The sequence below is a fragment of the Coleofasciculus sp. FACHB-542 genome (assembly GCF_014695825.1).
Taxonomy (GTDB): Bacteria; Cyanobacteriota; Cyanobacteriia; order Cyanobacteriales; family FACHB-T130; genus FACHB-T130.
In genome coordinates, this window is record NZ_JACJPB010000023.1 from 57,672 (window position 1) to 115,342 (window position 57,671).

Below are 57,671 nucleotides of genomic sequence, written 5' to 3' on the forward strand. Positions count from 1 at the left end.
TATCAGCGGTATGGCTTAATTGAAGCCGTGGTTCACATGGTCAACCGGGACTTTGAGGGCTTAGCTCGCGACTACGTGAATCTAGAGTTTTTAACCCCAGACACTGACCTGGCTCCCATCATCCCAGCCCTTTCCAAGGTCTTCAGCAACGCGCTGGGAGCTAGTGTCGCGGAGATGAACTTTAAGAGCATCACCGATGATATGTCGGCGTTGATGTATGAGTATCCCTTCCGCGTTCCAGCCTACTACGCGCTGATTATCCGGTCTCTGGTAACGTTAGAGGGGATTGCGATTAATGTCGATCCCAATTTCAAAGTTCTCAGTAAAGCGTATCCCTACGTTGCCAAGCGCCTCTTGACAGACCCTTCCCCGGAATTGCGGGCATCTCTGCGCGACCTCCTGTTCAAAGACGGCAGTTTCCGCTGGAATCGTCTGGAAAATCTGTTAAAAAATGCCCGTTTCAGTGACGATTATGACCTGACTCAGGTGCTGAACCAGACTCTAGATTTTCTGTTCTCAGAGCGGGGTGCATTTATCCGGGAACACCTAACGGATGAAATTGTGAAGGGTATCGATTCGCTGGGACGCCGCACCTTCCAAAATGTCACGTATTCGCTACGCGAACGGGTGGGGATGACAGTGAATGAAGCACCGCCGTCGGCAGAAACGCCCGCCAGTCTGGAGCATATTAAACGGATCTGGGATATTCTCCAGGAAACGAGCGGATTTGACGCGATGCAACTGCTACCCGTGATTCCCCAATTGCTGATGAAGCCAGAAACTCAGCGCATGGGTCAAAAAATTGCCGGGGGTTTGGTGCAGCGAGTGGCGGCGCGATTGATTCGGGACGTTTTACTTCAGGATGCGCCCCCAAAAGCCTCCCAGAACGGTCACACGCCACGTACTTATCCCCCAACATCACCACGCTTAGCGTTGCCGCCTGCTGCCGCGAGATAAGGCTGTAGAGACCGTTGGGGCATGGGAAAACTAGCTGGGTCACTGAAGAGCGTAAAGAGCGATCGCTCTGGTGACAATCTCGTTCAGTTGAGAATGATCTTAGTTAAGAATGATCTTAGGTTGGGTGGAGCTGACGCTCCGCCCAACTTTTGCTTTATTAAGTTGGTTTATCTTGGCTTAACCTCAACTCACACTTTGATTAGGAAACGTTTACAAGAAAGCTAAGTTTGAGGCGATCGCTTCCCGACTCTTGTTAATCTAAAGCAGCATATATTGCCAATTGAATGAATCTCTAAGGATTTTGGTCATGAACGCGCAACCACAGATAATTAGACAAAGTGACTTACTCAATCGGCTGGTACTCGATCGCAGTACAGCAGAAGAAGTGGGTCGGGTAGAGCAATTGTGGCTAAATTCTCAATCTCACCAAGTCGTAGGGTTTAGCTGCAAGTCAGGATTTTTGGGTAGTCTGAAACAGGTGTTTAGGTGGGAGCAAATTACTACGATTGGCACCGATAGTATTATTGTCAACAACACTCCAGAAGTTATTGAACCCGAAACGCCAATTCAGAAAATTTCTTTAATTGGACATGAGGTGTGGACTGACGCTGGCAACAAAGCTGGCAAAATTATAGACTATCTCTTCAATCCTAAAACCGGCGCTGTTGTTAATTACTTATTTGTTTCTAGTGGTTGGCGTGGTGTTTTGAATGGTGTTTATTTGCTCCCGGTAGAAGCTATTTCTAGCACGGGTAGTAAACGAGCGCTTGTCGCGGATGCCATCGTCCAAACTCCGCAACAGTACACCCAGGGACTTAATCAAAAAATGAGTCAAGCCGCAGAGTTACTGAGAGAAGACTATAAGAAAACTCAGGATGATTTAGAAGCGCTAAAGCGCAGCGCTCAAAATATTGCTGAGCAAGTCAAAGACACAACTGAAACGGTGACTGGGATTGCTAAAGACAAGTTTTCTGAGGCGACGCAGCGACAAGACACTTCTCAACCAAATGAGACGATAAAAACAATTGATACGACGGCTCAGTCTTTACCAAACGAGCCTCCAGAGCTACCTGGAAACACTAATTAAGCTAATAGCATAAAAAATCGATGATGAAGCACATCAAATAATCTTTACTTATCGGTTTTGATTCAGTTGATTGAGCGGCAACTTAACAGTAAAAGTCGTGCCGCTGCCAACTTCACTTTCGACAGCGATCGCACCATCGTGTAAATCAACACACTCTTTAACGATTGTCAATCCCAGCCCTGTACCAGAGATTGTGCCGACATTCGTTCCTCGATGGAATCGCTCAAACAAGCGTCGTTGGTCCTCTTTTGGGATTCCTATTCCCTCGTCCTGAATTTGGAAGATTGCCTCACGATCCTGACAGATAAGTTCAAAATGAACTTTGCCACCTCTAGGAGAATATTTAATTGCATTTGAAAGCAAATGGTCAATAATTTGTCGCAGCAGCTTTTTATCCAGGTAGGCGTTAGCACACTGCCCTTGATGAATAAAAGTAATCGCGTGTTGGGAGCCTATGCTAAGTTGCAATTCTTCCACCAACTCGCGGCTAAACTCTACTAAGTCTACTGGTATGGGATTAAGCTCTAACTTGCCAGCCTCTGTTTTATCCAGAAGGAGGATGTCGTTTAACAACCGAGCCATTTGTTTGCTAGCAGCTCTTATTTTCTGGAAATGCGAGTCTTTTTGTACGTCAGATAATTTGTGTTTGTAGCGTTCCAGTAATTCAGCAGACATAGAGATAATTGTCAGCGGCGTGCGGAATTCATGAGATGCAGCCCTGATGAAGCGAGATTTGAGATTGCTAAGTTCTTTTTCTTGTTCTAGTGCTTTTCGGGTTTGTTCCGCCTGTTTGTGGCGTTCGGTGATGTCACGCACTAGCCAGCGCAAACCGATTAAATTGCCGCAGCGATCGCGTATAGCAGCCACGTTCAGTGCAGCTGGGAACGGCTGACCTTTTGAGGGTTGTAAGCGCACTTCCCAGTCGTGCAACTGCGGGAAGTGATTCAATTCAGTCAATATATCCCTAAAAGTTTTGCGATCTTCCTTAGCCACAAAAATCGCCATCGGTTTGCCGATTAGAGAATTCTGGGATCGGTTCAGCAAAGACGCCGCCGTGCGGTTAGCCTCCTGAACGATTCCAGAGGTATTCGTCACGATGTACCCGTCTGGGGCAAACTCAAATAGCTCTTGGTAGCGCTGGCGTTCTGCTTTTACAGTCTCGCAGGCGATCGCAAGTTGTTCGTTGCGTTGCTGTAACTCCTCTGTAGCCACCTGCAACTCTTCCAAAACCGTGGAGAGTTCCTGCAAAGCCTCCATTGTCAGTGTTTCCTGCGGATGCGGAAGGGATGAGGATTCCCTAGTACGCTGCCACAGCTCGTGCAGGCGCTGTTGTGCCGCCTCAATCTGTTGGTTAAAAATTTCCTCTTCCATCACGTACTTGTTCTGTGAGAATTAAGCTTAAGGGTTGATGCGCTTGCAGGAGTTTTCCTAAATTCACGAGCGATCGCTTCCTTCATACTCACAGATTTATGAATTTAGTATAAAAGCAAATCCTCTCACAAAAGATGCAAGCTTAGGAACAGCGCTATTACTTACCACCAGAATAATATTTGTAACTACAGGAAGCGGCAAACTATAAAATTGAATATTACTATCGTAATATCCTGTCATTGCTAAGTCTCTCTACTAATCATAATTGCTTAGCACTTAATTTGAGAATTCTTAAGCATTTCTTTCAAAAAACAGAATCGTGAAGTTTTGATTAATAATTTGCGCTTACTAATCCCCAGGAATCGCCTTAATCCTTATTCTCTATTTTAATTCTAATTTTGGGCTTGCTCATAACCTTATAATAATACAATTACCAATTTTAAATTAATTAATATTTAATCATTTATAAAAATCCTGAAGTTTAAAATAAAAATCTAGATATTATGTTTGTTTCAAATATTCATGTTTAAAATTATGATTCTTTCTTTAATATGGAACTATTTTGAAAATTTATCCAAGCTTCTAAAAGATAGTTTTTTAAATATAAAAATAAAAAGATGATGCTATGTTTAACTTCTTTCCAATTTAAAATTCTATTATCAGATGTTTATAATGATGTTAAATTTGAGGTTAGTGAGTTAAGAGCATAGTATCGATTGCGCCTCTCCTACGCTTATTCCAAACGAATACAAAAGCCTATGAGTGCGGCTAGTGAAAGTGACAATGTAATGCGCTCACGTTTTCAATGATGATATCGAGCTTGGAGAAAATAAATTCTGTCATCGCTGACAAAATGGAGGTAAATCTGCCTTGGAAACACATGAGTGGAAGATTGATCCAGAAAGTCCAGAAGTAAAAATAGCTGCTCAAAAACTTAGTCCCCAGCAAAATTTTATTTTGCTGACTTATGAAAATTTAATGCAGATAGCAGAGAATTCACAGGAAGAATCTACTCAAAGAATTCTTGAATTTCCTTGGGGATTTGCCTGGACACCAGGTAAGAATAAACTCTGTTGGCCACCTGGAGGAGAATGGACACCATCTAGGCGAGCTTCATTATCCAAGTCAATCGCTAGGCTAGAACAACGTGGCTTAATTATTCGGGACAACCATAAACATGAACCTCGGATGTCTGTTGAGACACCTGCGCCTAAACGTACCACAACGGTAAAGTTCACTGCCCTAGGCCGCGGGGTAGCAAAACTGCTTTATAAACGATACTCCGAATTCACACTAGGGCATTTTCACAGGAGGGATGAATCTGCACTGAGTATCCAAGAAATAAACAAAGATTTGGAAATTTCAGAACTTAGAAAAGCTGCTCAAAAACTCAGTTCCCAACAAAAAAGCATTTTAATGATTTGGGAGTTTTGGATGCAACTAGAACAAGAGCTAGAAGACGACGACTTCGATAATTCGGATATATACAGATGGGGACTCTGGTGGTGTCCGTCAAAGTTTTATGAGAAAAGCGGCGAGAAGCCTAAAGAATGGACAGCATCCGACCGGGCTGACTTTTCCCGCTCTCTCAAGAGGTTAGAAAATCGCGGCTTAATTATCCGGAATAATCACAAAAATACACCTCGGACATCTATTGAGACTCCTCCGCCCAAACGCACTACATATGTAAAACTGACTGAGCTAGGGCGGAAAGTAGCCACATGGCTTATGAAGGGCGATCGTTATGTTGATGATACTAAGACAAATTTATCTGTAAAGAAACGTAAACAGTTAATAGAGCAGAGACAAAAAGGCTAACAAAGTAGAAGTGGCTAACATTTTTTTGTTAATCGCTTTTGCAAAACGGCTAACATATAAAAATTGTAGAAACACTGCTACAAAATTAGAAATGCTCTCTGGGGCGAAGACTACGGCAGTTTACTTCAATCCATACACAGATAAGCGTTCTCTGCTGCCCTAATTGCTGGCGTATATTTTTGTTTAGCCTTAATTACGAGGTTTTTCCTATAGTTCAAGAACTCAAACGGGAATTTCAGACCGGGTGCTTTGCCTTAAGAGAAATCCCCTAGTTCTGACGAACCAAGGGAAGCCAATTTTGTAAAATCGTTGGCAAATCATTATGAATCAGACTCAGTACAATGGGGCTGGACTTATCCAGCCTTCACGCCCATTCGCCCAAACAACAGGATACGACTTCAACACTCAAAACAAAGTGGGCAAGGCAGGAGAGTTAGCTATAGATCATTGGCTACAGTTTCTTGGTTATGGCATTAATGATGTTTCAGAGGTGCCAGAATACCAGAAGGCTGGAATTGACCGTTTATTAACTCGACCGGACAGTTCTATTGCTAAGGCTGAATACAAGACTGATCTAAAAGCCAAGCAAACTGGAAACCTATTTTTCGAGATTGTATCCGTTGAGCATCGCAATATTATCGGTTGGGGTTTGACTTCCCAAGCTGACCTCTGGATTTTTTTAATTCCCAGACAAGAGATTTTGGTCGTTGAACCAGGAAAGTTCAGGTGGTTAGTTTTGGAACATCTGGCGATACTCGAAAAGAAAACAGTGCAAAATCAAGGCTACTGTACTATCGGGTTGCCTGTACCTCTGGCAGATGTCCGGAAAATTGCTCGTCACGGTTACAAGTTTCCTGATATTCCTTTCTAACATCAAAGCGAACCCTAGAGAAAAATGGCTGAACTGCGATTGCACTTCAGCCATTTTTCAACAAAAAGTAGTGAGGAGTATGAGATTAGGAATACTCCTCCCTTCATTCCTCACTTCTTTTACTAGGCGCTGACAGTTAAGGGCTAATCTACACGCTGACAACTCCCTTAGCGGTGTACAGTACTTCTAAACTAATCCCAGTGAAGCGCGATCGCTCTCAAACTCCAAAACGTTTATGCTTGATGCTGTGCTAGCCAAGTCGCTAGCTCTGTTTTATCCGAAAAGTCTAATAAAGCCTCGCTCAATTCATCGAGAGCGGTTGCAGATAAGCTGTTTATTGTTGATTTAAAATCGGGAGCGATCGCTCCCGATTTTTGAGACTAGCAGCCAGCTTTTAGGGCTGACGGCTAAATGTTAATGGCTAACTGCTGAATTACGCGCCGACTGCTTCTTTAGCTGCATACATCACTTCTAAAGTGATGACGTTGAAACCGCGATCGCGTGCAAATTTCTCAGTGTTGCGCTTCACTTTGCCGCGCACAAAACCGGGAACTTTGTTGAGTTCTGCTTGCGCTTCCTTGTTCCAACCGAGGTCAGAATCAGCAGAAATCCCCTTGGTAATCACTTCCTTAGTATCGTGACCACCAAAGATTTCTAACAAGTGATCTTCCATTCCCAAAGTGAAGGAATTGTAGATCAAATCTGTAATTTGATTCGTGCCTTCATAACCGCAGAACGGCTTGTAACCAATGGGGAAATTTTGAACGTGAATCGGTGCTGCAATGACGCCGCAGGGAATATTTAGACGCTTACCGACGTGACGTTCCATTTGGGTGCCAAAAATGGCAGAAGGTTCCACACGAGCGATCGCATCCCCAATTTGACCGTGGTCTTCGGTGACGATCACTTCATCGCAGTATTCGCCTACCTGCTCTTTGAACCACTCAGCGTCGTACTTGCAGTATGTTCCCGCCCAAACAACGTGAATCCCCATTTCTCTTGACAGAATTTTTGTGATGGCGGCGGCGTGAGTGCTGTCGCCAAACACCACAGCTTTCTTCCCTGTCAAGTTTTGGCAGTCAATAGAACGGGAGAACCAAGCGGCTTGAGAAACGTGCAAGGTTTGCTCGTTGATGTAGTCTTCGTAGTTAACATCTGCGCCTTGAGCATTAATGATTTCCTGAATTTTGCGGATGCAACGTGCAGTTTCCACCACACCCATCGGCGTAATGTCTACAAAAGGCATCCCAAATTCTTTCTCCAGATACTGAGCTGCCATTGGCCCGATTTCGCGGTAAGGAACCAGGTTAAACCAAGCCTTTGGCAAATTCTTGAGGTTGTGAACTGATGCGCCTTCGGGAATTACTTCATTGACTTGAATCCCCAAGTCAGCCATCAACCGCTTCAACTCGGTGCAGTCGTGGTGATTGTGAAATCCGAGGCTGGAAATTCCGAGAATGTTAACCGAGGGCTTTTCAGTTTTGCCTTCGGGTAAATCGCCTTTTTTCCGGGCTTTCTCGATGTAAAGCTGGACAATTTGCCGCAGGGTAATGTCGGCTGCTTGCAGTTCATTGACGCGGTAGTGGTTCACGTCCGCCAGCATTACGTCTGACTTGGTTTCTATGGAAGCTCGTTCCACAAAGTTTTCCAGGTCTTCTTGGAGAATGCTGCTGGTACAGGTAGGAGTTAAAACAATTAGGTCTGGATGTTCCTCAACGTCTTTGCGGGTGATATTGTCCACCACCTTTTCTTGGGAACCACGCGCCAAAACGTTCCGGTCAACGGAACTGATGGTAACTGGGGTGAAGTTGCGATCGCGTTCTAGCATCGAGCGCATGACGTTGAAGTAGTCATCGCCAATTGGCGCGTGCATGATCGCATGGACGTTCTTAAAGGAACTGGAGACCCGCAGAGTACCAATGTGCGCGGGGCCTGCATACATCCAGTAAGCCAATTTCATAGAGTTCTCCCTTCGTGCTGATGACTATCAATCTATCTGGAATGAGCTGAAACAGTTGATTTCAAAGGCTAATTGTCTCAGATTGTCTCAAACATCCACCAACCCCGATCTCATGAGCAGTTAGGGTTCTGGTGAACTGGCAAAAGTGCCTGGAATGCCCTTCATCTATATAATCCAGGCTGGTATAAGAGCGATCGCACTCTGGTCGATCTGAAACGATTCTTAATTTTTAGGGATATTCCTTTATTTAATGGGTCGAGGAACTCAATGCTTTGCGCTGTGCATCTAGCAGTTCTTGAATCCCTTTTTCGGCTAAATCTAAGATTTGATTGAGCTGAGTCCGGTTAAAGGTGCCTTCCTCAGCCGTTCCTTGAACTTCAATGATGTTCAATTGGTCATCCATCACTACGTTGAAATCCACCTCAGCCGCGACATCCTCAACGTAATTCAAATCTAAAACTGGCTCTCCCTGCAACAGTCCTACCGAAACTGCGGCAATTTGATGGCGAATTGGCGATCGCTCTAACTCTCCCTGCTGTATCAGCTTTTCTATCGCGTCTGCAAGTGCCACAAACCCGCCGAAAATCGAGGTTGTGCGGGTTCCCGCATCCGCTTGTAAAACATCGGCATCTATCGTTATCGTGCGTTCTCCGAGTACCTCTAAATCTAGCGACGCCCGCAAGCTGCGCCCAATCAATCGCTGAATCTCTTGAGTGCGTCCAGACAGCTTCATAAATTCCCGTGCTTGGCGTTGGGGTGTCGCACCCGGTAGCATCCGATATTCAGCCGTTAGCCACCCTTTGCCGGTGCCTTCTAAAAACTTGGGGACACCTTTTTGAATCGTCGCACTACACAGAACATGAGTGTCGCCGCAGCTCGTTAAAACCGAACCCGCTGCAAATCGGGTGAACATTCGTTCAAACCGAACCGGACGCAGTTGGTAAAATTGCCGACCATCAGGACGCAACCAAGACATCGCACTTGCCTCAAAATTCTTGATTAGGATACAGCAGTTACCAGTCAATTTAAGTTAATTAATCTGTTGAACTTTAACAATCTACGATGATTTATTTAGGAACGACTCACTGCTATAGCTTTCGGCTAAGGCGGCGAGTCGTTTGCTATCATTTTCGTTCTGCGATTCGCAGTTTAGCGGAGCGAGAGCGAGGATTATTTTCCAGTTCATCGTCTTGCGGTGTAATCGGTTTTTTGGTTAACACCTGCAATATCGGCGATTCTCTGAAACCATGCTTTACCAAGCGATCTTCTAAACTGTGAAAACTGATGATGCCAATCCTACCGCTTGGTTTGAGCCAGGTGGGGGCTTGATTCAGGAAGGTTTCTAGAGACTTTAACTCATCGTTGACGACAATTCGTAGCGCTTGAAATACCCGTGTGGCAGGGTGAATTCTGCCGTAGCGGTACTGACGGGGAACGCTATAGGCGATCGCCTCTGCTAACTCGGTTGTTGTCTGAAACGGACGCTTTTCCACAATCGCTCTAGCAATTCGCCGCGACAGCCGCTCTTCCCCGTATTTAAAGAAAATATCCGCCAGTTCCGCTTCTTTCCAGTGATTAATGACTTCTGCGGCAGTCAGCGATTCCTGCTGATTCATTCGCATATCTAAGTCAGCTTGGTGGCGAAAACTAAAGCCTCGCTCTGGAACATCGAACTGAGCAGAACTCACGCCTAAATCCGCAATAATTCCGTCAAATATTAGACCATTCGGTTGATATTTGGTGAAATTGCCATGCCAAAATTGGATGCGTTCCCTAAAATTGTGCAATTGGGTTTTAGCCGCAGCGATCGCTTGTTCATCCTGGTCAATCGCCGTCACCCGAACATCCGGTGCCGCTTCCAGAATTAACCGACTGTGTCCGCCACCCCCCACCGTCGCATCCAGGTAGTGTCCCCCCGGACGGCTTTCCAACCCGGCAATTAACTCCCGACTCAGTACCGACAGATGAAAAAATGCCGGTGCTTCCGTCTGATTCGTCAAACTCTTGTCAATTTCATCCATCAAAAAAACTTAGCGACGATAAATAGGCGCACCCTCTATTTTGCCTATAATTTTTCCGATTTTCTGGTTGTACCCATGCTTCTCATTCCGCTCGTTCAGGATCAGCGCATAACTTTGACCGGGAAGCTAGATTTCAGAAACCAGTTTATTCAGAGTCAAAATTTATCGCCGTTGCTAATTGTCGAGCGCTCTTGCCTTGCTTTCAATAGTAGCCGGTAGTGATTTTGGGCACGCTTTTGGTAAACGTTTGCCGCCTGGATTTGCCCTTGTTTGAGAAAAGCGCCAATTAACTCGCACCCTGAAAGGAGCTGGTCTGCATTGATAGCGATCGCCTTCTCAATTGAATACCTGAGTAATCAAGCTCTTTTTGAAGACGATCGAAGTCGCAGAAAAACCAAGCTGTACCGCCGTCAATTTCCGAATTGGCTAGTCATGTCAAGCTGCCTATTCTACTTGTAAACCCAATGTCCCCATCGCGTATGACGTCGCCTTGTTCACTAAATCAGGCCCCGCTTTTTCGGGTGAACCGGCATCGAAGGGCGGGGCTGGATCGTACTCCATCAAGAGTTGAGCTATCTTGGCGGCTTCCTCACCACAAAGCGCTTTAGCAACCACGAGACCAAAATCAATGCCTGCTGTCACACCTCCCCCTGTCATGCGATTTCGGTCAATCACGACTCGCTCTGTTCCGACTTCAACCCCCAACGCGGCTAGGTGTTCCCGCATCATCCAGTGAGTCGCAGCTCGATAGCCTTGCAGCAGTCCTGCCTTCGCCAAAAACATAGAGCCGCCACACACAGAGGTAATAAACTTTGCAGTGCTTCCTTGCCGACGCAGAAATCCAAGGATCTCTGGATCGTCTATGATTGCCATCTGTTTTAAGCCGCCACCGACACAGAGCACATCCAGGGGCGGGCAATGGTCAAAGGTGGTATCCGGCAAAATCACCATGCCGTCATCGGTTTCGATCGGGTCTAGCGTTTTCCAGATTCGATGAATCTGGACATTGGGAAGCGCACTAAAAACTTGCTGGGGTCCCACAATATCAAGTGCGGTCATGCCGGGATAGATAACCAAACCAATAATGTGCTTTTGTGAGTCAGTCATACATCAATCCTACTAATAGGGCTTGCAATGAAATCTATCCTTATACTAGGAATGGCAAACCACCGCGCCTAGTCCTCGATTGAGTACTCTTTAAGGCACAACACCCAATCCAAGATGATTTCCTTACAGCTTTTATTTGAAGCCATCAGTCAGGTAAAAGATGAACAAGACCTGCGATCGCAACTCGTGCCAAAAATTGGTGAGTACTTTGCCGCCAAGCGTTCGGGAATTTTTTTCTTCGACCAGCTTTTAGGCGACCGCAAGTTTCAAAAAGTGCTGAATGTTGTCTTATCTATTGAACATAATCCTGTGGCGCGTTACATAGCAGAGCGCCATACGCCTGTCCATGAAGGATTAGTGACATCCCCAAAAGCCTGGGCAATCATTTGTCCTCGTCCCGATCATTGGCACGTGATGGCAGGACCAATTATCGATCGGGGTCAATTAATCGGCTCAGTGGGTTGCACCCGTGACAAATCAATGCCTGCCTTTGATGCCCAAGATATCGCTGATTTGAGTGCCATTTGTTTACACCTATCGGTTTGGATCGCCAGCGTGCGATTCGCACCTAGCACTGTTTTGGAACCTCAGCACCAACCCTTAAAGACCCATCGCTTAACGTCTCGTGAGTTGCAAATTGCCAACTTGGTAGCGCTGGGTCGAACCAACACAGAAATCGGGACTGAACTTTGGATTACCGAGAATTCTGTCAAGCAGGCTTTGAAGCGAATGTTCCGTAAGCTTGAGGTTTCGTCTCGTACAGAAATGGTTGCACAGCTTTTTGCGACACAACACCATTTTCCGAGTGCAAAGCCATCTCCATCCAACTTGGCGCTGAACGCTCACCAATAACCTTTGGCGGCGTTGCCTAAATCATGACGATTTCAGCAACGCCGGATTCCCTACGTTGTGCCAAAATTCTCCTTGGTTAAATGCAGCTAGATTTCCGACGTATCCTGCGGACAAAGCTCCATATAATTAAGGAAGCGAAACAAAAATCAACACTCAGTAGTAAACAGACAGTGCCAGTCGGAGTGATTTTGGCGTGTTTACGAAATTTCAGGTGCGGCTGCCCAAATCGGCTTCAAGGAGAGATGGCTGAACTATGGCAAAGATAGAAACTAGAACAGAACCGATGGTGCTGAACATGGGTCCGCACCATCCCTCCATGCACGGAGTGCTGCGACTCATCGTTACCCTGGATGGGGAAGATGTCGTGGATTGCGAGCCGGTTATCGGCTACCTGCATCGCGGTATGGAAAAAATTGCCGAAAACCGCACCAACATCATGTACGTCCCCTACGTCAGCCGGTGGGACTATGCAGCGGGAATGTTTAACGAGGCTGTCACTGTTAATGCGCCGGAAAAACTAGCCGGTATCTCAGTTCCCAAACGCGCCAGCTACATCCGCGTCATCATGCTGGAATTGAACCGTATCGCCAATCACCTGCTGTGGTTGGGACCATTTTTGGCTGATACGGGCGCTCAGACTCCCTTCTTTTATATCTTCCGCGAACGGGAGATGATTTATGACCTGTGGGAAGCCGCCACTGGTTATCGGATGGTGAATAACAACTACTTCCGTATTGGGGGAGTTGCTGTTGATTTGCCCTACGGCTGGGTTGATAAGTGCTTAGACTTTTGCGACTACTTCCTGCCGAAAGTTGACGAATACGAGCGCTTGATAACTGACAACCCCATCTTCCGCCGTCGCGTGGAAGGCGTGGGCACCATCAGCCGCGAAGAAGCAATCAACTGGGGACTTTCTGGCCCCATGTTGCGGGGTTCTGGCGTCAAGTGGGACTTGCGGAAAGTTGACCACTACGAATGTTACGACGACTTCGACTGGCAAGTGCATACGGAAACTGGCGGTGATTGTTTTGCCCGCTACTTGGTGCGGATTCGAGAGATGCGCGAATCTGTCAAGATTATTTACCAAGCTATCAAAGCACTTCCCGGTGGTCCTTACGAGAACTTGGAAGCCAAGCGTATGGCAGAAGGGCCAAAATCCGAATGGAATGGCTTTGACTACCAGTACATTGGTAAGAAAATCGCTCCCACTTTTAAGATTCCTAAGGGCGAACATTACGTCCGTGTCGAGAGTGGGAAAGGTGAGCTAGGAATCTATATTATTGGCGATGATAATGTCTTCCCTTGGCGTTGGAAGATTCGTGCAGCTGATTTCAACAACCTGCAAATCCTCCCTAGTCTTCTCAAGGGTGTAAAACTCGCTGATATTGTGGTGATTTTGGGTAGCATCGATATCATCATGGGTTCTGTAGACCGCTAAAAAAAGCAAAAGGCAAAAGGCAAAAATCGGTCGGAAAATGTCCACCTAAAAAGCCTAAAGCTTTAAAAGTAGCAGCGGATAGGTAGCGAATGTAACTGAATCGATTGTCGGTTAAAGGAGATAGTTTAACTGTTTCTCAAACTGAGCAAATATTCATTACAGTCGTTACATTTCGTTGCTACTTTTTTATTGAGGTTTGTTAATGGCTATTCCTGAAATTACTCAAATACTTTTGGCTGCTAAAAAAGAAAAAGGGCTAAGTTTTGCCGATTTAGAAAAGGTTGTTGGACGCGACGAAGTCTGGATTGCGGCAGTGATGTATCGTCAAGCAAGTGCTTCTGAAGAAGAGGCAAGTAAGCTAATCTTCGCCTTAGAGCTTGACCCAAATTATGCTAAAGAACTAACAGAATGTCCGCTAAAAGGATTGGGGCCAGTTGTTCCTACTGACCCTCTGATTTATCGCTTTTATGAAATCATGCAAGTGTATGGAATGCCGCTAAAAAGCGTCATTCACGACAAGTTTGGGGACGGGATTATGAGCGCGATTGACTTTACGTTGGATGTAGAGAAAGAAGAAGATCCCAAAGGCGATCGCGTAAAAATCGTCATGTCGGGTAAGTTCCTCTCCTACAAAAAGTGGTAACTCGTTGGTAGGGTTGGGGGCGATCGCTCTCAGGATGCGATCGCCTTCTTGATGAGACGCTGGAAAGCGCGATCGCTTCCCTGTTAAACTCCTGTTTTAAGGATTTTTTGGAGAGAACTGTGGCGAACCAACCCAATGCCGTAGAGTGGACACCCGAAGCTGAAGCCAAGTTGAAAGAAATTCCCTTTTTTGTCCGTCCCGCCGCTCGGAAAAAGATCGAAAAATTTGCACAAGAAGCAGGGCAAAAAATAATAACAGTGGAAGTTTATCAGCAAGCTAAACAACAGTTTGGGCAGTAGCAGAATTCGCCCGGAAGTTTAAGGGCGATCGTATTTTCGGTTGAGAGCGCGATCGCGTTTTGTCTCAGTTTTGCCTCAAGTATCGCAGTCGTAAATGATTCGTGAAGGCGAGATCCCCGACTTCGAGAGAGAAGTCGGGGATCTGAAGAGCCGAAACGCAACTCAAATAGGATTGCTATATCAGACGACACACACCCAGTTGAACGTTTAAAACCCGCTATAGTTGATCGTTGGATTGGGTGTAGTTGAAAATCCTGTGTTCGGCAAGCTGGTGGTGCCAGGAGTCGTGATTAACCCGCCAGAATTGCTTGTACTGGGAGTGATGGGATAGCTACTCGGCAAGCTGGTGGTGCCGGGAGTCGTGATTAACCCGCCAGAATTGCTTGTACTGGGAGTGGTGGGATAGCTACTCGGCAAGCTGGTGGTGCCGGGAGCCGTTATCGTCCCATCTGGCAAGGTTGTATTACCCAAGGGGGCGGGAGACTGATTTGGTTGGGTTGTAGCATCCGGCTGGGTTGTATAGACTCCGAACATGGTTGTCGGATCGGCGGTCGTTGTAGACTGTTTTGCCTTGGTCTTTTTGGGTGAAGAACGCCTAGTCGTGCCAGTCTCCTCAGAAGCAGTTTCCTTGAGAGTAGAGTTTTGATTGAGTTGGGACATGACTGGAATACTCACCAAATAACAGATTCCAAGAAATCCAGCGATGCCAACAAAACCTTTGACTAAATTCTGCCCCGCCGATGACTTTTCTGATTTTGATCTTGTTCGTGGATTCATGGGTGCTTCCTAAATTGAGTAGAGTACCCGCATGGTGAACAAATCTCTCACAACCCCGTAAATCTACCTATCGGCTCCCCCCTCACTTTAAGGAGTCTCCAGGGAGAAGTGCTATAAAATCGGGGCTATCTTTATCAATCCTTTAAATAAATCGGTTATTCTCGCTCGATCGTAAAGCTTCTGTGAAGTGCCTGTGAAGCGATCGCAGCACGTAAAAAGCCGGGAAATTTACTTCCGGCTTAAAGCTAAAGTAAGCTAAAGCTTTCTGGTCAGCCGCTGGTTGACTGACAAAATTCAAGAAGCAAAACCTGCAAGACTCTCCAAAACTCTTGAAACCCAACCTACACGGAAAGATTTTTCAATCAGATAGCGATCGCCTCCTCAGCGCGATCGGTTTACTCGCAACTTTTACTCCAATTCTTTAGTTTCTCTGTTGCGAACTCGCGCACCTTCTGGTCTGGGTCATTGAGAGAGCGATCGCGCAACAGTGGTAGAGTCTGGGGATGGTTGGAATAATTTTTGATGATTATCTCAAGTGCTAATTGCCGAGGGTTGTCTTCCCAGCTGTCCTCACGCTCAAAGGGATCGTTGAGGGCGCGATCGCACAAAAATTCAAACATCCCAGGTTCATCTTTCCAACCACGGGCTAATTCTTGCACCGCCGCACGTCGTACATAGAACTTGTCATCCGCTTGCGCCCGTTGTTTGAGGATAGGTAAGGTATCCGGGTCATCTTTCCAACCACGGGCTAATTCTTCCACCGCCGCTTCTCGCACATTCCAAGTGTCATCCGTTTGCGCTCGTTGTTTGAGGATAGGTAAGGTATCTGGGTCATCTTTCCAACCACGGGCTAATTCTTGCACCGCCGCACGTCGCACAACAAAATCGTCATCCGTTTGCGCTCGTTGTTTGAGGATAGGTAAGGTATCTGGGTCGTCTTTCCAACCACGGGCTAATTCTTGCACCGCCGCACGTCGCACAAAAAAACTGCCATCCGCTTGCACCCCTTGTTTGAGAATAGGTAAGGTATCTGGGTCGTCTTTCCAACCACGGGCTAATTCTTGCACCGCCGCACGTCGCACAAAAAAACTGCTATCCGCTTGCGCCCGTTGTTTGAGAATAGGTAAGGTATCCGGGTCATCTTTCCAACCACGGGCTAATTCTTCCACCGCCGTACGTCGCACAAAATCGTCATCCGCTTGCACCCGTTGTTTGAGCCAAGCTAAGGTATCCGGGTCATCTTTCCAACCACGGGCTAATTCTTCCACCGCCGCACATCGCACATTTGGATCGTCATCCGCTTGCGCCCGTTGTTTGAGCCAAGCTAAGGTATCTGGGTGATCTTTCCAAGTTGTGGCGACCGATGAAACGGCTTGAATGCGAATTTCACTAACCAAATCTGCCTCATCTTCATAGAATTCGTAACGGTAAGGTAGGTCATACTGCGTTAAGCCCTTCAGCTGATTGAGGAGTTGGTCAGATGTTGGTGTAATCAACGAGCGATGATTCCTCACTTCTAAAAGGCACTCTGCTGCTAAAAATAGATTGATAAACTTTTCATCCTCGCCCTTCTGCGCCATCAGATAATCTAAAATTTCGCCTGCAAATTTTGTATCAATCATTCCCGCAATCAGCCGCAGAACTTCATGCCAAATTTCATCCTGCCAATGCTTGCCAAAAACCTCAGTTTTCAACTGCTCCAATGAAAGATTGCGTTCCTTCTCAAATTGCCAGACAAACTCACTAGCACAGAAGTATTCTAAAAATGTCCGATGCACAAAAGCATAGGAATCGGCACCCAGGTAACACAAAATAAAATTGCGACTTCGCAGTTGTTCAATCAGCAATCTAGCAACAGTTCTCGGCTGATTGACTTCTGTACTTTTAAAAAAGCTAGTTAGAATCCTTTCTAAATCATCCCCCCGAATCAGATTGCCAGCCAAACCCTTATCTGCGGCTTGCATGTGGTAGGCAACCTGACGCAGTATTGCCTGCTTATCGTTATAGTCAATTGTTACCGAATCCATCCTCGGATTTTCTAGCAATTTCTGATCCACATCCCATTGATGCAGCAGTACTTCTGAAGCTTTTTTGTAAAGTCTTGGTCTATCTCTAGGCAATTCTTGCTTGCGGTTGAGTATTGCTATCATTGTCAATAGCAGGGGATTTCCCGCCAGTTCTCCAATCGCTGAAGAAGTCTCAATTGCCCTTTGCAGTCGTTCCCGCTTGCTAACTTTAAGTGCCTCATCCGTGAACGTTAATTCATGCCATCGATAGAGAAAATCCTCAATTTGTTCTAACTCTAAATCTTGCAGCATGAAGTGACGAAACTGGGCATCTCGCAACCGTTGCGGTTTATAGCCAATAGTGCGAGAAGTGACAATTATCCGCGCCTTCCGATAATCATTCGTGAAACGATGAATATCAGTAATCACTTCCTCCCGTTTCGCCGGATCGAACACCTCATCCAACCCATCAAACATCACCAAAACTTTGCCAGCTTTTAGCCGTTCGTGGAGTTCATGTTGATTGAGGCGACAGACAATTCCACAGCCTTTGTGGAGGAATTCGAGAAAATCATTGCACTTTCCAGAGTCGCGATTGCGAATATAAGTCCGCAATTCAATCAGCAACGGAATCGGCTGTTCAATCACAGTATTGAGAGGCGTTATTGCCCAATTCAAAGCAATGTATTGCAACAATGTGGACTTCCCCGAACCCGGATCGCCCAAAATTACAAAATAGGGATAAGTTTGAGAGTCATTAATAATATCTAAAACTGAGCGAATTGGCTGTTGATAATAAACCTGTTTATATCGTTCCCACTCCTGGGGGTTAACGTCTGCTTCGAGTTGGTTACTCTCCCTCAGTCGTTTTTGATGCTCTTTAGGAATCTCGTAAACTTGGGGTAAATATTCCTGGCATTCGCGCACATTTTGTGCTATAAAAATTTCCCATATCTTGAGTTTTTCTCGATAGTCATAAACGCTCGAATCTAAACTATAACTATCTAAATTAAGATTGCTGTATCGCTCTTGCAGACCTTCCTGATATCGTTTTAAGTCAAATTCAGTAGAGATTCCAGCCAATTCTTTAGTATTTTGCTGAATAGCTTCTATATTTTTTGAGTCAAAGATAGCGCGTAATTCAGGCAATTCTCGAATAATAACGTTAACTTTTCTCCGGTACAGCTTGCCAACCAAATCCCAATCAAATTCCTCAGGTGGCAAAGGTAATAAATTAAGCTGATTCCAAGTTTGAGCTAAGGTTTTTGTATCTAAAGCCTGACAGTCATCTTTAAAAGCACTTCCCAGAATCTCTTTAACCGATTTGTCTTTAATAAATTCCTTTAACGGTTTGGTATATTGCTGCAATTGCTCATCAGTAACGCCTGTATCTTTTAATTCATCCTGTACCAGTTGCAGAAATTCTTTGATAGCCTTACCAGCCGCAACCTGACGAGGGTCTTTTTCCCGTAGCAAAACGTGTTTCAGCGAATCTTTGAAGAAATCTTTAGCAAAGTCTTTTGCTCCCTCCTTTGCCAAATCTTGCACAATGGGGTACACCAGACCCCCAACAGCTTGAGAAACTCCCCAGACCAATAACCAATCCACCATAATACTCGCATCTGCTGAATTCCGTAGACTACGAGTATAGCGAGTGCTTTGGGGCGATCGCCTTCTGTGTACAATCGAAAGCGCGATCGCGACAACCAATTAGTATGGAGTTGATATCAGATAATTTTGATGCCCAGAGGTTTTTTATGAAAGAAAGCACCATCAACAAGCAAGCGAATATCTCTGCTGAGTCCCCGTTATGGGAAGAACTTGCCGATGAAGCCGCCGCTACCTGCGTCGGGGGAACTACGCTGACGGATCTTTTCGGCGAATTGGATAATGCGATCGCTACATCGCCTTTTTCAGAAGAAGGTAGCCTGTTTGTTGAGGAAAATAGCGCAACTATTCAAGACATCTTCCAAGGTTGGATCAATTATATTGACCTGATTAACAGCCTGGGTTGAAGGCTCTAGCACTCTAGCAATTCTCTATTAGATAGCGTAAATAACCCCACCTCTGCCCCTCCCCGCAAAGGTCGAGCCATTCAATACTGCCCCTCCCCATGAATGTCGAGTCATTCAATATTGCCCCTCTCCGTGGACGGAGAGGGGTTGGGGGTGAGGTTCCGAATTCCCCTCTCCTACTGCTCTACATAAAATCGCGGGGGTCGGTTACATATCCAGTCAACGCCGAAGCCGCAGCCGTATAAGGTGAAGCTAGATAAATCCCCGCCTCTTTATTGCCCATGCGACCGGGGAAATTGCGGTTAGTCGTAGAAACGCAAATTTCCGGCTCATTCACACGACCGAAAGTATCCTTGGGACCACCCAAACAAGCCGCGCAGGAAGGTGCCGCAGGCTCAATGCAACCAGCCGCCAAGAAAATCTCAGACAGAGTTTGCCCTTCGTACTTCTGGGTGAATAAGTCTTCGTAGACTTTCTGCGTTGCCGGTACTAAATAAGTAGGAACTTTCACCTGCTGTCCCTTAAGAATACGGGCAGCGTACATAAAATCTGAAGTTTTGCCGCCAGTGCAGGAACCGATATAAACTCGGTCAATCTTGACATCGCGGCATTCCCGCGCCAAAGCACGATTATCTGGAGAATGGGGCTTAGCGACGACCGGCTCTAACTTGGAGACATCATAATGCCGATCCGAGTAGAAACGAGCATCAGCATCTGTATAAACTGGCTCAAAAGGCTTATCAGTCCGGGCGCGGACGTACTCAAACGTCGTTTCATCCGGGGCGACCGTGCCATTTTTGCCACCCGCCTCAATCGCCATATTACACAGCGTCATCCGGTCTTCCATCGACAGACCGTTAATGGTAGTACCGGCAAATTCCAGCGCTCGATACGTGGCTCCAGCAACACCAATATCTCCAATGATTTGTAAGATCAGGTCTTTCGCCAACAGGTAATTTGGCATCTCGCCCTCAAAGACAAAGCGCATCGTCGCCGGGACTTTGATCAGCAGCTTGCCGGTGCCCATAATGAAACCAGCGTCCGTGTTGCCAATGCCGGTGGCGAACTGACCAAAAGCGCCCGCGTTGCAGGTGTGGGAATCGGTACCAAACAGCACTTCTCCCGGACGGGTGTGACCTTCTTGTGCTAGGGCAATGTGGCAAACACCTTTGTAATCGGGATTGGCTTTAAAGTCGGCTCGGTCGGTGATGTCGTAGAAATATTTAATGTCTTGCTCTTTGGCAAAGTCGCGCAGAATATCAACGTTGCGGTTAGCGCGTTCGTCGGCAGTAAAAATGTAATGGTCTGGAATCAAAACAATTTTTTCTTTGTCCCAGACTTTGGCATCAGCGCCAAATTCGCGCTTGAACACCCCGATTGTACCGGGACCACAAACGTCATGGGTCATTAACAAATCAACGTTAACCCAAATATTCTCCGCCGGTTCGACAATAGCCCGACCAGAGGCACGAGCCAAGATTTTTTCGGTGAGAGTCATCCCCATAGCTATTTTCCTCTTTCCTTGCAAAGACGCGATCGCTTTTATTTGATAATGCCTATTTTCTCCAGCCCTCTGTCATTCTATAACAATGTATTTCAGACAACTAATACTAAGGATAGATGTGGGCTGGATACGTGAAATGTTTAGCTCTCAACATTTCCCCGATTTTAACCAATCAAACTTATCAGGCAAAATTAAGAAGAAGGGTTACACGTTCTGGAGATAAATTTGAAGATAAATATAAATATTAAAAATGCTCGTAGATTCATCAATCTACTTTAAAGACCTAAATATTAATCAATGATTTTTCTGACGTTGCGAGTAAGGAATAATGGGTAATTGGTATAGGTAAAAACTTTTCAGTTTTAGAGACGCCATTATCGCGTCTAAATTTTGAATTCAAGAGCTTTCTTCAACTCAAAACACTCATTACCCATTACCCATTAACCATTACCACTTCAACAGATTAAACTGCTCCATGTCCACCGTCTCGCGGTTGCGATAGATTGACAGCACAATCGCCAAACCCACAGCGGCTTCAGCAGCTGCAACAGTAATCACAAAGACGGAAAAAACCTGACCTTTAATTTCTTGAGGATCGAGAAAATTAGAAAAGGCCATTAAATTCAGGTTGACAGAATTCAGCAGCAATTCAATCGACATCAGCACGCGAACAGCATTACGGCTGGTAATCAAGCCATAGATACCGATGCAGAAGAGGGCAGCGGCTAGCAGTAGAAAATACTGAAGTTCTAGGTGCATGAGTTTTCTTTGTTTCTATGTGTTGGTATCTGCGGGGAGTTTACCGCTTTCGGAGCCGACCGTCAAAAGTTCGCGAGGACGTTCCGGCAACGTTAACGAGGTTGGTTGAGTTAGCTGAGGTGAAATTTCTTCTGGAATATACTCACGACGTGCCAGAACAATTGCGCCCACCATTGCCATCAACAACAACACAGATGCCAACTCAAAAGGTAGCAAAAAGTCACTGAAGAAATGCAGACCAATCTGCACAATGCTACTTTCAATGGGAGTGGTCAAGACCGCTAAAGTCCAGGGAGTTCTGATCACCATCGTACCCAGAAGCCCAAACAAGCCGATACAGACCAAAGCCGTTGATGCTTGGCGAATCCAGCGATTGCGAATGGGTGCAAAATCTTCCCGCTTGTTTACCAGCATGATGGCAAACAAAATCAGGACGTTAATCGCTCCAACATAAATGAGAACCTGCGCCGCCGCTACAAAGTCTGCATTGAGAAGAAGATACAGCCCAGCGATGCTGACAAAAACTCCACCCAGTAAGAAGGCTGAGTAGACAATATTAGTAAACAGCACCACTCCTAAAGCTGAGCCAATCATCATTAGCGACAGCAGGCCAAACGAAACAATCTGAACGCCTTCAGCTAGATTCATTTTTGTCCTTTGTCAGTAGTCAATCGTTTATTTGTCATTCGTCATTCATCATTAGTTTTTTACAAGTGACTAATGACGAATGACAAATCACTTTTATTTTTCCGTTTTTTGTTCCAGAATTTCCGCTGGAAGCTGACCGGGGCGACGGGAACCTTCTGGCAGGTCGTGCGGGTCCATGACGCCCTTGGGTAGGTAGACAAGTTCGCGCAGCGGCGTCACCATTGGGTCTTGCGTGACTTTGTACGGTAAACGACCCAGTGCCACGTTGTCAAAATTCAATTCGTGACGGTCGTAGGTGCTAAGCTCGTACTCTTCGGTCATTGACAGGCAATTGGTCGGGCAGTATTCCACGCAGTTGCCGCAAAAGATACAAACTCCGAAGTCGATGCTGTAGTGCTTGAGGAGTTTCTTTTTGCTGGCTTTGTCAAACTCCCAATCCACTACTGGCAGGTTGATGGGACAAACCCGCACGCAGACTTCGCAGGAAATGCACTTATCAAATTCAAAGTGAATTCGACCCCGGAAACGCTCGGAAGGAATGAGTTTTTCGTAGGGGTACTGCACGGTAATCGGACGCCGCCGCATATGGTCGAAGGTTACAGACAACCCTTGACCAATATATCGAGCCGCTTGGACGGTTTCTTTGGCGTAATCGCCAACTTGTTTGAGGAACTTAAGCATTGTTCTGTGTCTCTCTCTGATTAGAGAATCGGTTATTGGTGATTGTAGAAAAAGGTAATTTTTCCCACGACTTATTACCGATTACCGATTACCAATTACCCGCCAAAAGCAACGGGAAATGCTAATTTTAGGGCTGCGGTCAGTAGCAGGTTGACTAAAGACACTGGGAGCAGAAACTTCCACCCTAGATCGAGCAGTTGGTCGATGCGAACCCGTGGTACAGTCCAGCGCAGCAGAATCGCTATGAAAACGAGGAAGTAGGCTTTTAGGAGGGTCATGGTGATCCCCAGTGATGCATCAATCACCTGCAACCAGGGACTGGTTTCATTAACTCCTAGCCAGCCGCCTAACATTGAGAGGGGAATCGGAAATTCCCATCCGCCTAGATACAAGATTGCAACTAGCAGGGCAGAGAGGACGAGGTTGACGTAAGAGCCGATATAAAATAGACCGAATTTCATCCCGGCGTATTCGGTCTGATAACCGGCAACCAGTTCTTCTTCTGCTTCTGGCAAGTCAAAGGGGAGTCTTTCGCACTCTGCCAAAGCGGCAATCCAAAAGATGAGGAAACCCACGGGTTGCCGCCAGACGTTCCAGCTGAGGACGCCGTAGCCAGATTGCTGTTCTACGATGTCGATGGTGCTAAGACTGTTGGACATCATCGCGATCGCAAGTACGGAAAGCGCTAGGGGAATTTCGTAACTAATCGACTGCGCTGCCGCCCTTAAACCCCCTAGTAGGGAATACTTGTTGTTTGAAGAATAGCCGGACATCAGCAAGCCAATCGGCTGAATGCTGGAGAGGGCAATCCACAAAAAGACGCCCATTCCGACGTTAGAGATTACCAGGTTTTGCCCAAACGGCACAATCAGGAAGGACAAAAACACTGGGATGACGACGATGATTGGGCCTAGCGTGAATAGCAAGCGGTCGGTCTTGGCTGGGACAATATCTTCTTTGAAAACCAGCTTTAGACCATCGGCGACCGGCTGCAAAACACCTAGTGGTCCGGCGAATTCTGGCCCAATTCGCTGCTGAGCCGCAGCAGAGATCTTCCGCTCCAGCCAGACGACCACTAGCACCCCTACGGTAGCACCAATAATCATCAGAAACATCGGCAGCGGCATCCAAATGGCTTTGGCGGCACCTGCTGGGATGCCCAGATCCCTGAGGGATTGGATAAAAGTTCCTTGTAGGTCAATACCTGGGTTCATGTTTCCCGAACGAAGTAATTACTAGGACAATTCGAGACAAGATGTATCGAATCAATCTATCTGTTCTTTTGTGAAGATTTTTTTCAGCTACACAGCCTAGTATATCGTTGGAGCGCATCCAGCCCAGCGCAGCAAATAAGAAATTCTACTTATCCTTAAGTTAAAGTTTTCTGTGGTCAGGAAGAAGGGAGGCGCGATCGCTTGTTGTGGCGGGTGAAAGTGCGATCGCCTGTGTAATTATCACTGATACTGCTCGAACCAGACGGCTAAATCCGTCGGTGCCGTAAAATCCAACAGCGCCTCACCCAACTCCTCTAATTGAGCGATGGGTATCTGTTGAATCCGGCTCTTGCATCTGTTGGTCAACTGAGGCAACTAATCCCTACGAAGGTCAACCAATTAACAGTAAGCTTCCCCATCTACCCCGATTTTCGGAACCAGCGATCGCTCCTCCCGTCTCCGCCACAAAAAAAGCGCGATCGCTTCTCTATACAATTTTTGTCGGAAGCGATCGCGTTTTTTCGAGTTCTAGATGACTATCGTTGTTCTATAGAAATGTAGCCAGCTTCGCGGGAACCCTTATAAATTTGAGTCGGACGATAGATGCGGTTTTCTCCTAACTGTTCCTTCCAGTGAGCTAGCCAACCAGCAACACGAGCGATCGCAAACACGGGTGTAAACAAATCTGTAGGAATGCCCATCTTTCGGTAAACCAGACCCGAATAGAAATCCACGTTTGGATAAATTCCCTTTTCGCCTAATTTTTCCTCAAGTACCCTTTCCAACTCCACAGCAATGTCGTAATACTTATCGTGACCAAATTTCTCAAACAGTTGTTCTGCCAAGTTTTGGAGAATTGTCGCTCGCGGGTCTTTCACTTTGTAAACGCGATGACCAAAGCCCATAATTTTCGCTTTGCGCTGTAAGGCATCCTCTAGCCACGCAGTAACATTTGCCACTGAGCCAATTTCTTCTAACATGGTGATGACTTCTTCATTCGCCCCTCCATGCAATGGCCCTGCTAAAGTTCCCACCGCTGAGGCAACGACTGCGTAGGGGTCGGTCAGGGTAGAAGCCGTCACCCGTGCCGAGAAGGTAGAAGCGTTCATCGTATGTTCTGCATGAAGCGTCAAGCAGACATCGAAAATCCGCGCCGCAAGGGGGTCGGGTTCTCGCTCGTTCAGCATATACAAGAAGTTGGCAGAATAGTCCAAATCATCGCGAGGGCGCACGGGGTCGTTGCCTTTCCGCATCAGTTGGAACGCTGCCACCATTGTGGGAATTTTTGCTAGGAGGCGCACCACCGCTTCCCGAATGTAAGCAGGGTTATCTAAAGCGCGACGGGAGTAAAACAAACCCAAAGCAGCGGCAGAAGCTTGCAGCGCATCCATTGGATGCCCGGTTTCCGGAAAACACTTCATCATGTCCCGGATGCGATATTTGATCCGCCGATGATAGCGAATTTCACTTTCAAAGGCTTCAAGTTCTTCCTTCGTGGGGAGCGTACCCCAAATTAATAAATACGACGTTTCTAGGAAGGTACTCTTTTCTGCGAGGTCTTCGATGCGAATGCCGCGATATTCTAGTATTCCCTGTTTTCCATCGACATAGCTGATACTGGATTGGGCAGCGGGAATGCCTTCTAAACCTGGTTTATACTCGCAGACAGTCATGTTGCTACGGATTGGGTGAGGGGAACATACTCAAGTTACCTTACCAGAAACCGTTTTTGTAGTCGCTAGTTTTACCAGAATTTCTAAACGGGGATTACAACAGCCACTTGGGTGAGGAAAGCAAAAACATCTGGCTATGACCCACGGGAGACTGGGTTTCTGGAAGGCTTAATCCAATCATGCCTGCTTTTTTCAAAATTAGCGCTTCTTGGGTATCGCCCCACACCAAAATTTCTGCCCAATTTCCCAAGTTAGGTTGATGACCTACTAGGGCTAATTGAGATCCACCCGCTCGCCGCCATTCCTCTAACCATCTCAGCCAAGCTTGGATGCCACCCCCAGGAGCTAGGTCGATTGATTCTTCTAGATGGGGACACAAACGGGCGGCGACGAGAATTTTGGCGGTTTGGCGTGCCCTCACTAAGGGACTGGTGAGGATCAGGTCGAAGCGCACACCGATTTCATCCAGTCGTTTTGCTACTTTAGCGGTTTTCTTGCGTCCCTCATGGGTCAGCGATCGCGCTTCATCTTTGACGTCCTCAGATGGCTCGGCGGCGATTCCGTGGCGGATCAAATAAAGTTTCATAGGTTAATTGCTGATGGAAGAATGGAAGAGTCGCAATTTCCATTCTTCCACTCGCTTTTACTCCCCATGAAGCAGATGGTCTTTTGGGTTGACCAACCGAAGCAGCTTTTGCTTGATTTGGGTGTCAAAAACTTCCCATTTCATCTTGGCGTACTCAGAATTTTCATTGAAGCCGCCCAAGAACCCCATCGGAATTTCAAAGCCACCCGCGGAAAGTCGTCCGCCGCCAAAAAAGCGTCCTTGATTGTCTTGCCCAAAGGCTTCTTTGATAAACTCGTCAGGGTCGAGAGTCAGCTTGCTGGTTCTCAGGGAGCCAATTACGACTTCCAATTCTTCGTCTTCGTCGTGGACGATTCCGTAGACGACAGCCGTGTGGACGTTTTCTTCTGTCACGAGAAAGTCTGCCGCTTGGGGGATGGCATCCCGATCTTCATAGCGAAGATAACCAACACCGGCGATAGAAAAGTTATTTTGGACAGTGCGGTTGGTTAGCGATCGCTCGATTACATCCATCACCCGTTTTGAGCGATACGCCTGCAAGACTGCATTCAGCAGTTGGGCGTCATAAAAACGGCTGAGATACCCGGCAGCTAGAAAATCCTCTTCCTGAGCTTGCATCAGCCGGTTCGTGTCTGACCTCAGACCATGCATCAGTGCTGTCGCACATTTTACGTGTTCGCCAATACCGCTATCCAGCTTGAGTAGCCCTCCTTGGAGGTACTGGGTTAAAATCGTCGCCGTGGCTCGTGTAGAAGGGCGAATATCCGTAAATTCAGCATGAAGTTCCGTCTGTATACTGTGATGGTCAATCACCACCGTAATCGGGATTCCTGCCTTTTGTACCCAAGGCAGCAATTGACAGGTCGTGCCCTGGTTATCAATCAGAACACAGCCCTGATACACCGACAAGTCCTTCTCTTTTTCCTTCAGGCACTGGACGCCCAAGCGTTTTGCGGGTAAGCCTGTAAGTTTAACCAGAGCAATATTTTCTTGGTGGCTGAGAGTGCCAGCGTACACAATTTCGCATTGGATGTTGTACTGCTTGGCAATCAGTTGATACGCCCAAGCGCCCGAAAGGGCATCCGGGTCGGGAAAATCTTGCAAAATTACCAGATGGCGATCGCCCCGGTGACGCTCTAAAGTCTGTCGTAGCGATTCCACGATTCTTTCCAGTGGGGGTTCGCTCGACCCTCTAGCTGAATAATTACCAGATCCATTCACTGTCTGTGTGGGAGCCGCCTCTGTTAGTTGAATTTCAACCACAGATTCCGAATCTGGCTTGGTGTCTATAGGCTTTGACTCGGCGGCGATTGGAGAACCATTGAGAGGCTTGAGCAAATTAGATCGCATATTATGGATAATGCAGGTGTGCAAAGCTATAAAATTAGTATTCCAGTTGCTGCAACAGTCTCTCCTCACGCTTCCTGCCAAGTATTTGACAGATTCAGTCAATCGCCCAAAGGGCAAAAAAAAGCGCAGTACAGAAACCCTTGTAAATGCCGCGAAAGCTCGCCTCTTTACTGCGAAAACAGGTTTCCAGAGACGCCGTGATTACGCTTGTCTTGATATAGAGCTACCTATTCATAGATCTTGACAAAAAAACTGGCAAACGACACTCCCCCTGCGGTCGCGTTTTCCGGTCTTGACCTTTTACAGTTGCGCTCTTGCTCTTTCATGGCTACCGATTGGCAATGAGGGGTTAAGGAAGAGTGCAATGTTCCTCCGCCCCCAGTACTAGGGGCACCACCCGTACTTGCCAGTCTCTTGACTAGCCAAATTTTAAAACCCCCCGCAGTTGATTTAATTGCAGGGGGCTAAAGGCCGATCACATATTTTTTCCACTCCTGATGCGTACCACTTTTGAGGTGTTTCGCAACTTCAAAGTGCAGACTACTGTAAGGCTTGCGAGGCGGCTGCCGCAAAATCATGTTGGCTTCCTTGGGGGTGCGGCTGCCTTTATTGACATTGCAGCGCACGCAAGCGGTGACAATGTTTTCCCAGGTATCGCCGCCGCCACGAGAGCGGGGAATTACATGATCGAGCGTTAAATCGTCCCCGGTATAACCGCAATATTGACAAGAATGACTATCGCGGTGGAGGATATTTCGACGAGTCAGGGGAATTTCCTTATAAGGAACCCGGACATAGTAGCGCAGCCGAATAACCGTCGGGAGTGGAAACTCTGAGTAGACGTATTTGCCGTTGTGTTCAACCCGCTCTGCTTTCCCTTTGATCAACAAGACAGCAGCCCGCCGCCAGCTGGTGATGTTGAGCGGTTCATAAGAGGCGTTTAACACCAGAACCTTGCCCATAGGGTGATTGAGATATTGAGAAGATTTTTCCAGATGGTAACACAGTTAACCCAAACGCTGTCAGGGTCAAGAGATAGAGAGGGAGTAGGAGAGCATTCCTGTTTTCATTCAAACCTCAGACCTCACTCCTCAGCCTGCCGATTTCAGACCTCAACACTGCTATACGACAGCTTCTAACAGTTCTCTTAAGAGAAAACTATAGTTGAATAACACTTAAATTTTGTCTTTGAGTCCCGAAAATGCTTCTTCAACATTCCGTCTTTACATTAACTTTTTCTAATCGTTGCTATAAACGTGACTTATCCTTTAAATTAATTTTTTTTAAAGATGAAAAATCAATTTAAAAATATAAAAACTAATAACTGTATCAATAGATTTTTCAAGCGTTCTCTTATCGCAATCCTAATTTCAGTTGGAAGATGCCAGCCTTTCAGAACTCCGGCTGCTATAGGAAGTCGGGATTTTTTTTGCTTTGACGTTGCATGAAATTAGGCGAGCAATGCCTACCTGCCATACTTTTCGGGCACCCTATTAAGATAGTACGGTTTCTAGGGGTAAAGAGATTGGTAGTTCTATGGTCATTGCCTTTGACATACTTTGACATAGATGATACCCCGCGCCTTAATCAGATGAAAGAGCATACTACTCAGCATTCACCCGCTTCTTGATGTAGGCTGAGAAGTCCTGTACGGGCGGCAATCATGCTAAAAAGCGCGCTGTGTACAAACTTGCTACCCGCATGAATGTGACGTCTGCGTGACAGGCGTCACATTCATGCGGTATCCAGCCTCACTAAGTCATGAGGCGACTATCATACGCTATCAAGGTTTTCAATCACCAAATCCTCTAAAGAAAAAGTTTACATTTAGAATAAAGAATTCTCGATAGCGCAATGCAAGTTCAAGCAACCAGTAAGCACTCAAGAGTTCTTAAGACATCCACACTTAAGGATGTCTTATTAGATACTCATCAGACTGAACCACTCATTAATTCAAACAAGCTGGTGCCGAAGATTCCAGATCCTCAGGAAATAATTTGTCAGTTTTTTTTGGACATTGTTAAACAATGGGCACCAGATTTAGTTCTGTATGAGTTTAAAACTTTATTTATTAATCCAGTCAAGGCGATTGGTTCAGCACATCTGCAAGCACTTAAAACAATTGTTGATTCTAAAAACGAAGAAGAATTTAAAAATACATTAAAGCGTTCTTGTTATATTCTTCTCAATAACTGGATATTGGCTCGCCACTACCAAGCCTTAAAAGATTTAATTCAATTAATTTCTAATTCTGCTAACTGTGATAGCATCTCATCTCCAAGTGTAAAATGTCTAAAGGCTTGGCTTGCAGATTTCGTTAATAGCCAAGATTATGAGGAACTTAAGCTATTTGTTTCTAGATATGAAAATCGAGAGCAAGACCATTGGAAGAGCCGTTATACATCTTATTTGTTAGCGCCTCAGTATGTTAATAAGAAAAATTCTGAAGAACAACGCCAAGCTGCTAAAGGCTTATCAAAGCAGTTGAAAGACCAGTTTAAGTTTGATCTGGCAATGTACACAGCTCATTCTGAGTCTAGGGGATTTAACAATAAAAAAAACCAAAATCCTACGGCTTTGGGCGATCAAGCACTCCGTTTAGTTAAAAAAGTTATCGCCAGACGCGGAATGTTTAGCTATGAAAACATTGCAAATATTTTTTTAAAACAAACCAAAGAATTGAAATACAAGCATTTTAAACAAGGCTTGCTAAAATATTTATTTTATTCGACTGAAAGTCAAGGTCAGGTAGAGACTTTAAAAACTAATTTGTGGAAAATATTAGAATTTATCTATAAAGAGGCTGATGAAGAAGAGATCAATAGCCTTCTGCTGATTAAAACCTGTAAACGGGTAATTGAATGTTTAACGATCAAGAATAATGGAGAACCTTCTTCTCTGTTCGTTTCATTAGCTTCTGAAGGAAAATCGGTTACTCTAGCAATCCTACTGCTGAAAATTATTCTAATTTGTCCTCCCACTCGGACTCATTTAGAAGTTTGTTTGGCTAAATTGATTCAATACTATGAAGAATATTCGCAAGAAGAATGTTCTTGGGTGATTAACTTTTTAGAAGTAATCAGAATTACTTTAACAATTTATACAGAAAATGTTCAATTCGATTTAGTCAATATGGAGGAAGATAGTCTCTCTCCGTCGGGTAGTATTGATGGGAAGGGCTATCGAGTTTTCTCTCGGAAGTATCGGAAGTAACCGGAAACTTGGTAGTGGCTCTAGAGGGCTACCTGTTTAAAGCGGGATGGTGAAACTTACTTCAATACTAATTTTTCCTTGTGATGCTAGCCATCAGAAATCCCAACCCTCTTCACAAGGGAGCAAAAAGAAAATCGTAAGTGTAGCGCCAGTAGAATGAATGGGTATAAGTTGGTAAACCTTTAGAGCTAGAGTTAGTAGACCTGTAAAGCGATCGCATCTATGTAGCGAGTCTCAAAAAATTACTCCACCAGCCTACAAAAAAGGGGCGATTGATGAATCACCCCTACCTGTGTGTTGATTTATACCATTTTGTTGTAGATCTGCCGCTTGTGCCAATTTTGAAGTTATGTTGCGGCGCTTGTTTGGTCGTCCAAACCCCCAAATCTAAAATCCAAACGAGGATTAATGGCTTGACGAAGCGACTGGTTCCCCACCTGGAGTGCGTAACTCTTCAACCATTTCCTGTATTTCCAGCGGCGGTGGCGGAGTTAGACGCGAAACAACCCAGGTGACAACAAAGTTGATCGCCATGCCCAAGGTGCCAATTCCCTCAGCAGAAACGCCGAAAAACCAGGGTGACATTCCATAAAATTTGACACCCGCAATGTATGAGATGGTAAAGATAAGACCGACTAACATCCCGGCGATCGCGCCTTCCCGATTTGTCCGCTTGTCGAAGATACCTAAAATGATGACTGGGAAAAAGCTGGCTGCGGCTAAACCAAAGGCAAAAGCCACCACCTGCGCCACAAAACCGGGAGGATTGATGCCGAAGTATCCGGCAATTGCGATCGCAAACCCGACCATAATTCGACCCACCATCACTCGCAGCGATTCTGACGCACCTGGATTAATGATGCGGTAGTAGATATCGTGAGCAACCGCACTGGAGATTACCAAAAGCAAACCGGATGCGGTAGACAGCGCCGCCGCTAACCCTCCCGTCGCCACCAAGCCAATCACCCACGGAGCGAGTTTTGCCACTTCTGGTGTTGAGAGAACGATAATATCCGGATCGATGCCGATCTCGCTGGTGGCTTTATCGGGCGTCAGCTGAATCCGCCCATCCCCGTTCTTATCTTCAAAAGTAAGCAGCTTGGTGTTTTCCCACTTGTTCACCCAGTCGAGTTGATGAATTTCCTGAATCGTCTGGTTGTGCAAACTGTCGATCAGGTTATAACGGGCAAACGTTGCGAGCGCGGGGGCGCTGGTGTAGAGTATGGCGATAAATAGCAGCGCCCAACCCGCTGAGTAACGCGCCGCACGAACATCAGGAACTGTGTAAAAGCGCACGATGACATGGGGGAGTCCCGCCGTTCCCACCATCAAAGCAATGGTGGTAAACAAAACATCCAGCATCGATTTGTTGACAAACGGTTTGGTGTATTCCTGAAAACCGAGGTCAACCTGGATTTGGTTTAATTTCGGGACAATATCGCTAAAAGGGAACGCCAGTTGGGGGATCGGGTTGCCGGTGAGCAGCATGGCGATCGCGATCGCGGGAATCAAGTAGGCAATAATCAACACGCCGTACTGTGCCACCTGAGTCCAGGTAATCCCCTTCATTCCCCCTAAAACGGAGAAAAAGCCGACAATCACCATCCCAATGATCACGCCAGTGCTTACATCCACTTGCAAGAAGCGGCTGAACACAATTCCCACACCCCGCATCTGTCCAGCGACGTAGGTCATGGAAACAAAAACTGCCGCCACAACTGCCACTAAACGGGCGACATTGGAGTAATAGCGATCGCCCACAAAGTCCGGCACCGTATATTTACCGAACTTCCGCAAATAGGGAGCCAGCAACAACGCCAGCAGAACATAGCCACCCGTCCAACCCATCAGATAGATCGAGCCGTCGTAACCCAAGAAGGAAATCAACCCTGCCATTGAGATAAACGACGCCGCCGACATCCAATCTGCTGCTGTTGCTGCACCGTTGGCGATGGGTGGGACTCCACGTCCCGCCACGAAAAAGCCTGCACTTTCTTTAACGCGTGACTGCCAACCGATGTAGAGGTACCCAATGAAAGAAAGACTAACCAATAAAATAGTCCAGATTTCAACTGACATTCTTTCCCTCACTCATCGATATCGTATTTGCGATCGAGCTTGTCCATCTGCACGGCGTAGATGAAAATCAGCCCTACAAAGACAAAAATAGAACCCTGCTGTGCCATCCAAAAGCCGAGAGGAACGTTACCAAAACGCACCGCATTCAATGGCTCAACTAACAGAATGCTAAAAACGAGGGATACTAGCGCCCAAACGATCAAAAGATTCCGAATTAAAGCAGTATTGGCTCGCCAGTAAGCCTGACGTTTATCTTGATGCATAGATTTTTGCGGTTGCCAGAACCTCAAAAGAGAATAACTTGATTAGATTATCAGGAGTGGACGCGATCGCGCTCTTTTGATGCAGCCACCTAGCAGCGAAACATCTCGTAAAACTAAACGTAAAATCCCGGAGGGAGATAACTTCAGTTCCTACAAAATCCGGGTTTTTGAAGATTTACACTTACCTGCTCAGCGTATACCGCAATGCTCCAGCTTCTTAAACTTAGGAAGTGGCAGAAAATCTGCGATCGCTTCCGAGTAAATACATAAATTGGGATTCTAAAAACAAAATGCAAAATTTTGTAAGAATTGGGATGAATACTCTGCATTATTTGTCGGAAGCGATGGGAATACTAATAAAAGATAACGGGGAGTAAACATCCAAGAGGGCTACTGTGAACAATCCCAAGCATCCAAGCGAACCGACTGAGCCACTGGCGAAAGCAGAGTCCGAACTCAATGCATTTTTTAACCTGTCCCTCGATCTCTTAGGCATTTGCGGGCAAGATAGGTACTTCCAGAAACTCAACCCCGCCTGGGAGAGCGTTTTGGGCTGGACGCTGGAAGAATTGATGTCGCGCCCTTGGATTGAATTTGTCCATCCAGATGATGTTAATGCAACGCTAACCGCATCCGGACAATCTGCTGACAATGCGATCGCTCATTTTGAAAATCGCTATCTCTGCCAGGATGGCAGCTATCGATGGCTGTCTTGGAGAACGTTACCGCATCAAAATGGATGCTTCTATGCAGTTGCCAAAGATATCACCGAGCATAAAGCCGTTGAGTTAGAACTACAACAACTCACCGCCCAAGTTAAGCAACAATCCACAAACCTCGACCAAATTCTCTCAGCTTCTCCAGATCGGATTTATCTGATCGATAGAGCGGGAAAATATGCCGATACTAGCGTTGCAGGTGCCAAGGCACTGGGGTTCCAGCGTAGTGACATAGTGGGGAAGACATGGCAAGAACTCGGCTTGCAACCGGAAAATATGGGGTCAATTGAAGCGCACCATCAGACAGTATTTTCTACTGGGCAACCGATGACTGGCGAAGCTTACCTTCCCGCCATCGAGGGTTTCAGGCACTACGAGTACAATATCACCCCCATCCATAATCCAGATGCCAGTGTGGATGCAATCCTCAGCACTGTCAGAGATATTACCAGTCAAAAGTGGGCAGCCGCCGCCCTAAAAGAAGCCAACGAAGAACTAGAAAAGAGAGTAGAAGAGCGTACAGCAGAATTACAACAGGTCAACGAGCAACTCCGGGACGAAATTAGCCAAAGTCGGCGACACGCTGCGCTGCGCCAATGTGCAGAAGCAGCACGGCGCGAGAGCGAAGAAAGATTCCGCCGAGTTTTTGATGATGCTCCTATCGGTATCACCTTAGTCAGAAAACCTGACTATCGGTTTTTCATGGTAAATCGAGCCTTTTGTGAAATTTTGGGTTACACGGAGTCAGAACTGACAACCCTCGACCTTTTTGATATTAACCATCCTGAAGATTTGGAAATAGAAACGCCTTATCTCAAGCAAATCATTCAGGGAGACATAGACAGCTATCAGCTTGAGAAACGTTATATCAAGAAAAACCAAGAAATTTGCTGGGTGAAGTTAACGGTAACGGTAATCCGGAATGAAATTGGAGAAATCCTCTATGAATTAGGCATGGTTGAAGACATCACCGAGCGGAAACGAGCTGATGCTGAAATACGGAATGCGATGGAAAAAGAACGGGAACTCTGCGAACTGCGTTCTCGCTTTGTTACCACCGTATCCCACGAATTTCGCACCCCGTTGAGCATCATCATTCTATCTGCCAGATTACTAGAACGTTTCTCACATCAAGCAAGTGAAGAAAAAAAACGCGAGTATTTTGCTCGCATTCAAGCAGCTGCCAAGAATATGACCCATCTATTAGATGATGTGTTGTTTATTGGTAAAGCCGAAGCCAAGAAGCTCGCCTTTAACCCAGCACCTTTAGATTTAGAAAAGTTCTGTCACGACCTCGTGGAAGATATCCAAGTGACAATTAGCAAGCAACACGCGATCGCTTTCGCTTGTCAAGGTCAAAGTACCCATTTTTGTATGGATGAAAAGTTGCTTCGGCAAATTTTTACGAATTTGCTTTCAAATGCCATCAAGTATTCCCCGAAAGGCGGCAATATTCAGTTTGACTTAGTTTGCGACCAAGGAACAGCAGTTTTCTATATCCGAGACCGAGGAATCGGCATTCCTCCCGAAGCCAGAACCCGGTTATTTGAATCTTTTCATCGCGCTGATAATGTGGGGACGATTCCGGGTACTGGATTAGGACTTTCTATCGTTAAAAATTGTGTGGATTTACACGGTGGAAAAATTTCAGTAAACAGTGAAATTGGAGTGGGAACAACCTTTGCTGTTACGCTTTATTCAAGTAATTGTGGCTCTAAAGTAGAGGCAATTAATTCTCTCGTTCAAGCTTCATAAAATCTATAAATTATTTTGATGAAAATAATTTATAAAATTAAGGCATTCATTTAAATTTGAGCTTAGATATTTCCTCCCTTTTTTAGAAACTGCTTCAAAATCTCGCTGGGTTTGCGATCCCATGTATCGATGTGATTGTAAATTAACCCATCTTTATTAAGTTTATATGTAGAGTAGCCATTAAAAAATAGGCGAGGTTTCCACGGAAGGCGCAAAACACCGCGTACAGTCCAATTCGCCCTAATCGTCTCTTCGTCTATCTGCGCTACATCATGAAGATCGAAAAATATTTCTGTAAAAAATAGCTGCGCGTGAAATCGCAGCGTCCAAAAGATAATCCGATAGTTGAATTTCCATTTAAATTTATTCACTGGATCTTCAAAATAGATATCCTGTGTATAAATGTCGTAGGAAATATCTCTTTCAAAAAGCATGGGTAGATCATTTTTAAGCGTTTCCACCACTTGTTCTACTTGTAATTGATATTCCACCCGCATTCTCTCCTCAACCAGCGGCACAGTGATGATTTTAGCGGCTTTTTAACTTCTTTTTTTGCAGAAAACCGGATTCTATACCATCTGCGATTTTACAATGATTTTCATCGATTGCTTCTTGTCTATGAATGCGATCGCTTACAAAGTAATAAAAGATCCGAAATTCTACAGTAGACGGTATCTCCAGCTAATGCTGTGTCAGGGGGTTAGCGACAAAGATTTCTAGTCAAAAGTCTTCTGCCTAAAAATAAACTGATAGTTGCTGTCTAGATGACCTGCTAGCTATCCGTAATTTCTCTGAAATCTGTCGATTAACACATAAATAGTCAAAGTCGATTGTTTGCACAAATTGTAAGCAAATTGTTACCTTATTCATGAAAATCAATAAATATATGAAATATTCCAAGATAAGATACAAATTGAATATTAAATGTAAAAACTATTACAGCCATAAATCTTAATGCTAAAATTTGTGCAAAATTTTTTGTCAAAAGATTTTATTCCCCACGGGCATTGTTACCTGTGGAAGCCTGGATTAGTGTGGCTGCACATTACATCTGATATTTTGATCGCAGTCGCTTATTATTCGATTCCAATCATGCTGGTATATTTTGTCTCCAAAAGGCGAGATATGCCCTTTTATGGGATATTCCTGTTGTTTGGAACATTCATTGTTGCGTGCGGTACGACGCATCTAGCAGAGGTGGCGACGCTGTGGCATCCGTATTATTGGTTATCAGGATTCTTGAAAGCCTTTACGGCTGGGGTTTCTGTGTATACGGCGTTGATGCTAATGCCCTTAATTCCTCAAGCACTTGCATTTCCTAGTCCAGCGCTATTGGAAACTGCCAACAACACACTAGAAAAGGAAATTGCCGAGCGCCAAGCCACTGAAGAAGAACTACGAAAACTCACATTAGAGTTAGAAAGACGAGTTGAAGAAAGGACTGCGGCGCTACAATCTGCCAACATCTTGTTACAACAGGAAATTGTCGAACGCCAGCAGACAGAAGCGGCGTTACGTGAAAGCGAAGCGCAATATCGTCGCATTGTCGAAACCACGACTGAGGGAATCTGGGTTCTCGACACCGCAGGCAATACATCTTTTGCGAACAATCAGATGGCCCAAATGCTAGGCTATACCATCCCTGAGATGCTAGGTCAGACTTTATTTGCATTCATGGATGAAGAAGGTCAGGCGATCGCGATCGCTCAGATGGAACGTCGCCGCCAAGGAATTAAAGAACAACATGACTTTAAATTCACCCGTAAAGATGGCTGTAACTTGTGGGCGATTGTTGCTACAAATCCCATCTTCGATCAAACAGGACAATACATCGGTGTCTTAGGAATGATTACCGACATTACCGAACGTAAAGCCGCCGAGGAAGCCTTACGGCAATCGGAAGCGCAATTGAGACAACAAACAAACCAGCTAGAACAAGCTTTTCGAGAACTTCAACAAACCCAAGCGAAGCTCGTTCAGAGCGAAAAAATGTCCAGTTTGGGGCAGTTAGTCGCCGGAGTTGCTCACGAAATTAATAACCCAGTCAACTTCATCTACGGTAATATCACCCACATCAGCGACTATACTCAGGAACTGCTCAACCTGCTGTCCCTCTACGAGAAACACTATCCTCATCCGGTTCCTGAAATTCAAGCCCTTCTAGAGATGAGCGATTTCCAATTTATGAAGAACGACCTCCCAAAGCTGCTGGCATCGATCAAGGTGGGGGCAGAACGCATCCGTCAAATTGTCTTGTCGCTGCGAAACTTCTCTCGACTGGATGAAGCGGAAATGAAAAGCGTTGATATTCATGAGGGAATTGAAAACACTTTGCTGATTTTGCAGCATCGCTTGAAACAAGTCGGAGGCACTTTAGGCATTCAACTGTTCAAAGAGTATGGCAAGTTGCCGCTAGTCGAGTGCTACCCAGGTCAGCTCAACCAAGTGTTTATGAATATTCTCAGCAATGCAATTGATGCCCTCGAAGAGGCAATCGGGAATGGGTCATGGGTTGTGAATCATGGGGAAGAAAGTACCCATGAACAATTACCTACGATTCGGATTCATACTCAAATGCTAAACACCAATCAGGTAGCAATCTACATCGCTGATAACGGCCCTGGTATGAGTCAAGAGGTGCAGCAACGAGTGTTCGATCCGTTCTTTACCACAAAAAGCATCGGCAAAGGCACGGGGTTGGGGTTATCCATTAGTTATCAGATTGTAGAAAAACACGGTGGTCAATTAAAATGCATTTCCGCAGCAGGAATTGGCGCAGAGTTTGCGATCGAGATTCCCATTCACCAGACCAGTCGGCAGCCTGCTTTAGTGAAATCATCTGCCCTGTTTTTAGATCCGTAGAAATCCTGAAGAAATAGGAAACTCTCTGCTGGAAACAAGAGAACACCCGTATTTTCCCGGTTCCCAAATTTTGTAATTGCTCCAGATGTAATGAAAAAACTTAAATGATGGGCATTTTTTATATCGATAAAATTGTAAATAAATTAATTTCATCCAGAATCTCTGTAATCTCATATACAGACTAACTTTCTACGTCTAAAAATTAATAAGATTAAAAAGTTCTTAAGGTAATTTGTGACAGACAAACGAATTGTTTGTGACTTAGATCCCTAAAGAACCTATGTAAATTAAGGTAAAAGTAAAAGTTACGAATATAAATATAACTAACCTAGCTGAGGAAAAACAGAATATGGGAAATCTGAGCCGGATAGGTATATTTGAAGCTATATCCCAAAAAATAACCAAAGCTAGTGCCAGCAAAAATGTCGCAAGCATCGAATCTGGAGAAATATCCTGCGTGAAAGCGCCTATGCCTAGCCATGAAGCAGGAAGGCTGAAAGCCCTCCAGCAGTATGAGATTCTTGATACGGCTCCCGAACAGGCTTTCGACGATCTAGCGCGGGTGGCTGCACATATTTGCGGAACACCGATTGCGCTGATCAGCCTCGTCGATGCGAATCGGCAGTGGTTCAAGTCAAAAGTCGGTGTGGAAGTATCAGAAACACCGCGAGATATCGCCTTTTGCTCCCATGCTATTCTGCAATCCGATTTGTTTATCGTCTCAGATGCATTAGCCGACCAACGGTTTGCCACGAACCCTTTGGTAACGACTGACCCCAATATCCGCTTTTATGCAGGTGCGCCTTTAATCACACCCGCCGGTTATGCGCTGGGAACGCTGTGCGCGATCGACTTTGTGCCGCGTCAACTCAAGCCTGAGCAGCAAGAAGCCCTCTTAGCACTGAGTCGTCAGGTCGTAGCGCAACTAGAACTAAGACGTAATTTAGTAAATATGCGACAAGCGATCGCTGAGCGCTTGCAAGCAGAAAGTCTCTTAGCTAGTCAGAAGCGTGTACTGGAAATGATTGCTAGAGGAGACTCTCTCAATAGCGTCCTGAACGTCTTATGCCGCAATATTGAGAAACATTCCAGTAAAATGCGATGTTCCGTTCTACTTCTGGATGAAAATGGGCGCAATCTCCGCCATGCCGCAGCACCTAGTCTTCCAGAAAGCTATAATCGTGCCCTTGACGGAATCGCCATTGGGTCGCGTGTTGTTTCTTGCGGGACAGCTGCCTATTGGAAGGAGCCTGTAATTGTCTCAGATATTGCCATCGATCCGTTGTGGCAAGATTACCGCGAGTTAGCGTTGAGCAACGAACTGCGAGCTTGTTGGTCTACACCAATTCTTAATTCGGATGGCAAGGTGTTGGGTACTTTTGCCATGTACGACTCCCAGCCTTGCACCCCTAATTCTTATGATTTACAACTGATTGAAATAGCGACAAACTTAGCAGGAATTGCCATTGAGCGCCAGCGGACAGAAACCGCACTCCAGAAAGCGCACGAAAAGCTAGAAAATCGGGTTTGGGAACGAACCCAAGAGCTAGAAAAAGCGAATCAGACATTACAAGCCGAAATGGAAGAGCGCCAGCGAGCAGAAGCGGCGCGGCGGGCATCAGAAGAGAGATTCTTTAAAGCCTTCCGTTCCACTCCTGACGCAATCACTATCAGTACGGTGGCAGAGGGACGCCTTGTTGAAGTCAACGATAGCTTGCTAAACATTACTGGTTATACCCGCGAAGAAATCATCGGTCGCACCACAGTTGAGCTGAAGATTTGGGCAAATCAGGAGCAGCGCGATCGCATGAAGCAGATATTGCTGGAGGAAGGGTCTGTTCGCAACATAGAATTTACCTTCCTTACAAAATCAGGTGAGGCGCGTGTGGCATTACTATCAGCAGAGATTATTGACTTTGACAATCAGCAATGTCTCCTCGCTGTGAGCCGAGATATTACCAGCCGCAAGCAAGCGGAAGAAGCACTTAGAGTACAACAAGAGTTTCTTCGCAATGTGATTGACTCCACCCCAAATTTAATTTTTGTCAAAGACTGGGACGGAAAATTTACTCTGGTTAACAAAGCATTAGCAAGTATTTATGGAACAACCGTTGAAAATTTGCTTGGCAAAACCGATGCAGATTTCAATCCAAATTTTGAGGAAGTAGAACGGTTTCTCTCTGATGACAGAGAAGTGATAATAGGAGAAACGGAAAAAATCATTTCTGAGGAGACCCTCACCGACTCTACAGGCAACGTGCGTTGGTTTCAAACCACTAAGAAGTCTCTAGTCTCGCCAGATGGAAAAGCCCGACAAGTGCTGGGTGTTGCTACAGATATTAGCGATCGCAAACTGGTAGAGGATCTATTAATCCACGATGCCTTTCACGATAAGCTGACAGGTTTAGCCAACCGCGCTCTATTCATGGAGCGGCTCGGACATTTGGTTGAGCTGACAAAACGGCGTCAAGATTACTTGTTTGCTGTACTGTTTCTGGATCTCGATCGCTTTAAGGTGATTAATGACAGCCTTGGACATACAATCGGCGATCAACTACTTGTCGAAATCGCTTACAGGCTCCAGAGGTGTCTGCGTCCTGGAGATATGGTTGCCCGTCTTGGGGGAGATGAGTTCACGATTCTTCTAGAAGATATTCAAGATGTGAGTGACGCCACCCGCGTTGCGAACCAAATTCAAAATGAACTCGCTTTACCTTTTAACCTAAACGGGCAGGAAGTCTTTACCAGTGCCAGTATTGGCATTGCCTTTAACACTACAGATTCTCACCAGCCGCAAGACCTCCTACGCGATGCCGACATTGCCATGTATCGTGCTAAGGCATTGGGTAGAGCGCGTCATGAGGTCTTCGACATGACGATGCACACTCGCGCTGTGGAACTTTTGCAGTTAGTAACTGACTTGAGGCAGGCTGTTAATCGCCAAGAGTTTCTACTTCACTACCAGCCCATTGTTTCGCTCTCCACAGGTCAAATTACTGGATTTGAAGCTCTAGCGCGCTGGCAGCATCCAGAACGCGGTTTGATTTCTCCAGCTGAGTTTATTCCAGTAGCAGAAGAAACTGGACTAATCGTTCCTATCGGTTGGTGGGTATTACAGGAAGCGTGCCGTCAGATGTATGTATGGCAAAAACAACTTGTTAATGATTCATCATCCGGTGTTCCTGGCAACAAACCATTAACCATCAACCATCAACCATTAACTATTAGCGTAAATCTATCGAGCAAACAGTTTACGCAACCTCATCTCGCTCAAGCAATCCATCAGATTTTAGAAGAAACAGGTTTAGATCCTGGCTGTTTGCGGTTGGAAATCACCGAAAGCGCCGTGATGGAAAATGCTGAATCTGCGATCGCGACCCTCTTACAATTGAAAAAACTAGGCGTCCAACTCTATATTGATGACTTCGGCACGGGTTATTCATCTTTAAGTTATCTGCACCGATTTCCGATTGATACGTTGAAAATTGACCGCTCTTTCGTCGGTAGAATGAGCAGTGATAGCGAGAATTGGGAGATTGTCCGTACCATTATCACACTGGCTCACAACTTGGGTTTGGATGTGGTGGCAGAAGGAGTAGAAACAGCAGAGCAACTTGCCCAACTGAGAACCCTGCAATGCGAGTATGGACAAGGTTACTTTTTCTCCCGACCTCTGGATGTTGCATCTGTCGAGACATTCATGGCGGCAGAGCACCAGTGGTGAGGAAAATCGGCTGTTTTGTTCTGAGAATGTGGATTTTCCTAACACCCTATAGAGACAGTAACGAGAGCATCCCCTGAATTGCGTTCCGGGTCTTGGCGTATGCGTTCTCTTTGCTGCTCGTTTTCCTCACAAATTTAATAATTTCTTGGGTTCAAATTAGAAAAAATAAATACAATAAGTATAAATACATATTCAACCGCAAAAGGTTGGAGTTAGCCATGAACAATGTGCAGTACGCTTTTGTACTTCGACGACTGGCTACTATTTTGGCTGTAGCAATTTTGTCTTTGAGCCTGACAGCAGCCGTCACCGGAATTCTTCTATCTTTCTATTACGAACCGACCGCAGGTGGAGCCTATAATTCATTGAGGGAAATCAAATCAGAGATTCCCAACGGTTGGCTAATTCAGCGTCTCCATGAGATTGCTGGAAATGGATTAATTGGGGCTTCTCTGATAGCGATTGTTGTGATGTTTCTCGGTGAAAAATTTCGCCGAAGCTGGCTGACGGCTTGGATTAGCGGAATTTTATTAACTTTGGTAGCGATCGCGCTTGGTTGGACTGCCATGCTTCTCGATTGGACACAGTTAGGGTACTGGCGTTTCACCATCGAATTAGGCACAGTAGAAGCCGTCCCTGGAATTGGTTCCCTACTCCGAGAAATCCTCACGGGGGGTGGAGCCATCAATACGGTAACAGTTGCCCATTTGTACACGTTGCATAGTTACATTCTTTCAATTGGGGCACTGATTCTGGCAGTGATTCATCTCGGAGGACTATTGCTACAAGAAAAAGAAGAGAAGCAGACGCTGATAGAATCAGAAGCAAAATTAAGCTGACATACATCTAAATCACCCAAAAAAACTCAAACGTCTATGTCCGTCCCTCACCAACTGGCGGTTGGCAGCAATAGACAAGCCATTGTCATCGGTGGCAGTATGGCTGGGCTACTGGCAGCGCGAGTGCTTGCCGAACGCTTTAACCAAGTGACGATTATTGAACGCGATCGCATCCCAGACAAACCGGAGACGCGCCGAGGCGTACTCCAAGCCCACCAAGCTCACGTTCTGCTGTTGCGGGGGCAGCAGATTTTAGAGCAACTGTTTCCTGGGTTAGGTACTGAATTAGCGGCTGCTGGCGCTACTGCTTTGGACTGGACGTTAGACTGTCCCATGCTAGATTTTGGCGGCTGGGCACCCCGCTTTCCCTCCGGTCTGGTGACTCGTGCCTGTAGCCGGAACCTGCTGGAGTGGATGATTCGCCGCCGACTGGCTGCTTACAGCAATGTACGCTTTCTGGAAGAATGCCAAGCAACCGAGTTGTTGTCCGACACCAGCAAAACTAAGGTGACGGGCGTGCAGGTACGATTTCACAACCACGGGCAAAACACTAGCGCCGCAGATGTAGAGACGCAAAATTCCGCGTCTCTACCAGCCGATCTGGTCGTGGATGCAACTGGACGGAATTCCAAAACCCCTGAGTGGATAAAGGCATTAGGTTACACACCGCCTCAAGAGACAGTCATTAACTCCTTTTTAGGCTACGCCAGCCGTTGGTATCAACGTCCAGCGGATTTCCAAAGCGATTGGAAATCCATCGTGGTGTGGTCTAAACCAGGGGAAAACTCTCGCGGTGGGCTGCTTTATCCCTGTGAGGGTGACGCTTTTGTGATCACCCTGGCTGGTTTGGGTCGAGACTATCCACCCAGCGACGAAGCTGGCTATTTGGAATTTGCCCGCAGCTTGCGATCGCCGATTCTCTACGAAGTGGTCAAACAAGCCCAACCGATTTCACCCATCTACTGTCATCGCGGCACAGAAAACCGCCTGCGCCACTACGAACAATCTAGATTGCCAGAAAACTTTGTCGTCTTAGGTGATGCCGTCTGTTCCTTCAATCCTATCTACGGTCAAGGTATGACCGCGGCGGCGATGGCTGCATTAACCCTGGAGGAGTGCTTGAAAGAGCAATTTCAGCGTCACTCTCAAGACGATTTAACGGGTTTAACGCGGCGTTTTCAAAAGCAACTGGCTAAAGTGAATCATATCCCTTGGCTGATGGCGACCGGCGAGGATTTCCGCTGGCCTACGACCGAGGGCGGTCAACCCGATCTAAGGACCCGATTTATGCAACGGTATCTGGATCGTGTGAGGTTAATCACGATTGAGAGTCCCGTAGCGTTCAAAGTTTTCATAGAAGTGCTGCACCTGCTGAAACCGCCCACCGCGTTGTTTCAGCCTAGTATCTTAATGCAAGTCCTAAGGCAGGTAATCACTCGGCGTCACCAAGATCAACCGAATGCTAATGAACTATCTCTTCCGAAGCTGCCGTCTTCTGCTGTTGATTCGTTAACCTGAATAGTGTCCGCATCGGCGATGAATTGCCGATGCCATGACTACAACAGCAAAGGAGGTATCTATGTCTGTGCTAGAGGGTTCTTGGAAGCACGAATATATCACCAGCAATGGAATTAAGCTGCACTACGTCACCCAGGGAGAAGGCCCTTTGATGCTAATGCTGCATGGGTTCCCGGAATTTTGGTACTCCTGGCGGCATCTAATCCCCGAATTTGCCAAAGATTATAAAGTCGTCGCCCTTGACTTGCGCGGTTATAACGACAGCGATAAGCCAGCAGCTCAATCGGCTTATGTGATGGATGAGTTTATTAAAGATGTTGAAGGGGTAATTCAGGGCCTGGGATATTCTAGCTGCGTGCTGGTAGGACATGACTGGGGGGGCGCGATCGCTTGGAATTTTGCCTACGCATACCCCACGATGGTGGACAAGTTGATTGTGCTAAATCTGCCTCACCCTGCCAAATTTGCCGAAAATATGCGTAATCCTCAACAACTATTACGCAGTTCCTATATCTTCTTTTTTCAGCTACCTTGGCTACCAGAATTTCTTTTACAATCCTTCGATTACCAATCCATTGAAACGGCTATCACGGGTATGGCTGTTAATAAGAATGCCTTCACAAAAGCCGATCTGGATGCCTATAAACAAGCTGCTGCAAAACCTGGTGCCCTGACCGCCAGCCTGAACTATTATCGCAATCTTTTTCAGCAGAGAATGCTCAGTCAAGATTGGAGTATCCTCCAGGTTCCTACGTTAATGATTTGGGGAGAGCAAGATACTGCACTTGGTAAAGAACTGACTTACGGAACTGAAGCGTATGTCAAAGACTTGACGATTAAATACATTCCCGACTCTAGCCATTGGGTACAGCAAGAGAAACCGCAACTGGTCACTCAATATATGCGAGAGTTCCTTGCCGCTACCAACATCTGAGCGATAGTTTATTCTGCAACTTTTAAGATTGGCTCACTTTATTGCTGATATTAGCTTTCAAGGTGCCAATCAAGAGGCTGAAGCTGCTTTTTAAATTCTAAGCAGCTCCAGCCTCAAAGCGACAGATTGCCAATCTATTAATAATCTTACCTTAGTCTTCATCTAACAGCGATCGCACTTTCCTGGCGATGTGGGGAAAATGCGATCGCGTTGTTGTAGTGGATGAGGAAGGATGCGATCGCTTTACTATAAAAGTTAGCCTGTAATCTTGGTGTGCCTGGATGCAATTTCTCAACAGCGGATGGGAATACTACAAGAGAGGCACTATCACGTTTAGCACGTAAACATTGACATAGAACAAGCGGCAGCTTTCTCAAATTCGGCAAATTTCCCTTGTTAGACGGTGCATCTGTAACACCTTAGCTAGTAGTCTGGCAAGATAGTAAAATTACCAATTTTTTGTGGAGATAATTAAAATGAGTGGTTCGCAAGCAAAGTGGAGTGCTGATGGGAGCTATATACATCCCCTAGACACTCATACCAAAGCGAAGCATCAAATTCTTGAAGAGTATATTGAAAATCTAATTATTACGCTTTATGGAAAAGGTAGGTATGGCGAAACAACGTTTACTTTTATCGACGGATTCTGTGGTGGTGGTATGTATGACGATAAAGATAACAATACCGAATGGCAAGGTTCTCCCCTAAGAATTATTAAAGCTGTTCGAGAAGGGTATAAGAAGTCAAGGCGTCAGTATCCACTAAATGTAAATTTTATTTTTATAGATAATAAACAAGATCACTTGGATTGCCTAAGAAATTATTCTATGCCAAAAGCGGGGTTTGGTAATTTAGTAGATTCCTTATCACATGAATTTAAGTGTGATGAATTTGAAAGTTTATTAGTCGAAAAATGCGAATTTAGGTGTGGCGAATTTGAGGATTTAGTAAATTGGTGTGTTTTTACTGTAAGTGCTCGTAAGGGTCACTCATTCTTTCTACTCGACCCCTTTGGGTGGACTGATATTTCTATGGCTAGTATTAGACTTATAAATTCTATTACTGGTTCGGAAATACTTTATACCTATATGATAAGGGATCTTAAAAGATTTGTTATTGGTAAGCATGGAAGAGATACAGCCACCTTTAACAGAATTTTGGAAGCAGATGGATATTATGAATCAGTAAATTTAAAAAGTCTAGATGAACCTGCTGAGCAACGTTACCTTAGAAATGAATCTTTAAGATTATTCAGAGAAAAGGGCAAGGCTAAATATGCACACACATTTTCTCTTATACCAAAAGGGTATATCGTAGTTATATATTACCTTATGCATTTCTCTCAAAATTTAACAGCATTACAGGTTATGAAAGACACTTTATGGAAGTATAACAACTTGTGTCATTTATTTGAATTTGAAGTTTATGGTTTTGGATTAAAAACTGTAGATCATTATAAACAATCTCCAAAATTAGATTTTTACATAGAAGGTACCATTGATAGTCATAACGCTTGCATAGAAACACTAGATCGCGAGATAGGTCAACTGATCCGTAGTAATCATGAAGGAACTCAATTTCGCCAGATTTGCAATGATACTATGCAACAAAATCCAGCTAATAAAAAGCATTATGAGTATTATTTTAATAGATTAAGAAGAGATAAAGAAATTGAAGTTGTAAGAAAAGGTAAAATTATAAGGGGCGAAAAAATAGAATTGCAGAACAGTGATATAATTAGAGGAACTGGTAACAAGCAAATATATTTATTTTGAGGATTAATTTAAAGTTTCGAGGGAAATATAAATGTCAGGATAATCTTAAAGTTTACTCTTGGTATGCCATATGTCTATTGTAAAAGGAAGCGAAAAAATAGTTAATCCACTTCAGAAAAGTGCGCTTAACAAGAAAGGACTTTGTGATTATGTAATCAATGTAGCATCAGGTTGTTTACATGGATGCACTTTTTGTTATGTACCTTCGACTCCTGCAATTCGGACAAGGCAAGCAGAGCTTCGGGAAAAAGGAGTAACTGATCCTCAGATGGACTGGGGACAGTATCTTTTTATCCGTGAAGAGATACCTGAGCGGCTAGAAAAAACCCTAAGCCGTAAAAAGTCTTGGCACGAAACACCAGAAGGTAGAGGTGTAGTTCTACTCTGTTCAGGCACAGATCCATATCAAAACAAGCAGACTGCAAGTGTAACTCGTGGTGCTGTTGAAGCTCTATTGAGGCATAACAAACGAGTCAGAATTCTAACTCGTAGTCCTTTATGGGTAAATGACCTCGACATTCTCAAACATCCCAATGTGATTGTTGGTATGAGCCTCCCATACCTAGATGATGAACTCAGTAGCAAGATTGAACCTCACGCACCTCCGCCTTCTGAACGCTATAAAGCTTTTGTGAAAGGTCATCAAGCTGAGTGTCGGTTGTATGTTGCAGCTGCTCCTACTCCTCCAAAAATGGCTTTAGATGACTTTAAAAGGTACTTTGAAAAAATCATGCAATTTGAGCCAGAAGTTATCTTTTGGGAACCCATCAATGCTCGTGGGACTAATGGAAAACGGATGGTAGCAGCAGGATTAGAATTTGCCAGTTCAATTATGACTAGACACTCATGGGCGGAACGCTTCAAAACACAATGGGAAGAAATTGAAGCAGCTGCCAAAGAGATAGGATGTATTGATCGGCTTCATATTTGGCCCGATCCTGAATTGAGAGGGTATGTTGAGGACGCTAAGTTAGAGCATTGGTTGTATAAGCCAACCGTGGAAAAATGGGATGACAGTGTGACAGACTTACCATCCAAAGCGAAATCTACTTCTGCCAGCCGCAAAAAGTCATCAAAAAATATCGTTACCGTTCCCTGAGAATAATCAGCAGATAACTTTCACTTCTGCTCTCAGTTTTTCTTAAGTGACTGCCTTAGAAAAGCCATTTGGCATAAAGTAGCGAGCGATCGCGCCCCTCCATCCTCCACCGCAAAAAGAAGTCACAATAGTTAACAGACTTGCCTAGAGCATCTAAAATCAAAGATTGCCCCTAAAAGTTCCTTACCATGTCCTCAGATGATATCCGCGCCACGCGGTTAGAGAAAGTCGAACAGCTCAAGCAACGGGGAATGAATCCCTACGCTTACCAGTGGGAATCCAGCCACCATGCGGCTCAATTGCAGGAAAAATACGCAGATTTGCCCAGCGGTGAAGAAGTTGAGGTAGAAGTCGCCATTGCTGGACGCATTATGGCGCGTCGCGTCTTCGGCAAACTTGCCTTCTTTACCTTGCAAGACGAAACTGGCTCGATTCAGCTGTATTTAGAGAAGAAAAGAATCGATGAAGGAATGGCGGATGTCCCGGATGCCTTTAAACACCTAAAGGATCTAACGGATGCCGGGGATATTCTGGGAGCCAAGGGGACAGTTAAACGCACGGAAAAGGGTGAGCTATCGGTTTACGTCAAGCAGTACGCGATTCTCACCAAGTCGCTGCTGCCTTTACCGGATAAGTGGCATGGATTGACGGATGTCGCCAAGCGCTACCGTCAGCGTTACGTGGATTTGATTGTCAATCCGGAAGTGCGGGAAACCTTCCGCCGCCGCGCTCTGATTACCGCCGGAATTCGCCGCTATTTGGATAAACTCGGCTTTATTGAAATTGAAACGCCAGTGTTACAAGGAGAAGCTGGTGGTGCGGATGCGCGTCCCTTCGTCACCTATCACAACACGCTGGATATGGAGTTGTATCTGCGGATTGCCACAGAACTCCATCTAAAGCGGCTAATTGTGGGTGGATTTGAGAAGGTGTTTGAATTGGGGCGGATTTTCCGGAATGAAGGGATTTCCACTCGCCACAATCCCGAATTCACCACGATTGAGGTTTATCAAGCCTACGCCGACTATCAGGACATGATGGCGCTGACGGAGGGAATTATTACCACCGTGGCGCAAGAGGTGCTGGGGACGCTGGAAATTACTTATCAAGGCGAGCCGATTAACTTAACACCGCCTTGGCGTCGCGTGACCATGCACGACTTAGTGAAGGAGCAAACAGGCTTAGATTTTACCACTTTCCCAACGCTGGAAGCCGCGAAAACAGCAGCAAGTGAGGCAGGTATCGGAGGCGCACAAGAATGCAAATCGATTGGCAAAATTCTTAACGAAGCCTTTGAGCAAAAATGCGAACCGAATCTGATTCAGCCGACGTTTGTGCTGGATTATCCGGTGGAAATTTCGCCCCTGGCTAAGCCGCACCGCTCGAAACCAGGATTGGTGGAGCGATTTGAGCTATTTATTGTGGGACGGGAGACGGCGAATAGTTTCTCAGAATTAACCGATCCTATCGACCAGCGACAACGACTGGAAGCTCAAGCGGCGCGGAAGGCGGCGGGAGATTTGGAAGCGCAAGGCGTTGATGAAGATTTCCTGACAGCGCTGGAGTATGGAATGCCGCCGACAGGTGGTTTAGGGATTGGAATTGACCGCTTAGTGATGCTGCTAACCGATTGTGCCAGCATTCGGGATGCGATCGCTTTCCCTCTCCTCAAACCCGAAAAATCCGACGCTACCCCAGAATCAACCTAACCCCTGCCCCTTCCCTACTAAGGAAGGGGAGAATTAAAAAGAACCCAACAACCCAAAAATTTCTTCCTTTTCTTTCCCAGTAACAAACATTTTTCCTTTTCCCTTCCCTACAAGCTACCGTGTATACACAAGTGACTTGTTTTTCTCTCCCACGCTCCCAGACCTAACCCCCAACCCCTTCCCTACGAGGGAAGGGGAGCAATATTCAAAGCCCCTCTCCGTGTCGGAGAGGGGTTTGGGGAGAGGTCTGCCGACTTGTGTATACACAGTAACCCCTACAAGGGGAGGGTTAGGGAGAAATAGGCAGGGTTGGAAAGAGGTCAATATCGCTAATTCGACACTTCTGCCATTTCAATCACGCGACCGTCCAAATCTTTTACCAAAAAATTCAATGGTTTGTCGCGGCGAATTTTGTGCTTGACGCCCCGCATTTGTACCCGCATCAGCACCATTTCTAAACAATCGTGGTCAAAACAAACGTGGCGCTGCTGGTTTTTCTTCCCCAAACTGGCTCCAGAAATTACGTGCAGTTGGGTGTTCTTCTTGAGCTGATACCATAAACCTTCCGTACCATTCAGCTTTTGGGTAGCAGTGCTTCCTCCCAACGTGGGTGAGAGATAAAGCGGATCGATGGCAGTAGCTCCCAACGTTTGCTCGTAGTTGTAGTAGTAGTGCAGCGGCACTTCTGCGACTGGCAAATCTAACAAGCCTTCATAAAACTGTCGCGCCGTGTCTAAATCGGACACCATGACGGTATGGACTTTTGGGGCGCTGGTGAGAAACATCCACATAGCACCAGCGTAGGCTGCCAAGAGCATCACCATGATGCCTTGAGTAGACAAGAGACCATCTAGAGGTAATTCAGGGAAAAAAGCACCTAAATGAACGAGCTGAGGCAGAAGAGAAATCGTATCAATTGCTGCTAGAACCATGAACCTACAAGGCTTGAAGAACTCTATTGAAAACTAAACTTACGGTTGCACATAACACTTTGACTGTAAACCAGTCAAGAGCGCTATTTAATTCTATCAAGCTTAAACGAGTCTCTAAAATACTCTGCAAGTCTGCCGAAGTTAATAAAACTGACGCAGCAAGTCATCTAGCTCGATACTGAGACAAGGCGATCGCTACGATTTCAGATACCCGATTTCTCTATGAAGTCGGGTATTTTGCCTTTACAAAATGAGAAAGATAATCAGAAGGATGCGAGTTTGTTGAGCGCGATCGCTACTCCATTCATCGCACTGAAGCGATCAAAGCAGCTAAAAAAATAAAGGGCGATTGGCACTCTTCCCACCGACTAAAAATACAAGTATCATTTCCATTCCTGAAAACACTAGATATATTAGGGATCGTTCCTGGATAGAATGACTCCAGTAAGTGATTCAAAATCGTGCAAATTCCTCATTTCCCTGAAAGCAATCATCCGATTGTCAAATCGCTGTTTCATTACAGCGATCAGGAATTACTGACTTTGTTTCAGCGCCATCCGGAGCAGGGGCGCTTCTTCGTAGCGCTTTTCAGTCGCTATAGTCCGATTGTTTATACCCTGATTCAGCATTTGGCGCGATCGCCTGTACAAGCAGACTACCTCTTCGCCCTCACCTGGCGGCACATCTACTTTGAGCTAGGCGGACTGGATTTGCGCGATGTTAGCGGGACTGGGATGCTAACGTTCCAGAACTGGCTGATCAACATTACTGCTGTATGTATCAACCAGGCAGAATTGCCGCCCGTGGAGTCAATTCATTACAACCTACAAGCGGCTTCCCCGCCCCTGTGGTGTTATGTCGAACAAGCGTTGGAGCGATTCCCGCCGATGCTGCGATTGATGGTGCTGATGGCGCAGACCTTTAACTGGAGTCATACGCGGATTGCCGCTTATCTCCAGGCAGAGGGAGAAACAATTTCTCCCGCACAGGTTCAAGTCAAGCTCCAAGAAGGGTATCAACTGTTAGAAGCTTCTTTACCAGAGGATATTCGCACAATTTATCTGGTAGGAGCAGCTAAGCAACAAAAAGGTGAGAAGCAAGAGGCAAGTGGAGCGATTAGCTATGAGTTATGAGGAGCGAGGGTGGTTGTTTGCAGCATTCGCTAAACTAGGCAAAAATAGGGCACAAAAAATAAAAGAGAACAATGCTAATAAATTGAGAGTCTTTTCTGTTTCTTTTATCTTTTTACTGTTTACTTTTTACTTGCCGAGCAGTGCCAAAGCCGTTAGTATTGACCAACAACTCAGTATCCCCTTGAACAATGGCACCCAAGGATATGCGAGGGAAGATGCTGACCGACTGCTGCGATTGGGCGCACAGGAGAAACAGAGAGGGAACCTGGCAAAAGCAATTCCCTACTGGATACAAGCACTGGATATTTACCAACAAATAGGCGATCGGCGGGCAATCGGTCAGACATACGATTATTTAGGTCTTACTTACGCCCGCTTGGGACGCTACTTTGAGGCGGAAGATGCTCTGCGACGCCGGTTGGCGGTTGCCCGCGACGAACCAGACTTCCAGGGGCAGATTTATGGCTTAAATAACGTCGGCACCGTTTTGCTGCAACGAGGTGCCGTACAGGCGGCTTCAGCAAGCTTTTCTGAAGCGCTGAGAATTGCCCAAAGTATCAACAGCCAAGCCGGGGAAGGACTGTCGCTAAGTAATCTAGGATTGGCGGCGGCAAATAGCGGCGATTATTTGCAAGCGATTAAACGTTACGAAGAAGCCTTGATTTTTCGGCGTCGGGGGAAAGACCCGCTGGGCGAGGCGAATACAGTGAATAATTTGGGAGATGCTTATCTGGCACTCAATCAATATCGGGATGCCCAGATTTCATACCGTGGGGCACTGAGATTGGGTCGGCAAACACGCGATCGCTCAACTCAATATCGAGCGATTGATGGTCTGCTAGTCGTCTACAGCAAGCTTAGGCAGTATCAGGAGGGTTTTGAACTGCTTGATCGCCGCTTAACCTTGGCTCAGGAATCGCAAAATTTGCGGCAAGAACTAGAATCGCTCAGGTTATTTGCCCAACTTTATCAGGTCAGTGGCAACCCAGTAACGGCGCGGACCTTCTACCAACGAGCGATCGTTTTGGCGCGTACCCTTGGGGATGAGCAGGAAGAAGCACTTTTGCTCAACAATTTGGCTCAAATTCGGATTAGATAAAGCGCTTGAATCAAAATACCAGCGTAGAGATGCAAAGCTTTGCATCTCTACGCTCCGGGTCAGAAAGATGGAAACAGTTAGTTCAGCAAGACATTCCCGTTTTCCTGAATAGTCATGGCATTTTTGTCAACACTGAGATCCGTTGTTTCTTCCAAAACCACCTCTAACATTCCTTGTTCGCCTGATGTTTGGGGAACAACTCTCAACAGTGCCCCATTCGGACGTTGAAAGGTCAGATTTACAGGGGTTTTCAAGCCTTGGAGCGTAATATTATCTCTACCCGGTAGTCTTCGCTGATTGGTATCGCCCAGCACCTGGTAAGTAATGGGATCGCCGGTTTGGTTGATCAGCCTGACATTCACCATCCCATTCATGGGCATCACGTTAGAAGCGGGAGATTGTAGCTGTTCCGGGGCTGGTGCTTGAATCACAGCACCCGGTTGTGTCGGCGGTGCCGTCTCAGCGCCCGGTCTTGGCGGCGCTGGGGATGTTGTCTCAGTCGCAGAACCTGGCTGGAGTGGCGGAGCGGCTGGGCAACCTGCGGGAGGACGAATGCCCGCTTGAATGTATCTAGATTCGTAGAAAATGCTAGGACAAGGATTTAGCGGCGAAGCACCCTGAGCGTTATTCTGCAATTGGTTGACATTGCTGGGAGTGGAGTTATTTTGCATCATGCGATCGCCACTGGCCGGTGGTTGCATCATGCGATCGCCACTGGCCGGTGGTTGCATCATGCCCTCTCCACTTGCGGGTGGTTGCATCAGGCGATCGCGAGTATCGCGCGGTTGGTCGATCTCCCCTGGAGCCGAGTTCATCTGAGCCAGCGCTGGTAAGCCAAAGAGCAAACTCCCGCAAATCGCGCCTGCTAACGCTAGTGTTTTTTTGATTGGCTGATGTTTGTGAATCATGATTGATTCTCCTTTAATTCAGTTTTTTAAAAGCATTTATACTGCCCGACTTCAGCAATTTGGTACTCGTCGGGCAGCAAAAAAAGATTTAAATTCTAGTCAGTTAAAGGCGAAAGTAAAGAATTTGCTCTTTTTACTTTTGCCTTTTTCAAAAAGTTAGGCTTGCTCCCAGAGTTCTCTAATTTTGTCGGGTAAGAAGCCAGCAATTTCCTGAATCCGTTCTTCGGACAATTCATCTTTTGTCGCCGAGAACACAGCCTTAATTGCCATTTCCGGTTCTACCCCTTGCGGCAAACCTGCTTCTTGGCGAATCCGGAATAGAAAAGTATCAGCCTTAATGATCAGGGGAGGACGAATCCGGCTAAGGAAATGGACAATTGGATTGGTATCCTGCCACAAGTCAGCAATTTCGTTTTGCAGCGCCTTATCTTCTGTCGGTTCTACTGGTTCATGCAGTTCAGAAGTCACCCGATCGGCGGCTTCATTCGTCATCATATCCCGCATGGTACGGAACACAACCTCGCTAATATCTCTAGCATCAAAGATATCTTCCAGTTCGCCCCTGAACATCACTTTCTCTAGGAAGGGCATATCTTTTGTGGCAATGGGAACCACAGGACCTTCCTTAAGGGCTGCTGGCGGGTTTTCCTCCATTTTTTCCAACAGGCGTTGCCCTTTTTCGGTCAGTCTGGCACTTTTAAATTTAATTAGATGAGGTGCTAAACCATCAGAGGGATCGTAGGAATTGGCAATGCGGAAGTCGAACTCTTTCGGATTAACGACATCCGTGGTATCTTCCTGATTAGCGTAAGCATTGCCAGTAAATTCAGCATCGATATACTGCTTTTGATTTAAATAATCTAAGTGCCCCATCAGGTCGGTTTCTGTGACTTGTCTACCAGCGAAGTCTGCCGCCGTGAAGGCTACTTCATGCTTACCCGGTTCGCTGTCACCTTCGTGAATTTTTTTGAGTAAAATGTAGGCAACATCTTCTCTTAAGGGTATTGTCATCAGAATCTCCTTATATTTTGAATGTTGGATTTAGTAAACGTGGCGCTTTGCCCTAAACTTTCCATAAGAAAGGACTCGTATATAACGAGTAGAGCAATTGAAACTCAAAGAGAGTCTCAAAACCACTTTTGGGTCTAAATTTGGCTAAATTGCCTTAGCCGCTATTCAAGAAATTAGTAGGTCAAGCTTGATCCCTGCATCTGCCAGGGGAAGCATTTCTAAAGTAGAGTCTTCGGAAGGATGAGGAAGGGGATGAAAGATGAATGAATTTGTCCTTCCTAATATTCTTCTGTGGCTGCCGGTAAAGTGACGGTAACGGTTGTACCTTGATGGAGAATGCTTTCAATCTGGATGTGACCTTGGTGCGTTTCAACAATTGCTTGCGCGATCGCTAACCCTAATCCAGATCCCGTTACCGTTGTATTTCCCGCGATATGAGTTCTGGCTGGATCGACTCGATAGAATCGGTCGAAAATGTGGGGCAGTGCCGACTCTGGAATGCCGATGCCAGTGTCGCTGACTCTGACTTGCAGATGGGGCATCCCGTGGCGTTTCGTGGCGAGGCGATTCATGGTATCGACCCATTGCAATGTCACATCAACTTTACCCCCTGCTGGAGTGTATTGCAGGGCGTTACTAACCAGATTTGTGAAGAGACGCGCCAGCTGATCCCAGTCACCTTCAATAGCAAAGGCATCCTCTTCAAATTTGGGATTTGGGATTTGAGAGGGGAGATTTTCTTGCTCAATCATTCCCATATTTAAAATTGGCAATCCAAAATCGAGAGATAGCTTGACACCTTTCTCCGCAGCGACTAGCTGTTGTTCTTCAATCACCTCCATCAACAAGGCATCAAGGTGAACTTGAACCCAAGTGCGTTGTTTCATGCCACTATCCTGCCGCGCCAGAAATAGCAGATCGTCCACCAAACGCCCTAAACGCCTAGTAAGCCGTTCTACAACCTTCAGCTGTTGTCGGTAATGGATAGGTGCCGCCCCAGATGCCGCTATCAGGTCGGGATCGTCCAGCGCCACCTGCACATTCGTTTGAATCATGGCAATCGGGTTCCGCAGTTCGTGGGAGGCGTCAGCGGTGAATTGTTTAAGCCGTTGGTAGGACTCTCTCACGGGTTCCATCGCCAAACCGGAAAGCCACCAGCCGCTAGTCGCCACAGAAATCAACATTAGTCCGGTGCCAAAAATCAAATCAACCATCAACAAGCGAGTCGGTTTGGCAACCTCAAACCAAGGATGGCTGACCCGCAGATATCCTAGTACCTGACGCCCCATTTGCACTCGTTGCGTCACCTGTCGCAAAAGCAGCTTGGAGTCCTTCGTTGCCTCCCTGGCCGAAGACCAAAATTCCGAGTCTAATATCCCTTGCCAGGAAGCCCGAACGACCGGCACGGTTTCACCAGTGCGGTTGAGATGAATGGGAATATCTAAAGGTTCGGAGAGAGTTGACCAGAGTAATTCACCTGTGGGGCTAAACCACTCTAGGTCGATGTGGTCGTCTTCAGCGGCTTCTGCATCGTTGCGAAAACTGGCTTCGACGTTGACGGATGAACTGCCATTCGGGGCGGTTTCAATCACGAGCGATCGCTGCACCACTTCCACTACATGATTGAGCGTGTCATCCACGCGCTCAATCAGTGTGTTGCGGACATACAAATAAACCCCAGTAGCAAATAGCAGTAGCAGTACCGCTGTAACAGCCGTGTACCAAATAGCTAATCGCCGACGAGTAGCTTGAAACATAAATTAACTCAATCTTTTGCCAATGCTATTCTGGTAACTCACCTAAACGTTGCTAGTCGGTAAGCGTAGCTAGGGGTAAAATTTTACTATAATAGCTATCTTCTCAATGCCTGCCTTTCCCAACTTCGATAATATTAAAAATATTAAATTAGCAAAAAAATTAAGCATATAACTTCAACACTAATATCTACTTTTTACACAAAGATACGGAGAGAAATCAATCTAACTTCGCGTACCTTTGCGTTTTCCTTAGCGTACCTTTGCGTTTCAAATATTCAATCTAAGCAACTTTAAGCAGCACTGCGTTGCCCAAATTGAGTCAGGAAGCGGAACGCCTTGACAATAGAACTCGCACAATCTCTGGGAGAAGTGTCGTAAAAAGCACGCCATGCGGCGGCTTTGTACTCGTCATAGCGATCTGCTCGTTCTGGAAATTTGTCCAACCAAGCCAAGCGTACGGCATGACCAATTAGCACATCTAGCACAATATATTCTTCTACTTGTAACTCTGGATTCGCTTGAGCGATCGCTGCCAATTCCATTAATGCCTCAATATTTACCTTTCGGTATTCCGGTGCCTGTATTTTATTGAGTAAATGCTCGATTCGCAGAGCAAAATTCTTTTCCCCTGGCGTCATTTCTGACAAAATCAAATGGCTATCCAAACGATTGCGACGCTCTAGCTTATCCCCAATTACTACACCT

General features: G+C 45.9%; 48 protein-coding genes and 1 pseudogene (2 of these 49 cut by a window edge). 21 read left to right on the forward strand and 28 right to left on the reverse strand.

The annotated features are described in order from the left end of the window. Nucleotides 1–957, forward strand: the end of a protein-coding gene (locus H6F52_RS06530; RefSeq protein ID WP_190532972.1) for an AarF/ABC1/UbiB kinase family protein. The gene continues 1,137 nt to the left of window position 1, outside the view; the window shows 957 of its 2,094 coding nt (coding positions 1,138–2,094); its start codon lies beyond the left edge, outside the window; the stop codon is at nucleotides 955–957. Between the two features lie 307 nt (nucleotides 958–1,264). Continuing rightward, the gene (locus H6F52_RS06535) at nucleotides 1,265–2,044 is read left to right on the forward strand and encodes a PRC-barrel domain-containing protein (protein ID WP_190532975.1); all 780 of its coding nucleotides are present in this window, start codon (nucleotides 1,265–1,267) and stop codon (nucleotides 2,042–2,044) included. A 48-nt stretch (nucleotides 2,045–2,092) separates the two neighbouring features. On the opposite strand, the gene H6F52_RS06540 is transcribed toward H6F52_RS06535, so the two are convergent. Continuing rightward, nucleotides 2,093–3,415, reverse strand: coding sequence for an ATP-binding protein (locus H6F52_RS06540; protein ID WP_190532977.1), 1,323 nt, complete (start codon nucleotides 3,413–3,415; stop codon nucleotides 2,093–2,095). Between the two features lie 870 nt (nucleotides 3,416–4,285). On the opposite strand from H6F52_RS06540, the gene H6F52_RS06545 reads away from it, so the two are divergent. Together H6F52_RS06545 and H6F52_RS06550 are read left to right on the forward strand one after the other, a co-directional pair. Beyond that, nucleotides 4,286–5,233 carry a hypothetical protein gene (locus tag H6F52_RS06545; RefSeq protein WP_190428708.1) on the forward strand — a complete coding sequence of 316 codons (948 nt, stop codon included), beginning with the start codon at nucleotides 4,286–4,288 and terminating at the stop codon, nucleotides 5,231–5,233. 322 nt (nucleotides 5,234–5,555) lie between these two features. Then, nucleotides 5,556–6,104, forward strand: a complete 549-nt coding sequence (locus tag H6F52_RS06550) for a hypothetical protein (protein WP_199292090.1) — start codon at nucleotides 5,556–5,558, stop codon at nucleotides 6,102–6,104. Between the two features lie 233 nt (nucleotides 6,105–6,337). Here the strand turns inward: H6F52_RS06550 and H6F52_RS26000 are convergent. The 5 genes and pseudogenes from H6F52_RS26000 to H6F52_RS06575 all read right to left on the reverse strand — a co-directional run. Further along, a pseudogene (locus H6F52_RS26000) lies at nucleotides 6,338–6,469 on the reverse strand (DUF4351 domain-containing protein); the annotation flags it as partial. A 68-nt stretch (nucleotides 6,470–6,537) separates the two neighbouring features. Continuing rightward, entirely contained in the window at nucleotides 6,538–8,064 is a 1,527-nt protein-coding gene (gene bchB / locus H6F52_RS06560) for a ferredoxin:protochlorophyllide reductase (ATP-dependent) subunit B (RefSeq protein WP_190526583.1), read from the reverse strand. Between the two features lie 247 nt (nucleotides 8,065–8,311). Continuing rightward, a complete protein-coding gene (gene rph / locus H6F52_RS06565; RefSeq protein ID WP_277878912.1) occupies nucleotides 8,312–9,040 on the reverse strand; it encodes a ribonuclease PH in 729 nt (242 codons plus the stop codon). Between the two features lie 148 nt (nucleotides 9,041–9,188). Continuing rightward, on the reverse strand, nucleotides 9,189–10,085 hold the full coding sequence (rsmH, locus tag H6F52_RS06570; RefSeq protein WP_190532981.1) for a 16S rRNA (cytosine(1402)-N(4))-methyltransferase RsmH: 897 nt from the start codon (nucleotides 10,083–10,085) through the stop codon (nucleotides 9,189–9,191). 444 nt (nucleotides 10,086–10,529) lie between these two features. After that, nucleotides 10,530–11,192 (reverse strand): DJ-1/PfpI family protein, encoded by a 663-nt coding sequence (locus H6F52_RS06575; protein WP_190532984.1) that lies wholly within the window; start codon nucleotides 11,190–11,192, stop codon nucleotides 10,530–10,532. A 114-nt stretch (nucleotides 11,193–11,306) separates the two neighbouring features. Between H6F52_RS06575 and H6F52_RS06580 the strand changes: the two genes are divergently transcribed. From H6F52_RS06580 to H6F52_RS06595, 4 genes are all read left to right on the forward strand, one after another. Next, on the forward strand, nucleotides 11,307–12,044 hold the full coding sequence (locus H6F52_RS06580) for a LuxR C-terminal-related transcriptional regulator (RefSeq protein WP_190532987.1): 738 nt from the start codon (nucleotides 11,307–11,309) through the stop codon (nucleotides 12,042–12,044). A 253-nt stretch (nucleotides 12,045–12,297) separates the two neighbouring features. After that, nucleotides 12,298–13,482, forward strand: a complete 1,185-nt coding sequence (locus tag H6F52_RS06585; RefSeq protein WP_190413521.1) for an NAD(P)H-quinone oxidoreductase subunit H — start codon at nucleotides 12,298–12,300, stop codon at nucleotides 13,480–13,482. Nucleotides 13,483–13,684: 202 nt separating this feature from the next. Then, entirely contained in the window at nucleotides 13,685–14,125 is a 441-nt protein-coding gene (gene cynS / locus H6F52_RS06590; RefSeq protein ID WP_190532990.1) for a cyanase, read from the forward strand. 119 nt (nucleotides 14,126–14,244) lie between these two features. Beyond that, entirely contained in the window at nucleotides 14,245–14,424 is a 180-nt protein-coding gene (locus H6F52_RS06595; RefSeq protein ID WP_190413517.1) for a PCP reductase family protein, read from the forward strand. A gap of 207 nt (nucleotides 14,425–14,631) precedes the next feature. On the opposite strand, the gene H6F52_RS06600 is transcribed toward H6F52_RS06595, so the two are convergent. From H6F52_RS06600 to H6F52_RS06610, 3 genes are all read right to left on the reverse strand, one after another. After that, nucleotides 14,632–15,201 (reverse strand): hypothetical protein, encoded by a 570-nt coding sequence (locus H6F52_RS06600; protein ID WP_190532993.1) that lies wholly within the window; start codon nucleotides 15,199–15,201, stop codon nucleotides 14,632–14,634. 142 nt (nucleotides 15,202–15,343) lie between these two features. Then, on the reverse strand, nucleotides 15,344–15,499 hold the full coding sequence (locus H6F52_RS06605; RefSeq protein WP_190532996.1) for a hypothetical protein: 156 nt from the start codon (nucleotides 15,497–15,499) through the stop codon (nucleotides 15,344–15,346). A gap of 97 nt (nucleotides 15,500–15,596) precedes the next feature. After that, nucleotides 15,597–18,818: a HEAT repeat domain-containing protein gene (locus tag H6F52_RS06610; protein ID WP_190532999.1), complete on the reverse strand. Its 3,222-nt coding sequence runs from the start codon at nucleotides 18,816–18,818 to the stop codon at nucleotides 15,597–15,599. Between the two features lie 146 nt (nucleotides 18,819–18,964). Here H6F52_RS06610 and H6F52_RS06615 point away from each other — a divergent pair, with 146 nt between their 5' ends. Continuing rightward, on the forward strand, nucleotides 18,965–19,222 hold the full coding sequence (locus H6F52_RS06615; RefSeq protein WP_190533002.1) for a hypothetical protein: 258 nt from the start codon (nucleotides 18,965–18,967) through the stop codon (nucleotides 19,220–19,222). 184 nt (nucleotides 19,223–19,406) lie between these two features. On the opposite strand, the gene H6F52_RS06620 is transcribed toward H6F52_RS06615, so the two are convergent. The 10 genes from H6F52_RS06620 to H6F52_RS06665 form a co-directional block, all read right to left on the reverse strand. Then, entirely contained in the window at nucleotides 19,407–20,726 is a 1,320-nt protein-coding gene (locus H6F52_RS06620) for a 3-isopropylmalate dehydratase large subunit (protein ID WP_190413508.1), read from the reverse strand. Between the two features lie 447 nt (nucleotides 20,727–21,173). Continuing rightward, the gene (gene nuoK, locus H6F52_RS06625; RefSeq protein WP_190413505.1) at nucleotides 21,174–21,485 is read right to left on the reverse strand and encodes an NADH-quinone oxidoreductase subunit NuoK; all 312 of its coding nucleotides are present in this window, start codon (nucleotides 21,483–21,485) and stop codon (nucleotides 21,174–21,176) included. Nucleotides 21,486–21,500: 15 nt separating this feature from the next. Beyond that, a complete protein-coding gene (locus tag H6F52_RS06630) occupies nucleotides 21,501–22,133 on the reverse strand; it encodes an NADH-quinone oxidoreductase subunit J (RefSeq protein WP_190413503.1) in 633 nt (210 codons plus the stop codon). A gap of 93 nt (nucleotides 22,134–22,226) precedes the next feature. Beyond that, nucleotides 22,227–22,814: an NAD(P)H-quinone oxidoreductase subunit I gene (gene ndhI, locus H6F52_RS06635; protein ID WP_190413501.1), complete on the reverse strand. Its 588-nt coding sequence runs from the start codon at nucleotides 22,812–22,814 to the stop codon at nucleotides 22,227–22,229. 95 nt (nucleotides 22,815–22,909) lie between these two features. Next, nucleotides 22,910–24,028 (reverse strand): NADH-quinone oxidoreductase subunit NuoH, encoded by a 1,119-nt coding sequence (gene nuoH, locus H6F52_RS06640; protein WP_190430307.1) that lies wholly within the window; start codon nucleotides 24,026–24,028, stop codon nucleotides 22,910–22,912. A gap of 240 nt (nucleotides 24,029–24,268) precedes the next feature. Next, nucleotides 24,269–24,394, reverse strand: a complete 126-nt coding sequence (locus H6F52_RS06645) for a DUF4351 domain-containing protein (RefSeq protein WP_199292304.1) — start codon at nucleotides 24,392–24,394, stop codon at nucleotides 24,269–24,271. 170 nt (nucleotides 24,395–24,564) lie between these two features. Next, the gene (locus tag H6F52_RS06650) at nucleotides 24,565–25,701 is read right to left on the reverse strand and encodes a citrate synthase (RefSeq protein ID WP_190413495.1); all 1,137 of its coding nucleotides are present in this window, start codon (nucleotides 25,699–25,701) and stop codon (nucleotides 24,565–24,567) included. 94 nt (nucleotides 25,702–25,795) lie between these two features. Further along, entirely contained in the window at nucleotides 25,796–26,287 is a 492-nt protein-coding gene (gene sixA / locus H6F52_RS06655) for a phosphohistidine phosphatase SixA (RefSeq protein ID WP_190413493.1), read from the reverse strand. Nucleotides 26,288–26,344: 57 nt separating this feature from the next. Then, complete coding sequence (locus H6F52_RS06660) at nucleotides 26,345–27,637, reverse strand: bifunctional oligoribonuclease/PAP phosphatase NrnA (RefSeq protein WP_190413491.1); 1,293 nt, start codon at nucleotides 27,635–27,637, stop codon at nucleotides 26,345–26,347. 464 nt (nucleotides 27,638–28,101) lie between these two features. After that, a complete protein-coding gene (locus H6F52_RS06665) occupies nucleotides 28,102–28,599 on the reverse strand; it encodes an HNH endonuclease (RefSeq protein ID WP_190413489.1) in 498 nt (165 codons plus the stop codon). Nucleotides 28,600–29,491: 892 nt separating this feature from the next. Here H6F52_RS06665 and H6F52_RS06670 point away from each other — a divergent pair. Then, nucleotides 29,492–30,850 carry a hypothetical protein gene (locus H6F52_RS06670; protein WP_190413487.1) on the forward strand — a complete coding sequence of 453 codons (1,359 nt, stop codon included), beginning with the start codon at nucleotides 29,492–29,494 and terminating at the stop codon, nucleotides 30,848–30,850. A 405-nt stretch (nucleotides 30,851–31,255) separates the two neighbouring features. Here H6F52_RS06670 and H6F52_RS06675 read toward each other — a convergent pair whose 3' ends face one another. Both H6F52_RS06675 and H6F52_RS06680 read right to left on the reverse strand, forming a co-directional pair. Beyond that, nucleotides 31,256–32,929 carry a sodium:solute symporter family protein gene (locus tag H6F52_RS06675; protein WP_190533006.1) on the reverse strand — a complete coding sequence of 558 codons (1,674 nt, stop codon included), beginning with the start codon at nucleotides 32,927–32,929 and terminating at the stop codon, nucleotides 31,256–31,258. An 8-nt stretch (nucleotides 32,930–32,937) separates the two neighbouring features. Continuing rightward, on the reverse strand, nucleotides 32,938–33,192 hold the full coding sequence (locus H6F52_RS06680) for a DUF4212 domain-containing protein (RefSeq protein WP_190413482.1): 255 nt from the start codon (nucleotides 33,190–33,192) through the stop codon (nucleotides 32,938–32,940). Nucleotides 33,193–33,587: 395 nt separating this feature from the next. Here H6F52_RS06680 and H6F52_RS06685 point away from each other — a divergent pair, with 395 nt between their 5' ends. Next, nucleotides 33,588–35,666, forward strand: a complete 2,079-nt coding sequence (locus tag H6F52_RS06685) for a PAS domain-containing sensor histidine kinase (RefSeq protein WP_190533009.1) — start codon at nucleotides 33,588–33,590, stop codon at nucleotides 35,664–35,666. A 62-nt stretch (nucleotides 35,667–35,728) separates the two neighbouring features. On the opposite strand, the gene H6F52_RS06690 is transcribed toward H6F52_RS06685, so the two are convergent. Next, nucleotides 35,729–36,163 (reverse strand): DUF2358 domain-containing protein, encoded by a 435-nt coding sequence (locus H6F52_RS06690; RefSeq protein WP_190533401.1) that lies wholly within the window; start codon nucleotides 36,161–36,163, stop codon nucleotides 35,729–35,731. 481 nt (nucleotides 36,164–36,644) lie between these two features. Here H6F52_RS06690 and H6F52_RS06695 point away from each other — a divergent pair, with 481 nt between their 5' ends. From H6F52_RS06695 to H6F52_RS06715, 5 genes are all read left to right on the forward strand, one after another. Next, nucleotides 36,645–38,528, forward strand: coding sequence for a PAS domain S-box protein (locus tag H6F52_RS06695; RefSeq protein WP_347276190.1), 1,884 nt, complete (start codon nucleotides 36,645–36,647; stop codon nucleotides 38,526–38,528). A 469-nt stretch (nucleotides 38,529–38,997) separates the two neighbouring features. Next, nucleotides 38,998–42,252, forward strand: a complete 3,255-nt coding sequence (locus tag H6F52_RS06700; protein ID WP_190533015.1) for an EAL domain-containing protein — start codon at nucleotides 38,998–39,000, stop codon at nucleotides 42,250–42,252. 218 nt (nucleotides 42,253–42,470) lie between these two features. Next, entirely contained in the window at nucleotides 42,471–43,091 is a 621-nt protein-coding gene (locus H6F52_RS06705) for a cytochrome b N-terminal domain-containing protein (RefSeq protein ID WP_190429372.1), read from the forward strand. A 36-nt stretch (nucleotides 43,092–43,127) separates the two neighbouring features. Then, nucleotides 43,128–44,609 carry an FAD-dependent monooxygenase gene (locus tag H6F52_RS06710; RefSeq protein ID WP_190533018.1) on the forward strand — a complete coding sequence of 494 codons (1,482 nt, stop codon included), beginning with the start codon at nucleotides 43,128–43,130 and terminating at the stop codon, nucleotides 44,607–44,609. 61 nt (nucleotides 44,610–44,670) lie between these two features. Continuing rightward, on the forward strand, nucleotides 44,671–45,543 hold the full coding sequence (locus H6F52_RS06715) for an alpha/beta hydrolase (protein ID WP_190533021.1): 873 nt from the start codon (nucleotides 44,671–44,673) through the stop codon (nucleotides 45,541–45,543). 158 nt (nucleotides 45,544–45,701) lie between these two features. Here the strand turns inward: H6F52_RS06715 and H6F52_RS26005 are convergent, their stop codons facing one another. Beyond that, nucleotides 45,702–45,830, reverse strand: a complete 129-nt coding sequence (locus tag H6F52_RS26005; protein WP_277881905.1) for a hypothetical protein — start codon at nucleotides 45,828–45,830, stop codon at nucleotides 45,702–45,704. Between the two features lie 189 nt (nucleotides 45,831–46,019). Between H6F52_RS26005 and tcmP the strand changes: the two genes are divergently transcribed. The 3 genes from tcmP (at nucleotide 46,020) to lysS (ending at nucleotide 50,126) form a co-directional block, all read left to right on the forward strand. Continuing rightward, nucleotides 46,020–47,318 carry a three-Cys-motif partner protein TcmP gene (tcmP, locus tag H6F52_RS06720; RefSeq protein WP_190533024.1) on the forward strand — a complete coding sequence of 433 codons (1,299 nt, stop codon included), beginning with the start codon at nucleotides 46,020–46,022 and terminating at the stop codon, nucleotides 47,316–47,318. A 70-nt stretch (nucleotides 47,319–47,388) separates the two neighbouring features. Further along, complete coding sequence (locus H6F52_RS06725; RefSeq protein WP_190533027.1) at nucleotides 47,389–48,417, forward strand: radical SAM protein; 1,029 nt, start codon at nucleotides 47,389–47,391, stop codon at nucleotides 48,415–48,417. 188 nt (nucleotides 48,418–48,605) lie between these two features. Further along, nucleotides 48,606–50,126, forward strand: coding sequence for a lysine--tRNA ligase (gene lysS, locus H6F52_RS06730; RefSeq protein ID WP_190533030.1), 1,521 nt, complete (start codon nucleotides 48,606–48,608; stop codon nucleotides 50,124–50,126). A 329-nt stretch (nucleotides 50,127–50,455) separates the two neighbouring features. Here lysS and H6F52_RS06735 read toward each other — a convergent pair whose 3' ends face one another. After that, entirely contained in the window at nucleotides 50,456–51,058 is a 603-nt protein-coding gene (locus tag H6F52_RS06735; RefSeq protein ID WP_190413462.1) for a glyoxalase-like domain protein, read from the reverse strand. Nucleotides 51,059–51,519: 461 nt separating this feature from the next. Here H6F52_RS06735 and H6F52_RS06740 point away from each other — a divergent pair, with 461 nt between their 5' ends. Together H6F52_RS06740 and H6F52_RS06745 are read left to right on the forward strand one after the other, a co-directional pair. Continuing rightward, a complete protein-coding gene (locus H6F52_RS06740) occupies nucleotides 51,520–52,191 on the forward strand; it encodes a sigma-70 family RNA polymerase sigma factor (RefSeq protein WP_190413460.1) in 672 nt (223 codons plus the stop codon). Beyond that, nucleotides 52,181–53,290 (forward strand): tetratricopeptide repeat protein, encoded by a 1,110-nt coding sequence (locus H6F52_RS06745; protein ID WP_190533033.1) that lies wholly within the window; start codon nucleotides 52,181–52,183, stop codon nucleotides 53,288–53,290. The genes H6F52_RS06740 and H6F52_RS06745 overlap by 11 nt, the downstream gene beginning before the upstream one ends. Before the next feature lie 77 nt (nucleotides 53,291–53,367). On the opposite strand, the gene H6F52_RS06750 is transcribed toward H6F52_RS06745, so the two are convergent. From H6F52_RS06750 to H6F52_RS06765, 4 genes are all read right to left on the reverse strand, one after another. After that, the gene (locus H6F52_RS06750; protein ID WP_190413456.1) at nucleotides 53,368–54,198 is read right to left on the reverse strand and encodes a hypothetical protein; all 831 of its coding nucleotides are present in this window, start codon (nucleotides 54,196–54,198) and stop codon (nucleotides 53,368–53,370) included. A gap of 156 nt (nucleotides 54,199–54,354) precedes the next feature. Continuing rightward, nucleotides 54,355–55,209 (reverse strand): DUF2267 domain-containing protein, encoded by an 855-nt coding sequence (locus H6F52_RS06755; protein WP_190413454.1) that lies wholly within the window; start codon nucleotides 55,207–55,209, stop codon nucleotides 54,355–54,357. 278 nt (nucleotides 55,210–55,487) lie between these two features. After that, nucleotides 55,488–56,966: a HAMP domain-containing sensor histidine kinase gene (locus H6F52_RS06760; protein ID WP_190533036.1), complete on the reverse strand. Its 1,479-nt coding sequence runs from the start codon at nucleotides 56,964–56,966 to the stop codon at nucleotides 55,488–55,490. 290 nt (nucleotides 56,967–57,256) lie between these two features. Then, nucleotides 57,257–57,671 carry the 3' end of a glycoside hydrolase family 15 protein gene (locus tag H6F52_RS06765; protein WP_190533038.1) on the reverse strand. It continues 2,813 nt past the right edge of the window, so 415 of the gene's 3,228 nt are visible here — the last part of the coding sequence; the start codon falls outside the window, past its right edge — the gene reads right to left on this strand; the stop codon is at nucleotides 57,257–57,259.

Bases quoted from the DNA above. Each gene is read 5' to 3' on its own strand.
- H6F52_RS06535 (WP_190532975.1), top strand. From the start codon at position 1,265: ATGAACGCGCAACCACAGATAATTAGACAAAGTGACTTACTCAATCGG.
- H6F52_RS06540 (WP_190532977.1), bottom strand. From the start codon at position 3,415: ATGGAAGAGGAAATTTTTAACCAACAGATTGAGGCGGCACAACAGCGC.
- H6F52_RS06550 (WP_199292090.1), top strand. From the start codon at position 5,556: ATGAATCAGACTCAGTACAATGGGGCTGGACTTATCCAGCCTTCACGC.
- bchB (WP_190526583.1), bottom strand. From the start codon at position 8,064: ATGAAATTGGCTTACTGGATGTATGCAGGCCCCGCGCACATTGGTACT.
- rph (WP_277878912.1), bottom strand. From the start codon at position 9,040: ATGTCTTGGTTGCGTCCTGATGGTCGGCAATTTTACCAACTGCGTCCG.
- rsmH (WP_190532981.1), bottom strand. From the start codon at position 10,085: ATGGATGAAATTGACAAGAGTTTGACGAATCAGACGGAAGCACCGGCA.
- H6F52_RS06575 (WP_190532984.1), bottom strand. From the start codon at position 11,192: ATGACTGACTCACAAAAGCACATTATTGGTTTGGTTATCTATCCCGGC.
- H6F52_RS06580 (WP_190532987.1), top strand. From the start codon at position 11,307: ATGATTTCCTTACAGCTTTTATTTGAAGCCATCAGTCAGGTAAAAGAT.
- H6F52_RS06585 (WP_190413521.1), top strand. From the start codon at position 12,298: ATGGCAAAGATAGAAACTAGAACAGAACCGATGGTGCTGAACATGGGT.
- cynS (WP_190532990.1), top strand. From the start codon at position 13,685: ATGGCTATTCCTGAAATTACTCAAATACTTTTGGCTGCTAAAAAAGAA.
- H6F52_RS06600 (WP_190532993.1), bottom strand. From the start codon at position 15,201: ATGAATCCACGAACAAGATCAAAATCAGAAAAGTCATCGGCGGGGCAG.
- H6F52_RS06610 (WP_190532999.1), bottom strand. From the start codon at position 18,818: ATGGTGGATTGGTTATTGGTCTGGGGAGTTTCTCAAGCTGTTGGGGGT.
- H6F52_RS06615 (WP_190533002.1), top strand. From the start codon at position 18,965: ATGAAAGAAAGCACCATCAACAAGCAAGCGAATATCTCTGCTGAGTCC.
- H6F52_RS06620 (WP_190413508.1), bottom strand. From the start codon at position 20,726: ATGGGGATGACTCTCACCGAAAAAATCTTGGCTCGTGCCTCTGGTCGG.
- nuoK (WP_190413505.1), bottom strand. From the start codon at position 21,485: ATGCACCTAGAACTTCAGTATTTTCTACTGCTAGCCGCTGCCCTCTTC.
- H6F52_RS06630 (WP_190413503.1), bottom strand. From the start codon at position 22,133: ATGAATCTAGCTGAAGGCGTTCAGATTGTTTCGTTTGGCCTGCTGTCG.
- ndhI (WP_190413501.1), bottom strand. From the start codon at position 22,814: ATGCTTAAGTTCCTCAAACAAGTTGGCGATTACGCCAAAGAAACCGTC.
- nuoH (WP_190430307.1), bottom strand. From the start codon at position 24,028: ATGAACCCAGGTATTGACCTACAAGGAACTTTTATCCAATCCCTCAGG.
- H6F52_RS06650 (WP_190413495.1), bottom strand. From the start codon at position 25,701: ATGACTGTCTGCGAGTATAAACCAGGTTTAGAAGGCATTCCCGCTGCC.
- sixA (WP_190413493.1), bottom strand. From the start codon at position 26,287: ATGAAACTTTATTTGATCCGCCACGGAATCGCCGCCGAGCCATCTGAG.
- H6F52_RS06660 (WP_190413491.1), bottom strand. From the start codon at position 27,637: ATGCGATCTAATTTGCTCAAGCCTCTCAATGGTTCTCCAATCGCCGCC.
- H6F52_RS06665 (WP_190413489.1), bottom strand. From the start codon at position 28,599: ATGGGCAAGGTTCTGGTGTTAAACGCCTCTTATGAACCGCTCAACATC.
- H6F52_RS06670 (WP_190413487.1), top strand. From the start codon at position 29,492: ATGCAAGTTCAAGCAACCAGTAAGCACTCAAGAGTTCTTAAGACATCC.
- H6F52_RS06675 (WP_190533006.1), bottom strand. From the start codon at position 32,929: ATGTCAGTTGAAATCTGGACTATTTTATTGGTTAGTCTTTCTTTCATT.
- H6F52_RS06680 (WP_190413482.1), bottom strand. From the start codon at position 33,192: ATGCATCAAGATAAACGTCAGGCTTACTGGCGAGCCAATACTGCTTTA.
- H6F52_RS06690 (WP_190533401.1), bottom strand. From the start codon at position 36,163: ATGCGGGTGGAATATCAATTACAAGTAGAACAAGTGGTGGAAACGCTT.
- H6F52_RS06700 (WP_190533015.1), top strand. From the start codon at position 38,998: ATGCCTAGCCATGAAGCAGGAAGGCTGAAAGCCCTCCAGCAGTATGAG.
- H6F52_RS06705 (WP_190429372.1), top strand. From the start codon at position 42,471: ATGAACAATGTGCAGTACGCTTTTGTACTTCGACGACTGGCTACTATT.
- H6F52_RS06710 (WP_190533018.1), top strand. From the start codon at position 43,128: ATGTCCGTCCCTCACCAACTGGCGGTTGGCAGCAATAGACAAGCCATT.
- H6F52_RS06715 (WP_190533021.1), top strand. From the start codon at position 44,671: ATGTCTGTGCTAGAGGGTTCTTGGAAGCACGAATATATCACCAGCAAT.
- tcmP (WP_190533024.1), top strand. From the start codon at position 46,020: ATGAGTGGTTCGCAAGCAAAGTGGAGTGCTGATGGGAGCTATATACAT.
- H6F52_RS06725 (WP_190533027.1), top strand. From the start codon at position 47,389: ATGTCTATTGTAAAAGGAAGCGAAAAAATAGTTAATCCACTTCAGAAA.
- lysS (WP_190533030.1), top strand. From the start codon at position 48,606: ATGTCCTCAGATGATATCCGCGCCACGCGGTTAGAGAAAGTCGAACAG.
- H6F52_RS06735 (WP_190413462.1), bottom strand. From the start codon at position 51,058: ATGGTTCTAGCAGCAATTGATACGATTTCTCTTCTGCCTCAGCTCGTT.
- H6F52_RS06745 (WP_190533033.1), top strand. From the start codon at position 52,181: ATGAGTTATGAGGAGCGAGGGTGGTTGTTTGCAGCATTCGCTAAACTA.
- H6F52_RS06750 (WP_190413456.1), bottom strand. From the start codon at position 54,198: ATGATTCACAAACATCAGCCAATCAAAAAAACACTAGCGTTAGCAGGC.
- H6F52_RS06755 (WP_190413454.1), bottom strand. From the start codon at position 55,209: ATGACAATACCCTTAAGAGAAGATGTTGCCTACATTTTACTCAAAAAA.
- H6F52_RS06760 (WP_190533036.1), bottom strand. From the start codon at position 56,966: ATGTTTCAAGCTACTCGTCGGCGATTAGCTATTTGGTACACGGCTGTT.